The following is a 41,080-nucleotide window of genomic DNA, read 5'->3' as shown; positions in this document are numbered from 1 at the left end:
ACTGATCCCTCCTTTATAGGAATATAAATGCCATCTTTGAAGTGGTTAAACTGTCTACTAACTTCTTCTATGTTTCCCGTTAGGATCACAAAAAAACATAGGTTATACAAGCTGTACAACCTATAAATTTATAAATATACAAATCTGTTAATGTGGGTAAGTATATATATAAGAAGTAATGAGGAATTTCGACAATATCCACGACTTGTGGACAACGTTCTACATAGGGTCTGAATAACCTATCCACAAGATATCCACAATCTGTGGATAGTCTATTTATCCACATGAATTTATCCAGAGTGAAAACACAATAATAATATCAAATAAATTAAGTAGACGCAATGGTTTTTTAAGTTTATCCACAACAAGTACAAGCTGTGAGTATAAATTGTCCACAGCGAAAGAATCTGTGAAAAAGCTGTCAATAAGCGTTGTGGATAATGGAGAAACGTGTCGAAAGTTATTAACAGTTGCTGAAAAATATGTTTTTGAGGCAATTGGCCAAATTATTTTTAAATAGTGAAGATCGTTTCTGTTATTCTATCTGTCAAAAGGAGTCGAAGATAGGCTATTGACTTTTTTTATAGGTCGCCTCTATAATTAGAAGGACTGTCTTTAAAGTTATTCCTCAGGGAGGTGTCATATAATGAAAAGAACGTACCAACCAAATAAGCGTAAACACAGCAAAGTTCACGGTTTCCGTAGTCGTATGAGCTCTGCAAACGGACGTAAAGTATTAGCACGTCGTCGTCGTAAAGGAAGAAAAGTATTATCTGCTTAGGCCACTGAAACGTCAGTGGTCTTTTTTCTCATTCAGGTGAAAGAAGAGTTCGATTTATGTATAGATGTTCACACAGAAGAAAATAATGGGAAGGGCAGTGTGCGCCTCCAGAAGCTAGAGCACTTGCTTTAAACTTGATCGTAGGTGTATTGAATGAAAAAGGAATTTCGTATTAAAAAGAATAAAGAATTTCAAGAAGTATATAAAAAGGGGAATTCTGTAGCCAATCGTCAATTTGTTGTTTATTTACGAAGTGCTCCAGAACAAACCCATTTTCGTGTTGGTTTGTCTGTAAGCAAGAAGATTGGAAATGCTGTAACACGTAATCAAGTAAAAAGATATATTAGACAAGCCCTGCTAGAATTACAAGAACATATGAAAAATGACTATGATTTAATTATTATTGCGAGAAAACCAGCTTCTGATATGTCATTTCATGAAGTAAAAGGAAGTTTAACTCATGTTTTAAAACTTGCAAAGGTTTTAAATGCTAGAGTAGAAAGAAGGAAATAAAATCTAAGTGATTGCATTTTTTTAAAGCATTGTACTTATAAAAAATGATACAATACACTTGGATTATTAATAGACGAACAAGTAGTGTGTTTCTTTTTTCATCTAAAGATTGAAGTGTACATACTTGGAGGATATTAGATATTAAGGAGGAAAAAACGGTTGAAAAAGAAACTTCTTCTTTTAATCGGCCTCATATTTCTGATGGCACTACTTACGGGCTGTACAGAGTATAATAAGCCGATTACAGCAGAAAGCGAAGGTTTTTGGAACGAGTATATTGTATACCCATTATCGTTATTAATTGTCAAAACAGCGGAGTTTGCTGGTGGGAACTTTGGATTAGGTATTATTTTAGTAACACTTTTGATTCGTTTGGTGATTTTACCATTAATGATCAAGCAAACAAAGAGTTCTAAGGCCATGCAAGCTATTCAGCCAGAGATGCAAAAGTTAAGAGAAAAATATAGTTCAAAAGATCAAAAAACACAACAAAAGCTTCAACAGGAAACAATGGCGCTATTTCAGCAGCATGGAGTAAATCCACTTGCAGGTTGTTTTCCATTAATCATTCAAATGCCAATTTTAATTGGATTTTATCATGCGATATCTCGTACGAGAGAGATTGCAGAGCATAACTTCTTATGGTTTGACCTTGGGTCTCCGGATCCATTCTATATTTTACCGATTGTAGCCGGGATCACCACCTTCATCCAACAGAAAATTATGATGGCGGGTGTAGAGAATAATCCTCAAATGCAAATGATGCTTTACATTATGCCGGTTATGATTGTTGTGTTTGCATTTACCTTCCCAGCAGCTTTATCACTGTATTGGGTAGTAGGGAACATCTTTATGATTGTTCAAACATATTTTATTAAAGGTCCAGATTTAAAAAAGGTTGCTGAAACTGGTAAATCAGGAGGAGCGAAAAAGTGAGAGAGGTAACTGCTACGGGTAATTCCGTTGAAGAAGCAGTAGCGTCAGCTTTAGCTCAACTAGAAACAACAAGAGATCGTGCAGAGATAGCGATAGTTGACGAAGGGAAGAAGGGGCTATTTGGTATTTTTGGAACCCGTCCGGCTATTGTTAAAGTATCTAAAAAAATTGATGCGATTGAAGAAGCAAAGAGCTTTTTAACTGATGTAGCGAACAAAATGGGTTCACCAGTTGATATTGAAGTGATAAAAGAAGGTAAACAAGTTCAATTTATCCTTTCAGGAGAAAAGATTGCCCTCCTAATTGGAAAAAGAGGACAAACTTTAAATTCACTACAATATTTAACGCAGCTAGTTATTAATCGATATGCGGAACAATACGTAAATGTATTGCTTGATGCAGAAGATTATCGAAAAAGAAGAAATGATACACTCATGCAATTGGCTGATAGACTTGCCTTTAAAGCCGTTCGGACAGGCCAAAGAGTATCGCTCGAACCAATGCCATCGTATGAAAGAAAAGTCATTCATACAGCTTTAATGGGTAATAAGCGAGTGAAAACATACTCTGATGGAGTCGAGCCAAATCGTTACATCGTGATTACACCGAATAAATAAGAGTTAGATAAGCGATCCCGCTTTGGTGGGGTCGTTTTTTTTGTATAGTTTAATTCAATCTTATGCCTGTCGGAGCTAACCAGGCGCTTCCGCTTTTCTTGTTATTCACATGTGGATAAGTTATGATAAAGCATAATGCACTTTTTTGTTTGTGGATAATTCTTTTTTATTAGAAATGACTGTGCTATTCTAATAATTTGGGAAAAAATGCTTTTAATGAGTAAAGTTTCGTGACATAGATGAAGATAAGGAATATACATGTCCCTTAACGGGAAGAGGTGAAGGCAATGGAATTTGATACAATTGCGGCAATATCGACACCGCTTGGTGAAGGAGCGATTGCGATTGTTCGTCTGAGTGGAGATGAAGCAATCCAAATTGCTGATAAACTATTTAGAGGAAAAAGAAATAAACGTTTGATAGATGTGCAAACACATACCATTCATTACGGTCACTTACTGGATCCAAAAACAGGTGAGGTTGCTGAAGAGGTAATGGTGTCTGTGATGAAAGGACCACATACATTTACGAAAGAAGATGTAGTAGAAATCAATTGCCACGGTGGAATTGTGTCTGTTAATCGTGTCCTACAATTGGTATTACGAGCTGGAGCAAGGTTGGCAGAACCAGGTGAATTCACAAAACGTGCCTTTTTAAACGGTAGGATTGATTTATCACAAGCAGAAGCTGTGATGGATTTGATTCGTGCCAAAACCGATCGTGCCATGAATGTAGCACTAGGCCAAATGGAAGGACGATTATCAAAGCTTATTCAGAGGTTGAGACAGGAAATTCTTGAAACTTTAGCTCATGTGGAAGTGAATATCGACTATCCTGAGTATGATGATGTGGAAGAAATGACGCATAACATGCTGTTAGAAAAGGCCAATCTGGTTCGTGTAGAAATGAAAAAGTTACTCGAAACATCTCAACAAGGAAAAATTTTACGTGAAGGTTTATCAACGGTGATTGTCGGAAGACCTAATGTTGGAAAATCCTCTTTACTAAATAGTTTAGTTCAGGAAAATAAAGCAATTGTTACAGACATTCCTGGAACGACTCGTGACGTCATTGAAGAGTATGTCAATGTTCGAGGGGTACCGCTTCGTTTGCTAGATACAGCAGGTATTCGTGAGACAGAGGATATCGTAGAAAGAATTGGTGTAGAAAAATCAAGACAAGTGTTAAAAGAAGCCGATCTTATTTTATTAGTTCTGAACTATTCGGATGATTTAACAAAGGAAGATGAAAACCTATTTAAGGCTGTTGAAGGAATGGATGTTATCGTCATTATTAATAAAACAGATCTTCCCCAAAAGATTGATATGGAAAAGGTGAAAGAACTGACAGGGAAAAGTCCACTTGTCACGACCTCTTTGCTTGAAGACCAGGGCGTCGATGATTTAGAAGAGGCGATTGCTGCTCTTTTCTTCTCTGGATCGATTGAAACAGGTGATATCACATATGTATCCAATAGTCGACATATCGCCCTACTTCACCAGGCATTACACACTATAGAAGAAGCGATCGCAGGTGTGGAAAGTGGAGTTCCAATTGATATTGTACAGATTGATTTTACAAGAACTTGGGAGCTCTTAGGGGAGATTATTGGAGAGTCTATCCATGAAAGCTTAATTGATCAGTTATTCTCGCAGTTCTGTTTAGGTAAATAATTTTTTTATAGATACAAGGAGGCAGCATGATGCAATATAGTGCTGGAAATTATGACGTGATCGTCATTGGAGCGGGACATGCCGGCTGTGAAGCGGGTTTGGCTGCTGCGCGTCAAGGTGCAAAAACATTAATGATTACCATTAATTTAGATATGGTGGCTTTTATGCCATGTAATCCTTCTGTTGGTGGACCAGCAAAAGGAATTGTTGTGCGTGAAATAGATGCTCTCGGTGGAGAAATGGGGAAAAACATCGACAAAACGCACATCCAAATGAGAATGCTGAATACAGGTAAGGGCCCAGCCGTACGTGCATTACGTGCGCAAGCGGATAAATTTAGTTATCAGCATGAAATGAAGAAAACATTAGAAGATGAAAAAAATCTAACCTTAGTTCAAGGCATGGTAGAGCGTCTTATTGTTGAGGATGGAATATGTAAAGGAGTAATTACAAAGACCGGCGCAACTTATGAAGCAAAAACGGTTGTTATTACTACTGGTACCTTCCTTCGTGGTGAAATCATCCTTGGTGAACTAAAGTACTCAAGTGGACCTAATAATCAGCAGCCATCTATTAAGCTTTCCGAACACCTCGAAGAGCTAGGTTTTGATCTTGTTCGGTTTAAAACGGGAACTCCTCCACGTGTGAACAGTCATACCATTGATTACAGCAAAACGGAGATTCAACCTGGTGATGATGAGCCAAGAGCATTTTCGTATGAAACAACCAAATTTATTACGGACCAACTGCCGTGTTGGTTAACCTACACGAGCGAACAGACTCATCAATTAATTGATAATAATTTGCACCGTTCTCCTATGTATTCAGGCATGATTAAAGGAACTGGTCCAAGATATTGTCCTTCCATAGAGGATAAGGTTGTTCGTTTCAATGATAAGCCACGACACCAAATCTTCTTAGAGCCAGAGGGACGAAACACACAAGAGGTATACGTTCAAGGATTATCAACAAGCTTGCCAGAGGAAGTTCAACATCAAATTTTAAAGACCATTCCGGGTCTTGAAAATGTTCAAATGATGAGACCAGGATATGCCATCGAGTATGATGCTATCGTTCCGACACAGCTATGGCCAACGCTTGAAACGAAAGTCATTCAGAACCTTTACACAGCAGGCCAAATTAATGGGACTTCAGGTTATGAGGAAGCCGCAGGCCAAGGGTTAATGGCTGGTATGAACGCGGGTCGAAAAGCATTAGGTGAAGAAGAAGTCATTCTTAGCCGTTCGGAAGCTTATATAGGGGTATTGATTGATGACCTTGTGACTAAAGGAACGAATGAGCCTTACCGATTGCTTACCTCTCGGGCGGAATATCGATTGTTGTTACGTCACGATAATGCTGATTTACGTTTAACCGAAATTGGTCGTAAAGTGGGACTTATTTCTGAAAAGCGCTATGAACGTTTTTTAACAAAAAAAGCAGCGATTGAAGCGGAGAAGGAACGACTAGAAGGTATTATCATTAAACCTAAGCCAGAAGTTCAAGAACTCATTAAAGCTCAGGGTGGAAGTGAGTTAAAGGATGGTATCCGGGCTTCGGACCTACTAAAACGACCAGAGATGACGTATCGGCATATTGAAGCCATTGTCCCATCTGAGATTGACTTAGATTTTGATATTAAAGAACAAGTAGAAATCCAAGTGAAATACGAAGGGTATATTGAAAAATCTTTACAACAAGTGGATCGTCTGAAGAAAATGGAGAATAAAAAGATTCCTGATAATATCGACTATGATGCCATTTCTGGAATTGCGACAGAAGCAAAACAAAAAATGAAGCAGGTGCGCCCATTATCCATCGCTCAAGCATCAAGAATTTCAGGAGTAAACCCTGCAGATATCTCCATCTTACTTGTTTATTTGGAACAGGGAAAAATAGCACGTGTTTCAAATGATGTATAAAGTAAAATTTTTCCGCTGTGAGGAAGAAGGTACCGCATGAATACAGAGTTATTTATTAAAATGTTAGAGGAGAAGGGGATTGAACTTTCTCCTCAACAGATTAACCAATATGAACAATATTTCCACTTATTAGTGGAGTGGAATGAAAAGATGAATTTGACGGCTATTACAGAGAAAGAGGACGTCTATTTAAAACATTTTTATGATAGTGTATCTGCCGCGTTTTATTATGACTTTTCAAAACCGTTAAGTCTTTGTGATGTGGGAGCGGGAGCAGGATTCCCTAGCATCCCAATTAAAATTGCATTTCCTCATCTACAGGTAACCATTGTTGATTCTTTAAACAAACGAATTACCTTTTTGGAGAATCTTGCAAAGGAACTACAACTTGATGGAGTAACCTTTATTCATGACCGAGCAGAGACATTTGGTCAAAACAAGGAGTACAGAGAACAATACGATCTAGTTACAGCTCGAGCGGTAGCACGATTATCTGTATTAAGTGAGCTTTGCTTGCCGCTTGTCAGGGTAGGGGGAACCTTTGTAGCTATGAAGGCGGCTCATGCAAAAGATGAGTTGGAAGTTGGAAAAAAAGCAATTGCCACACTCGGAGGATCCTTGAAAGAAACATATTCATTCTTACTTCCTATCGAGGAAAGTGAAAGAAATATTATTATTGTAGAAAAGGTAAAGGCGACACCAAAAAAATATCCTAGAAAACCTGGGACCCCGAATAAAACACCAATTGAATAGAGTTACATTTTAGCTCATTTTATGGCATACTTTTAATAAGTATGTAGGATAAAATAATCAATCATTGCATGTTTGGGCAGGAACTTGATTTTTTTTATAGAATACATTATTAGGGAGTTTCGTAAAGGTGGTGCAGGGTGATGAAGCAGACTTTCACACGCTTTTTTGGCCTAGGCGAAAAAGAGGGACAAGCTGGGACGGAAGAACAGGTTGAAGTATTAACCGAAGCAGATCATGAAGAGATAAAAAAAATACCAATTGATTCAATTGTTCCAAATCGCTTCCAGCCAAGGACGGTATTTGATGAGGACAAAATTGAAGAACTCTCACGGACGATTCACATACATGGGATCATCCAGCCAATTGTTGTAAGAGAATTTGAAGAAGGTACGTTTGAAATCATTGCCGGTGAGCGAAGATGGAGAGCGATGAAAAAGCTTGGTTGGGATGAAGCCCCTGCCATTGTGAAAAATATGAATGATACAGAAACGGCTTCTGTCGCATTAATAGAAAACCTTCAAAGAGAAGAACTGTCACCAATTGAAGAGGCAATTGCCTATGGGAAGCTATTGGAATTACACAATTTAACTCAAGAAGCTCTTGCGCAAAGGCTAGGGAAGGGACAATCCACTGTAGCCAATAAGCTTCGCCTATTAAAGCTGCCGCAAGAGGTACAAGAAGCACTACTAAATAAATTAATTACCGAAAGACATGCGCGATCTCTCATTCCTTTGAAAGATGCAGAGAAGCAAATAAAATTACTAGAAGAAATTATTGAGAAAAACTTAAATGTAAAACAAACAGAAGATCGAGTGGCGAAACTTCTAGCTGAAACGTCAGAAAAGCCAAAACCGAAGCGAAAGGCTTTTAGCAAAGATGTTAGAATTGCCGTTAATACCATTCGTCAATCTCTGTCCATGGTTTCTGATAGTGGCATCAACTTAAACTCAGAAGAGGAAGAGTTTGATGATTTCTACCAAATAACAATCAAAATTCCTAAAAAGAAATAATAGATTAAGAGAAGCTTTGTTGAGCTTCTCTCAGATTGTCGACAAAAGGTAGCTTCTCGCTGCCTTTTGTCATTTTTTTGTTTGGATGGTAGAGAAAAGGCTGATCTCCGCTCCGGGTGCTTGCTTTCCGGGGGGCGGGCGGTGAGCCTCCTCATCGCTACCGCTCTTGCGGGGTCTCTCCTGTCCCGCTGATCCCCCAGGAGTCAAGCACCCTCCGCTCCACTCAGCAGATATCCTCTTATAACTTTGTTTTAAACCCCTTTTAGAGTTATCATCAAGCACCTAGCCAAGTCCAAGTTTCAATTTCTCTAAATTCATGGCAGCAAAAGTTCTGCTACTTTTATATAAGTTTCCCAAACTGTCGCTAGACTAACTGAATTGGTTTTTCTTCATCATAGTAGGTCACCACTAAATTTAATAAATGATAAGCAAATACTTTATTGGATTGGAGTGGAGGGTGGCGACTCCTGCGGGAAAAGCGGGATAGTCGAGACCCTGGACTGAGCGTAGCGAGGGAAGCGGCTCGGCCCCGCCCGCGGAAAGCGTCCACCCGGAACGGAAATCGAACTTTACTAAGTACCTCATTTTTGTTATTTTTTTCAATTAACGCCCTTGGGAAATAAAAAATATGATTCTCCTATCTTTTTCATGATAGAATAGAATACGTGATTGTCTTTTTAAAAGTTTTCAAATGTAAATGTTATTATTGAAGATAAAGGTAGGTGACACCATTGGGGAAAGTTATTGCCATTGCGAATCAAAAAGGAGGAGTTGGTAAAACAACAACTTCTGTAAACCTAGGTGCCTGCTTAGCATATATAGGGAAAAAAGTATTGCTAGTTGATGTTGATCCACAAGGAAATGCCACAAGTGGTGTTGGTATTGAAAAAGCTGACGTGGAGCAATGTATATATGATGTATTAGTGGATGACGTGGAGGCAAAGGAAGTTATCATGCCTACATCCGTTGAAAACCTATATGCTATCCCCGCTACGATTCAGTTAGCAGGTGCAGAAATTGAACTTGTTCCAACCATATCAAGAGAAGTGAGATTAAAAAGGGCACTTGAGGAAGTAAAAGGATCTTACGATTATGTTATTATCGACTGTCCACCATCATTAGGTTTATTGACCTTAAATGCGTTAACTGCCTCAGATGCTGTTATTATCCCTGTTCAATGTGAATTTTACGCACTTGAAGGGTTAAGTCAACTTCTAAATACCGTTCGACTCGTCCAGAAGCATTTAAACCAAGATTTAAAAATCGAAGGTGTCCTTCTTACGATGCTAGATGCCAGAACAAATCTTGGACTACAGGTAATTGAAGAAGTAAAGAAGTATTTTCAAGATAAAGTATACAAAACCATTATTCCCCGAAATATCCGCTTAAGTGAAGCACCGAGTCATGGGGAGCCGATTATCATTTACGATCCAAAATCTAGAGGTGCAGAAGTCTATTTAGATTTGGCAAAGGAAGTGGTTTCGCATGGCTAAAGGACTCGGAAAAGGGTTAAATGCGTTCTTTGCAAACATCGAGGAGCCAAACAAACAGGAATCGATTACGGATGTTAGTTTGAAAGAAATACGTCCTAATCCTTATCAGCCGAGAAAGATCTTTACCCAAGAGGCAATTGAAGAGCTAAAGCAGTCAATTATTGAGCATGGTATTTTACAGCCTATAATCGTTAGAAAAAGTATAAAGGGCTATGATATTGTTGTTGGTGAAAGACGCTTTCGAGCAGCAAGAGAAGCGGGGCTTGAAAAAGTTCCTGTTGTCATTCGAGAATTAACTGAACAACAAATGATGGAACTTGCTGTACTAGAGAACTTACAAAGAGAAGATTTGACCCCGATAGAAGAAGCGGCAGCCTATCAGTTACTAATGGAAAAGCTCTCTTTAACACAGGAGCAGTTGGCTAAAAGACTAGGGAAGAGTCGACCACATATTGCAAATTTCGTCCGTTTGTTAACACTGCCAACCAAAATCCAACAGCTGATTTCAGATGGAAAGATTTCAATGGGGCATGGTCGTGCCTTACTTGGCCTTAGAAAGAAGGAAAAGTTACCTCTAATTGCTGAGAAAGTAATGAAAGAAGGCTTAAATGTTCGCCAGTTAGAACAACTTATTCAACAGTTGAATGATAATGTTCCACGTGAAACAAAGAAGCCAAGGCCAGAGAAAAATGTTTTTATTAAAGAACGTGAAGGCTTTTTGCGTGAGAGATTTGGCACAACTGTCAATATTAAAGAGTCTAAAAATAAAGGGAAAATTGAAATAGAGTTTTTCTCAAAAGATGATTTAGAAAGAATTCTCGAATTATTAAATAATAATCAAGAATCCTAATTAAAATAGATATTTTAAAAACCATCAAATGGGATGGTTTTTTTTGTGAATTTCATGCTAAATTGTTAGCATGCTTTTTCGAGAAACGAAATAATTATAATAGGTGGATGGTATGTTTTTATTAGGTACTCTTGTAAATGGATTATTGATAGTGGTAGGGGCATTGTTGGGGAAGCTTCTTCATAGAATTCCAGAATCAATGAAAACAACAGTTATGTTTAGTATTGGTCTTGCAGTGGTTGTGCTAGGACTTCAAATGGGTTTCAAAAGTGAAAATTTTCTCATTGTCATCATTAGTCTTGTAATTGGCTCTGTGCTTGGCGAATGGCTAGATTTAGATGGGAAGTTGAATGCTCTAGGTACATGGTTGGAGAGGAAGGTAGGGAGCTCCCAGCAAGGAAGTATTGCAGAAGGGTTTGTAACGGCAACGCTTATCTTTGTAATAGGTGCGATGGCTATTATTGGTGCACTTGATAGCGGCATTAGGGGTGATCATGATGTGTTATATACAAAATCCATTATTGATGGATTTACTGCACTATTTTTAACAACCACTCTTGGAATCGGTGTTATTTTTTCTGCTATTCCGGTCATGCTCTATCAAGGAGCTATAGCCGCTTTTGCTACCCAGATTGATCGTTTGGTATCAGATGCACTTATGACTAGCTTTATCGCAGAAATGACTGCTACAGGCGGAATTATGATTCTTGCTATTGGATTAAATATTACAGGAATTACGAAAATACGAGTGGCCAATATGCTTCCAGGTATTTTAGTAGTTGCTTTAATTGTGACCATCATGTCACTTGTTGAAACTATACTAAGATAACAAAAAGAGGCCTTCTAATTAAAGGCCTCTTTTTGTTATTCTCTTCCACTAATTGCGTCTTTCGTTATGTGGTTTCCAATATTTATCCACCTATTAACAGGTGGATAAGTAACACTTGCTTGATAAATTCCATTCGCTATGACTTTAGCCATTTTTAAAACTAAGTTCAATCTAGTGTTTTGTAGGACGAAGTATTCCATAAATCCACTCACATTAACAATTCCAGTGATATGGTAATCACCTACAGATGGAAGTTCTTTATTTACACCAGCTCCTGGTTTAACAGGGCCATCTGCCAGTTGTATGAAACCAACACTTTTGAGACGACCTAAGCAAGCATCAATCGCAATGATAATAGGATTAAAATGTTTCGCTTTGATGTCCTCAAGCTTTTCAGCTAAGTTCACCGCATGAATAGGGTCCTCGAGGGTTCCATAAACGTAAAAGGAGTTCAGTCTTTTCTCTTCAAGAAGTGTGCCGACGAGTGGTCCCAATGAATCACCTGTTGAACGGTCAGTTCCTATACAAACAAATACAATCGGACGTTCAATGGTAGCAACTGGTAGAATAGAAACTAGTTCAATTGCTAGTTTGTGAGAAGCACGTTGATCGTCATAGGAAATCCTTGCACCATTGTCTTCTTTCTTATCAAAAAAGCTAGATTTCAAGTTCACTGGGTCCACTCCTTCGTAAATTGTAGTAACAGTATACGGAAGAAAAACGAATTGTATACGTACTGTTTATGTAATTTGGAAAAAGGGTAGTTGGAAGGAGGAATTCCATTTTACTAAGCAGGTCTTGGGAACTCTTTGGTAGAAGGGGTATAGGTAATTTGAAGGAGGAAACCCTTTATACTACAAAGGGAGTATGGAAATTGATAAAATAAGTAAAATCTCCAACAATATATGATGAGGTGGTTTAATGAAATACTGGGAGAAAATATTAAATGATATAAAAGAAAAAGCAATGAACGAAGATTTATGGCTTTCTTTAGGAGAAGGAGCACTGAAGATTATTGCGATTTTTATCCTTTCAGGCATTTTCATAAAAGTTGGAAAAGTGATGATTGAAAATGTCTTTAAAGTCAGAACTCGTTCTCCATTACGTGTATCGGAGCGAAGAGAGGCAACTCTTTTAAAGTTGCTACAAAATATCCTAACGTATGTAGTGTACTTTATTGCCTTTATGATGATATTATCAACATTAACCATAGATGTAAGTGCGATGCTTGCAGGGGCAGGGATCGTTGGACTTGCCGTTGGTTTTGGAGCACAAAACCTTGTTCGTGATATTATTACAGGATTCTTTATTATTTTCGAAGATCAATTTTCAGTTGGTGACTTTGTTCGAATTGGACAGTTTGAGGGAACAGTTGAAGAGATTGGATTACGAACAACAAAAATTAAGACATGGACAGGGGAACTTCATATTTTACCAAATGGTAATATTACGGAAGTAACAAACTTCTCTCTGTATAATAGTATGGCAGTTGTTGATTTAAGCATTTCGTATGAGAGTGATATTAAAAAGGCAGAAACCGTGATTTCTGAACTCTTACAAGAAATGCCTGCTAAATATGAGGATATCATTAAAACACCTGAGATTTTAGGAGTGCAAAATTTAGCTGCCTCCGATGTTGTCTTGCGTATAGCTGCAGAAACATTACCGATGAAACACTTTGTTGTAGCACGCTTGTTACGCAAAGAACTAAAAGAATGGTTGGATCAAAATGGAATAGAAATCCCTTATCCTCGTATGGTTATGTACTCACGTCAAGATGAGGTTACTTCTAAGAAGGCATGGGGAAATGAATTGGAGTGAGAGCATTGGAGCAAAAGGAATTTAACTTGAATGACGTGGTTGAAATGAAAAAGCCACACCCATGTGGAGCCAATCGTTGGAAAATCATTCGTTTAGGCATGGATATCCGTATCAAATGTATCGGCTGTGACCATAGTGTGTTAATTCCTCGAAAGGAATTTTCACGGAAGATGAAAAAAGTGTTAGAAAGAGCGGAGAGCTAGAGAAGTAGGGGGATGAGTATGGCGAACACGTATACTTCTGCATGCCCGTTAAATTGCTGGGACAGCTGTGGATTTAAAGTAACAGTCGAGGATGGAAGGGTAACTCGGGTGGAAGGCGATGAAACCCACCCGATTACAAAAGGGAAAATCTGTGGAAGGGGTCGAATGCTTGAAGCACGAACCAATTCTGCTGAACGAATTCTTTACCCTTTAAAAAAGATAAATGGTGAGTTTCATAGAATACCATGGGCCCAAGCACTAGATGAATTGGCTGAAAAGATGTCTTGGCTAAAGAAAAATAAGGGGACCACTTCTATTTTGCATAGCCATGATTATGCCAATGGAGGTTTGTTGAAAAATCTCGATCAACGGTTTTTTAATGGTTATGGTGGTGTAACAGAGTTAACGGGCTCACTATGCTGGGGGGCTGGAATTGAAGCACAAAACCGGGATTTTGGTGATGCATACAGTCATGCCCCAGGAGATGTACTGAATAGTAAAAATATCGTGATATGGGGTAGAAATGTAGCTAGAACGAATATGCATTTTTATTCTGCTCTACAAGAAGCAAAACGTAACGGAACCAAACTTTATGTAATTGACCCGTTATACAATGCAACTGCGAAACTAGCCCATAAACATATTACGGTTAAGCCAGGCACAGATGGAATTCTAGCAGTAGGTATCATGAAAGAGCTCCTACGTTTAGAACGGGCTGACATAGATTTTATTGAAAAATATACGGTTGGATTTACTCATGTGAAGGAATTAATTCAAACCGTTTCTCTTGAAGAGATTAGTAGAATAACGGAAGTATCGATAGATGTTATGACAGAGCTTGCTCATTTATACGGTGATAGACCCACATCCACTTATTTTGGCCTAGGAATGCAACGTTACGGGAATGGGGGAAATACCATTCGTCTCATTGATGCATTGGTTGCTATAAGTGGAAACATTGGGATTCGCGGTGGTGGAGCAAATTATGCGAATAAGCAGGTAGGACAGAGCTTTCAGTTTGGGGAATTAACATTACCGGAGCGACGGAAAGAAGCCCGCCACTTTACTATGATGAAGCAGGCAAAAGGGATTTTAGAAGCAGTGAACCCAACAATTGAAATGATTATTGTTACTTGCGGAAATCCGATTGCACAAGTTCCTAATACAAATGAGTTGATAAAGGCATTTTCCTCTGTTGATACGGTGGTTGTAATTGATTCGTTCATGACAGATACAGCAGAAATGGCTGATTATATTCTTCCGACGACAACGGCATTTGAAGAGGAAGACATCTATTATTCTTCCATGTATCATCATTATGCTAACTATGGTCCAAAGCTTGTGGAATCACCTGGGGAAGCAAAATCAGATTTGTGGATATGGACAGAATTAGCTAACCGACTTGGTTTTGGGGAGGATTTTAACTACTCTAGAGATGAATGGATGACAATGGCCATTCAACATTTAGAGGGTAAAGGAATTACGCTCCAAACATTTAAAGAAAATTATCATGTAGAACTTCCAGTAGATGAAGTTCCATGGAGTGATTTTCATTTTAAAACCCCAAGCGGCAAATATGAGTTTGTCTCTAATCGAGCGATCCAACAGGGGGAGGATGGACGTTTATCTTTGTCCCTACCTAATGAATCGATCATTACTAGCCCTGAGTTAGCTCAGAAATATCCTTATCAGCTCTTAACTATTCATCCCATGCGTTCAAACCATTCTCAACACTATCATTTATTTGCTCAACAACCAAAGCTTCGAGTTGAATTAGCAGCAAATATTGCAGAGGATCTTCATTTAGCAGAAAATGATTTTGTAGAAGTATGGAATGAGCGTGGAGCGGTAAAAGGCTATGTTCAAATCCTTACTAATGCACATCCAAATACCATTAACATAGATGAGGGCATTTGGAAGAAGTATGGAGGATCGGTCAACCTTCTTACCCCAAGTGAGGAATCGGATAACGGACTGGGAAGTACTTTGTATGATTGCTTAGTAAATATTAGAAAAGTAGAACAAGATGAAACTGCCGTTTAGGCGGATTCTTCTTGTTCTTGTTTTTTTGCTATCATATCTCTATAATTGTTTAAGGCTAAAGGCTTTTAAAAATAGAAAAAATGAAACAAATAGATATAGTTGTATCGACGAATTTTGGTGCGAATATATAAATGAGGAGTGACTTGGATGGCACTAACAGCAGGAATTGTAGGTTTGCCGAACGTAGGGAAATCTACATTATTTAATGCGATTACCCAAGCAGGAGCTGAATCAGCGAACTATCCTTTCTGTACAATCGATCCGAACGTAGGAATTGTAGAAGTTCCAGATGAAAGACTACAAAAATTAACAGAGCTTGTTCAACCGAAAAAAACGGTACCTACAACGTTTGAGTTTACTGATATTGCTGGGATTGTAAAGGGTGCGAGTAAAGGGGAAGGTTTAGGAAACAAGTTTCTTTCCCATATCCGTGAAGTGGACGCCATTTGTCAGGTTGTACGCTGCTTTGCTGATGATAATATTACTCACGTCTCTGGTAAGGTAGACCCAATTGACGATATTGAAACGATTAATCTTGAGTTAATTTTAGCTGATCTTGAATCAGTAGAAAAAAGACTTGCGCGTGTTGGGAAAATGGCGAAACAAAAAGATAAGGATGCTGTTTTTGAAGCAGAAATCCTTGAAAAGTTGAAGGAAGCGTTTGAAGCGGACAAGCCTGCTCGTACAGTCGAGTTTACTGAAGAACAAATGAAGGTAGTAAAACAACTTCATTTGTTAACGATTAAACCGGTTCTTTATGTGGCTAATGTAGGGGAAGAAGATGTTGCGGACCCGTCTTCAAATGAATACGTACAAAAAGTGAGAGAGTTTGCTGAAAAGGACAATGCACAAGTCATTGTCGTTTGTGCAAAGATTGAAGAAGAAATTGCTGAGCTTGAAGGGGAAGAAAAGGAAATGTTCCTTTCTGAGCTGGGTATCGAGGAATCGGGTCTTGATCAGCTAATTCGTGCGGCTTATCATTTACTAGGATTAGCAACGTACTTTACGGCTGGAGTACAGGAAGTTCGTGCATGGACATTCCGTAAAGGGATGAAGGCCCCTCAATGTGCAGGAGTTATCCACTCTGACTTTGAGCGTGGGTTCATTCGTGCAGAAACCGTTGCTTATGAAGATTTACTAGCTGGCGGTACCATGGCTGCTGCTAAAGAAGCTGGTAAAGTTCGATTAGAAGGAAAAGAATACGAAGTAAAAGACGGAGACATCATTCATTTCCGCTTTAATGTATAAGAAAAGCGCAAGCGCCCTGTTCAGCGCACGACAGGCCTGGAGCTGGATAAAATGAGAACCACCTTGAGAAATCAAGGTGGTTTTTTACGTTTTCTTAACAGTAAATCAATCTGGTTTCAATGTTTACCACTTAAACTGAAAGCGTTAGAAAGGAGGGTGTATAAGTGAAGCGAACAATGGATTGGATTGTAAAATCAGATGAAATCATATTCTACTTATTAAACAAGCAACCGTTATTCCTTATTCAAATCTTTAGATGGGTTACTCATTTAGGAGGGGCTCTTTGCTCTATTGGAATACCTTTATTCGTTTGGTTGTTTGGTCCGTTAGAGCTTAGAGAGGTAGTTCGCACCTGAACTCGAGGGAAGTAATCCTTATCCCTATGTTCACCAATTTATGAGCATTCCTTTTTTTATCTACCCAGAGTGTCGAACAGCATTGGCTCTGCCGAATACCATCCTTGAACGAGTACAAGCTTTTTCTCCAGATTTTATCCACGTGGCTACGCCATTAACGATGGGAGTACTAGGCTCCCATGCAGCTAAAAAGTTACATATTCCAATCATTTCTTCTTATCACACACACTTTGACCAGTACCTGGATTATTACAAGCTCAGTTGGATATCTCCGATTCTGTGGAGATATTTAAAATGGTTTTATTCTTCCTCAGAACGAATTTTTGTTCCCTCCCAGGAGACATTAGCGCATCTCCAAACAAAAGACTTCACGAACCTATCTATATGGACGAGAGGGGTAGACTGCTCTCTTTTTCAACCTTCTAACCAAACGGTCAACATTCGAGAGAAATATAATATAAAATCCCCCATAATTCTCCTTTACGTAGGGAGACTTGCACCAGAAAAAGACCTATTTACATTACAAAAAATGATTGAACATTTCTCGGAAAAGTGGAAAGAAAGCGTCCATTGGTTAATTGTAGGGGATGGTCCTAGTTTTGGGGAGATATCTAGTCTATCAAATGAGAACAAAAATATAACAATGACGGGATACTTAAGTGGAAATGAGCTAGCTTCTTGTTATGCAGCGAGTGATTTATTCGTTTTTCCATCACAAACAGAAACATTTGGGAACGTAGTATTAGAGGCGCTGGCAAGCGGAACTCCTGCCATTGTTTCTAATCGTGGAGGAGTAAGTGGAATTGTAGAGCATAACAAAACAGGAAAGATATGTGAGGCTGGAGTTTACCAGGATTTTATTAAGGAAACGGAACAATTAATCAATCATAAAGTAAGCAGGCTCATTATGGGGAAAAACGCAAGAGAATATGCACTAAAGCAAACATGGGAAGGCATCTTCAACGAATTAATCAGTGAGTGTAAACGAACGATTAAGCAGAAAATAGTCACTTTAAAAAAGAATGCTTAACTGTAAACCAAGAGTGCCTTTAATCAAACCTTGTGTTTCGTTTCTTGCTGTGGTATAATTTCTTCTTGTGAGTAATGAATATTGCTCCTTGCCCAATTGGGCCGTTTAGACCAAAAGGAGGTGAACGTGATGAGAGCGTACGAAATTATGTACATCATCCGCCCAAACATTGAAGATGAGGCTAAAAAAGCCTTAGTTGAGCGTTTTAACACAATCTTAACTGATAATGGTGCGGAACTTACTGAATCAAAAGAGTGGGGTAAGCGTCGTCTTGCATACGAAATCAATGATTTCCGTGATGGCTACTACCAAATTCTTAAAGTTAATTCTAATCCAGCTGCAGTGGAAGAATTCTCTCGCTTAGCAAAAATTAGCGAAGATATTATCCGCCACATGGTTACTAAAGACGAGAAATAAGAATAGATAATTACTTCTAAATGTGATGTTTCACATGAAACATTAGACGTGGAAGAAAGGGGGTTGATTCTGATGATGAATCGTGTTGTTCTAGTCGGTCGATTAACGAAAGATCCTGAATTACGCTATACACCAAATGGTGTTCCTGTCGCTACTTTTACGCTTGCTGTCAATCGTACGTTTACGAATCAGCAAGGAGAAAGAGAAGCGGATTTCATCAACTGTGTGATTTGGCGTAAACCTGCAGAAAACGTAGCAAACTTCTTGAAAAAGGGAAGTCTTGCTGGTGTAGACGGTCGTGTTCAAACACGCAGCTATGATGGACAAGATGGTAAGCGAGTATATGTCACTGAAGTATTAGCTGAAAGTGTTCAATTCTTGGAGCCAAGAGGTGCTTCTGGTGGTTCTGCTCCTGGCGGGAACGCAGGAGGCTTCGGCGGTCAAAGAGAAGCTTCACCATACGGGAATAACAATCAGAATCAACCATATAGAAACAACAACAATAATAACCAAGGTTATACTAGAATGGATGAAGACCCATTCGCAAATGACGGTGGTCAAATCGATATTTCCGATGATGATTTACCATTCTAAAAAATCCTTGAAAATACGATTTTTATTATAAAAAGGAGGGAAATACTCATGGCAATGGGCGGAGGACGTAGAGGTGGACGCGCTAAGCGTCGTAAAGTTTGCTTCTTCACAGCAAACGGAATCACTCATATCGATTACAAAGATGTAGATCTTCTTAAGAAATTCATCTCTGAGCGTGGTAAAATTTTACCTCGTCGTGTAACAGGTACAAACGCTAAATACCAACGTAAATTAACAGTTGCTATCAAGCGTTCACGTACTATGGCATTACTACCATACGTTACTGGTGAATAATGAGCGGAGAAAGACACCCATAGTGGTGTCTTTTTTTATATTTAGCTATAACGACGAATCTGTATGAGTTGAATCCATCTCCAGAACTAGATAAAATAGAAGTGATGCAATTAAATGAGGTGAGGGATTGAAGAATGTTCGACAGTTAACAACAGGAGCTTTATTACTAGCTATTTATGCAGCTCTTCTCTTGTTAACAACATATATGCCCATATTAGGGATGGTTACCAATTTGTTCTTGGTATTACCTTTTATTCTTTTTGCGTATAAAAATGACCGCAAAAGTATGCTAGTGTTTTTTGTAGCCTCTATTTTATTATCACTAATAGTGGGAACAATATTTGCCATCCCATTAGCCATTACCTTTGGTCTAACAGGCTTAGTGATGGGAGACTTTATTAGAGAGAAGAAAAGCAGGGAAGCGATTTATATTGGTGGTTCTATAGCGTTTCTATTCACCGTCGTGTTGACTTATGCTATTTCAGTCGCTTTTTTCCAAATCGACTTTATTGATGAAACGATAGCTGCAACCAAAGCTTCCATAGAATCTTCCTTATCAATCATGGAATCATTAGGACAAACTCCAAATGAGAAGGAGATGGAAGAATTACTTGCTGGAATAGAGGCGGGAAGGTATTTGAAGCCAACTTTGTTTGTGATGGCTGCCTTTCTTGCCGTATTCTTTATTCAACTAGTTAGTTTTCCTATAGCAAAACGTTTTCAAGTTGAAATTTCTAACTGGAAACCATTTCGCTATCTTCAGTTGCCAAAAAGTATTTTATGGATCTATTTATTTTCCATCATTGCTTCAATGATTTTTAACCCTGAAGAGGGAAGTTTTGCTTTTATGGCCATTGTAAATATCGCCTTTTTGCTTCAATGGTTAATGGTTTTACAAGGTTTGGCCTTTATTTATTACTTTAGTCATGCAAAGAAGTTTCCTAGGGCAGTACCGATAATGTTCACAATTGGAGTCTTGTTATTTCCACAATTACTTTATATTGTCCGGATATTAGGTATAATTGATTTAGGCTTTGATTTAAGAAAAAGGATCAAAAATCAATAAAATACACTACTGTGTGGGAGCTGAAATTATGCCTTCTTATCTAGAAAAGCGATCGATTCGCTACCCCATCTACGCATTAATTGCCATAACAGTGGTGCTTCTCGGATTAATTGCTATGTACAATTGGTTACTAGGCTTAATCGGATTAATAGTAGCATTCCTTCCCTTTTTCTATATCTTTCAGCTTGAAAGAAAACAAAGAAAAGAAATGGAAGAATACATAACTACATTGTCCTATCGAGTAAAAAAAGTGGGCGAGGAAGCGCTCATGGAAATGCCAATCGGTATTATGTTAATTAATGATGACTACTATATCGAGTGGACGAACCCGTTCTTAGCTTCATGCTTTGAAGAGGATACACTGGTTGGTAGGTCGCTCTATGATGTGGGTGAATCACTTATTCCTTTAATCAAGCAAGATGTTGAAACCGAAATCATCACGATTCATGAGCGTAAATTTAGAGTCATTCACCGTCCTGAGGAAAGACTGTTGTACTTCTTTGATGTAACGGAACAAACAGAAATTGAAAAGTTATATGAAGATGAACGAACCGTCATTGCAATTATTTTCTTAGATAATTATGATGAATTAACGCAAGGGATGGAAGATCAGACAAGAAGTAGTTTGAATAGCCTTGTTACATCTATTTTAAATAAGTGGGCACAGGAAAATGGAGTGTTCCTTAAAAGAATAACATCTGAACGCTTTATTGCTGTATTCAATGAAAATATCATGCAATTGCTCGAGAAAGGAAAGTTTTCTGTCCTTGATGATGTGAGAGAAACGACTTCAAAGCAAAATGTTCCATTAACCTTGAGTATAGGAGTAGGTTCTGGTGTCTCCTCCCTGCCAGAGTTAGGCTCGTTAGCACAATCAAGTCTTGATTTAGCGCTAGGTCGTGGTGGCGACCAGGTGGCGATTAAGTTAACCAATGGTAAGGTAAAGTTTTATGGTGGAAAAACGAATCCTGTTGAAAAACGGACAAGAGTACGTGCTAGGGTCATTTCGCATGCTCTTAAGGAGCTTGTTACAGAAAGCGACAAGGTCATCATTATGGGGCATAAAAGTCCGGATATGGACGCTATTGGAGCTTCAATAGGTATACAAAAGGTTGCCCAAATGAATGAGCGTGATGCTTATATCGTCTTAAATCCAAACGATATTGATACCGGTGTTCAAAGATTGTTAGAGGAAATCAAAAAGCATGAATCATTGTTTGAACGTTTTGTGACACCAGAACAGGCTCTAGAGCTTGCCACGGAGGATACGCTTTTAGTGGTCGTAGATACACATAAACCATCATTAGTTATTGAAGAGCGTTTATTATCAAAAATTGATCATGTTGTGGTAATTGATCATCATAGAAGAGGAGAAGATTTCATCCAAAGTCCGCTTCTTGTTTATATGGAGCCATATGCGTCCTCTACAGCAGAGCTCGTTACCGAGTTATTAGAATATCAGCCAAAACGGGGAAAGATTGATATGCTGGAAGCAACAGCTCTTTTAGCTGGTATTATCGTTGATACCAAAAGCTTTACTCTTCGAACGGGAGCTAGAACCTTTGATGCAGCGTCTTATTTAAGAGGACAAGGGGCCGATACGGTTCTTGTACAAAAGTTTTTAAAAGAAGATGTGGATTCTTATTTGAAACGTGCTAAATTGATTGAAACGGTATATTTTTATAAAAAAGGGATCGCCATTGCAAAGGGAAGTAACACGCAGATGATCGACCAAATATTAATTGCACAAACGGCAGATACCCTGCTGACAATGGACGGAATTCAAGCGTCATTTGTTATTTCGAAGCGATCAGATCAAACGGTTGGAATTAGTGCCAGGTCGTTAGGTGACGTAAACGTCCAAATTATTATGGAGAATCTAGGTGGTGGAGGCCATTTAACAAATGCAGCAACACAGCTGACTGATGTAACGATTGAGGAAGCAGAAGAAAGACTGCAAACGGCCATTCACGAGTATACGGAAGGGAGAAAGAAAGAATGAAAGTAATCTTTTTGAAGGACGTAAAAGGAAAAGGAAAAAAAGGTGAAGTGAAAAATGTTGCCGATGGGTATGCACAAAATTTCTTGATTAAACAGGGACTTGCAGTAGAAGCAAATTCAACAAATGTTAGCACCCTTGAGGGACAGAAAAAGAAGCAAGAAAAGGTAGCTGCTGAAGAGCTTGCTGAAGCAAAAAAACTAAAAGAAACGATTGAAAAAATCACAGTCGAATTAAGTGCAAAAGCGGGTGAAGGTGGACGACTTTTTGGTTCAATTACTAGTAAGCAAATCGCAGAAGAGTTGCAGAAAAAGCATAATATTAAAATTGACAAACGTAAAATTGAACTAGAAGATGCGATCCGTGCTTTAGGCTATACAAAGGTACCAGTAAAGCTTCATACCGAAGTTCAAGCTACTTTAAACGTACACGTAAAAGAAGTAAACTAAATTTGGAAGTTCCATTTCGGTATATTCATGATAAAATAGAGTAGCTAACAAAATGTGACCCGTTTTACTGGTCACATTTTTTCTAGTTTTCATCATTTCCTCTAAGAAGCAAAGGGAGGTTACTATAAATGAATGATTTATATGCTGACCGTCTCCCTCCTCAAAATATAGAGGCTGAGCAGGCGGTTTTAGGTGCGATATTTTTGGAACCATCTTCTCTTACAATGGCATCAGAAATATTAATACCTGATGATTTTTACCGAGCGGCACATCAGAAAATTTTTCAAATGATGTTACAGCTGAGCGACAAAGGAAAAGCCGTCGATCTAATAACTGTGACAGAAGAGCTTTCAGCTGCAAAGCTTCTTGAAGATACTGGTGGAGTTAGTTATTTAAGTGAATTAGCTGGTTCGGTCCCGACAGCTGCCAATATAGAGTACTATGCTAAGATCGTTGAAGAAAAATCTTTGCTTCGGCGATTGATCCGTACTGCAACAACGATTGCAACGGATGGATACACACGAGAAGACGAAGTTGAAGTGTTATTAGGGGAAGCAGAGAAAAGTATTTTAGAAGTATCCGGTCGAAAAAATGCTGGTGCTTTTCATAATATAAAGGACGTTCTTGTCCGAACATATGACAATATTGAAATCATGAATAACCGCGTGGGTGAAGTAACGGGTTTAGCAACAGGGTTCTCAGAGCTCGACCGTATGACAGCAGGGTTTCAACGGAATGATTTAATCATTGTAGGAGCACGTCCATCCGTTGGTAAAACAGCCTTTGCCTTAAATATTGCGCAAAACGTTGCATCGAAAACCGGTGAGAATATTGCTATTTTTAGTCTCGAGATGGGCGCTGAACAGCTTGTTATGCGTTTGCTTTGTGCAGAAGGAAATATTGATGCACAAAGGCTTAGAACGGGTTCATTAACAGATGAGGACTGGGGTAAGCTAACGATGGCTATGGGAAGCTTATCGAATGCTGGTATCTTTATTGATGACACCCCAGGGGTAAGAATTACAGATATTCGTTCGAAATGCCGCCGATTAAAGCAGGAACATGGTCTAGGTATGATTCTAATTGACTACTTGCAGCTAATTCTAGGAAGTGGTCGTTCTGGCGAGAACCGTCAGCAAGAAGTATCAGAAATCTCCCGTTCCTTAAAGGCTCTTGCTCGTGAGTTGAAAGTACCTGTGATTGCCTTATCACAGCTTTCCCGTGGGGTAGAGCAGCGTCAAGATAAGCGTCCAATGATGTCAGATATCCGTGAATCAGGAAGTATTGAGCAGGATGCTGATGTAATTGCCTTTTTATATCGTGATGATTATTATGATCGTGAATCGGAAAGTAAGAACATTATCGAAATCATTATTGCGAAGCAGCGTAATGGTCCGACTGGAACCGTATCATTAGCTTTTGTGAAAGAATATAATAAGTTTGTTAACTTGGAGCGGCGTTTTGATGATAATGGTGTTCCACCTGGAGCTTAATAGATTAGAATAATAAAAGACTAGCTACAAACCGGCTAGTCTTTTTTCTATGAAACAAGAAATAATTACGAACAAAAAATATTAATCTTACAAAAATCGTTCGGGTTTTGTTGACTTTTAGCTGTTCAAATTGGTAAACTAATCTTGTTTGAGTTGCACGAAAAAATGTTAGTTACCTTTGGAGGTGCTGTTATATGTCATCAGTAGTTGTAGTTGGAACACAGTGGGGAGACGAGGGAAAAGGTAAGATCACAGACTTTTTATCAGAAAATGCAGAAGTGATCGCTCGTTACCAAGGAGGAAATAATGCCGGTCATACGATTAAGTTCGGTGGAGAAACGTATAAGCTTCATTTAATTCCATCTGGAATCTTCTATAGCGATAAGGCTTGTGTGATTGGAAATGGGATGGTAGTAGATCCAAAGGCTTTAGTAAAAGAGCTTGCTTACTTACATGACAAGGGTGTTACAACAGATAATCTTCGCGTGAGCAACCGTGCACATGTTATTTTGCCTTACCATTTGCGCCTTGATGAAGTAGAGGAAGAAAGCAAGGGAGCAAATAAGATTGGTACGACGAAAAAGGGAATTGGCCCAGCTTATATGGACAAGGCAGCGCGTATCGGAATTCGTATTGCTGACCTTCTTGACCGTGAGGTGTTCGAGGAAAAGCTAGCCCGTAACCTAGAAGAGAAAAACCGTTTGCTTGAGCGTATATATGAGACTGAAGGCTTTAAGATTGAAGATATTCTTGATGAGTATTACGAGTATGGCCAACAAATTAAACAATATGTGTGTGACACTTCAGTTGTGTTAAACGACGCACTTGATGAAGGACGCCGTGTTCTTTTCGAAGGTGCTCAAGGAGTTATGCTGGATATTGACCAAGGTACATACCCATTTGTTACCTCTTCCAATCCTGTTGCAGGTGGAGTGACAATCGGTTCGGGTGTAGGGCCTACTAAAATTAAGCATGTAGTTGGGGTATCTAAGGCTTATACGACTCGTGTAGGGGACGGTCCTTTCCCAACGGAGTTAGATAACGAAATTGGTCACCAAATCCGTGAGGTTGGTCGTGAGTACGGTACAACAACAGGACGTCCGCGTCGTGTCGGTTGGTTTGACAGCGTAGTCGTTAGACATGCTAGAAGAGTCAGTGGAATTACAGATCTTTCTTTAAATTCTATCGACGTGTTAACAGGGATTGAAACGTTAAAGATCTGTGTGGCATATCGATACAAAGGGGAAGTAATTGAGGAATTCCCAGCAAGCTTAAAAACATTAGCTGACTGTGAGCCAGTCTTTGAAGAGCTGCCAGGTTGGACGGAAGACATCACAGGCTGCAAATCACTTGCTGAGCTACCAGCAAATGCTCGTCACTACCTAGAGAGAATTGCACAGTTAACAGGTATTCCATTGTCTATTTTCTCTGTAGGTCCAGATCGTACACAAACAAATGTTGTGTTAAATCCATGGAGACAAAGCTAATCCATTTCATTTCAATATTCGCCACTAAAAGTAGTGGCGAATATTTTATTTAGGAAAAAATAAATTTTTTATAAAATACATATTGCAATCTATAAAGCTATTATGCTAATATAAAAAACGTCGTCATAATATGTCGAATTAACACATGGCCCCTTGGTCAAGCGGTTAAGACACCGCCCTTTCACGGCGGTAACACGGGTTCGAATCCCGTAGGGGTCATCACACTATTCCAATCTCTTCAAAGGCAAGAGGTTGGAATTTTTATAAATACATAAATACGGCTCAGTAGCTCAGTCGGTAGAGCAAAGGACTGAAAATCCTTGTGTCGGCGGTTCGATTCCGTCCTGAGCCATCTATGAAAGAGGAGTTTGTCCTATGACAAATTCCTCTTTTTTGTTACAGAGATGTAATATTCAAGTAAAATTCTTCCAAGAAATTTGTCGAAATAAATTTCGGTGATCTATAGTAATATGAAAGCGTTTCTATTAATAAACGCTGTTATATCAATGTTTTGCTAGGAATTCTTCAGAAGTTACCAATCTATTCATTCGACGAGCCTTTGTAATATAATGTCATTAATTATACAATTATGTTACATATCAAGTGCTAGTAAACTCTTGATGGCTTATTTATGGTAAAGTAAAGAAGGCTTATTTTGCAACTAAGTAAAAATAAAAAGAGTTAAAAGCACTAAAAGTGTTTTGTTGCGCTAGTCTAGGAGGATTAGAGAATGGGTTTTTTCAATAAGAGACTTTCCGAACTAACGATCAATACATCTAATAGTCTAAAACCTACAATAAAAAAGGTAGCTATATCAGCAATGGCATTAGGAGCACTTACATTTGGTGTAGGTTCAGCATCTGCTAATGGCTCAAAATTAAGCACGGTATACTATGTATATATGAATAAAGAATACGTTGGTACTGTTTCTGACAAAGAAGTGGTTCAAGAGATTCTAGATGAAAAAGTAGAAGAGTTTAAGCAATCGTATACAAATTTAGATTTAGCCGTTGATTCACAACTTACATATGTTTCAGAGCAAGTGTTTGGTTCTACTGCTAAAACAAGTGACGAAGAAGTTGCAGAAATCATTCAAAGTAAACTGGCCGTTCAAGCTAATGCTTCAGCCTTAGTCATTGATGGAAAAGCAGTAGCTTACTTAAAAAGTGAAGCTGAGGCGGACCAGGTGTTAAATGCTTTAAAGCTAAAGTATGTTACACAGGAGCAACTAACAGAGTTGGAAACTCGTAAGGCAACTCCTGAAGAGGTATTACCTACGCTAAAGGAAAATGAAGTTCGTCTATTAGACGTTTCATTCACAAAAGAAGTTTCACAAAATGTAGAGAAAGTTACACCAGATAAAATATTAACTGTTGAGGAAGCAGTTACCTTTTTAACTAAGGGTACTTTAGAAGAAAAGAAATACTCTGTGAAAGAGGGAGATGTGTTAGGTGGAATTGCCTCAGCACATGGAATGGACATGGCACAGTTATTATCCATTAACCCGGGTATGACAGAAGATAGTGTAATAAAGATTGGGCAAGAATTAAATGTAACCTTCCTCCAACCCCTTCTACAAGTAGTAGTTGTAAAAGAAGAGGCAAAAAAGGAAACCATCGCATTTGCTAATGAAGTAATAGAAGATGGAGCTATGTATAAAGGCGATACAAAAGTAGAGCAAGAGGGGAAAGAAGGAGCTCGCGAGGTAACATATAAAGTCTCCGAGCAAAATGGTATCCGTGTAGCTCAAGAGGTTACGAGCGAAAAGATCCTTCAAGAACCTGTTAATTATATTGTTAGAAAAGGGACAAAAGTTGTTCCATCTCGTGGAGACGGATCCCTTGCGTGGCCGGCAAATGGCGGTTATGTTTCCAGCCAAATGGGCTTTAGATGGGGCAAACAACATAAAGGTATAGATATTGCACGTCCTAGTAGTGGAACTATTAAAGCTGCTGACAATGGAACAATCGTATCTGCTGGGTATGATGCCGGGTATGGAAATAAAATTGTCATTGATCATAATAACGGGATGCGTACCGTTTATGCACATTTAGCTTCTATAAGTGTAAGTGTTGGTCAAACGGTTGTTAAGGGCTCAGCTATTGGTGTTATGGGTTCAACTGGAGATTCAACAGGTGTTCATCTTCACTTTGAAGTTTATAAGAATGGTAGTTTAGTAAACCCACTAAATTATGTAAATAGATAATATATTAATACCTCTAGTGAAAACTAGAGGTTTTCTATTTCTTAATGAAGTGATTTGCCTTCTAAAAACGTGAATTCATAGGCATATCATGATAAAGTAAGGACTATGAACAGTAAAAATAGCGGAAGATAAAATAAATAGACAGCCCAAAAAAAGGAGCTATGAAATGGAAAAACGTATACTTGTTGTCGACGATGAAAAACCGATTGCTGATATCCTTCAATTTAATTTAAAAAAGGAAGGGTATGATGTATATTGTGCCTATGATGGTAACGAGGCATTAAAGATGGTAGAAGAAATTATGCCAGACTTAATCTTACTAGATATCATGCTTCCTCAACGAGATGGCATGGAAGTATGTCGTGAAGTACGTAAAAAATATGAAATGCCTATTATTATGCTAACAGCTAAGGATTCTGAAATTGATAAGGTACTTGGTCTTGAACTTGGAGCAGATGACTATGTAACAAAGCCATTTAGTACAAGAGAATTAATTGCTCGTGTGAAAGCAAATTTAAGAAGACATCAAACGAATATAAGTCAGCAGGAACAAGATGAGACAAATGAGATTGAACTAGGCTCATTGACGATTCATCCAGATGCTTATATTGTATCGAAGCGCGGGGAGATGATCGAGCTTACTCATAGAGAGTTTGAACTACTTCACTACTTAGCTCAGCATATCGGACAAGTGATGACGAGAGAACATTTACTGCAAACCGTTTGGGGCTATGATTACTTTGGCGATGTTCGTACAGTCGATGTAACAGTTAGAAGACTCCGTGAAAAAATTGAAGATAACCCAAGTCACCCTACATGGATTGTGACAAGAAGAGGGGTTGGATACTATTTGCGAAATCCTGAACAGGAGTAATCAGTAAATGAAAAAGGTTGGTTTCTTTCGATCTATTCATCTTAAGTTTGTAATGATTTATGTATTGTTAATTTTAATTGCAATGCAAATTATCGGTGTCTATTTTGTCAGGCAGCTTGAAAGTACCTTATTAAGAAATTTTGAAACCTCTATTGAAGAGAGAGTTAATCTTTTAGCCTATTACTTAGGGGAAGAATTGGGCAAGGAACGTAACACCGATGATGAGGGACCCACTCTGGAAGAGGCTGTAAAGAAGATACTGTCTGATTTGAAAACGACAGATATTTCAGAGGTTCGTTTAATTGAGGCAAGTACTCAAAGAATTATTGGCACATCAGATCCTTATAATCAAGGAATCGTAGGTCAAAGATCTACGGATACATTAATTAGACGAGTCATAGCTACTTCTGCCGATGAAGGGGAAGATGTTACTCAAATAGATCCACAGACTGGAAACCGGATTTGGATTTTAGTTACACCCGTTCGTTCTGATGATGATGTGACTGGTGCTATTTACTTGGTAGCGAAAAAAGAAAATGTGTATTCACAAATGAAGACCATTAATAATATTCTTGCCACAGGAACGGGTATTGCATTATTGATTACAGCAGTACTTGGAATTCTACTTGCACAAACAATTACAAGGCCTATTTCTGATATGCGAAAGCAAGCACAGGCAATGGCAAAAGGGAACTTTTCTCGAAAGGTGAAAGTTTTCGGATATGATGAGATTGGGCAATTGGCCATTACTTTCAATAATCTCACAAAAAAGTTGCAAGAGGCACAAGCAACCACTGAGGGAGAACGTCGAAAGTTAACATCTGTTCTTTCCTATATGACAGATGGTGTGGTAGCTACCGATCGAAAAGGACGTGTAATCCTCATTAATGAACCTGCAGCAAAGCTCTTGAGCGTTTCACGTGAAACAATACTGTCTAGCTCTATTGTGTCTTTACTAGGCTTAGAAGAAGACTATACGTTTGAAGATTTACTGGTAGAGAAAGAGTCACTTATTTTGGACTATAGCACGGCTACAAAGCCTCTGATTCTACGGGCGAATTTTTCGGTCATTCAAAAGGAAACTGGATTTGTGAACGGTCTAATAACGGTTCTTCATGATATTACGGAACAAGAGAAAATTGACTTAGAGAGACGAGAATTTGTTGCCAATGTGTCACATGAGTTACGGACACCTTTAACGACGATGAGAAGTTACTTAGAAGCATTATCAGATGGTGCCTGGAAGGACGAGGAAATCGCTCCAAACTTTTTAAGTGTTACGCAAACAGAAACAGAACGTATGATACGTTTAGTAAATGATTTGCTTCAACTTTCTAAGATGGATAGTAAGGATTATCGACTAAAGAAGGAATGGCTTAATTTTGTTGATTTCTTTAATCGAATTATTGATCGTTTTGAGATTATAAAGGACGAAAATACTGTTTTTGAACGAAAACTATTAGAGCAAGGTGCCTTTGTTGAGGGAGATCAGGATAAGCTTACACAAGTTCTTGATAATATTATTTCGAATGCCATGAAGTATTCCCCACAGGGTGGAAAAATCACCTTTAAAATGGAAGAAAGAGAAGATCATATTATAGTTAGTGTTAGTGATCAAGGAATGGGCATTCCAAGTGAAAATCTTCAGCAGATTTTTGAACGATTTTACCGAGTGGATAAAGCAAGAACTAGAAAGCTTGGTGGGACAGGTCTGGGACTAGCCATCGCAAAAGAAATGGTAGAAGCCCATGGAGGAGAGATTTGGGCCGAAAGTGTGGAAGGGAGAGGGACGACGGTCTCATTCACCCTCCCTTATGATCGAAATGAGGAGGATGACTGGACATGAAGTATGAAACGATAAAGTCTATCGTCCTATTAATTCTTGTCGTTTTTAGCATTCTTCTTACGTGGATGTTGTGGACATATCAGCCCAATTATGACACTTTGAAGGAAAGTGGAAACACCGTTGAAGAGGTATCGCTTGGTGAAACAAAGGAATTGAGCAAAATTGTCCGTCCTGAAAGACTGTTTTTCCATCAAGGGGAGAAACACTATGGTACATTTGATTCCTTTGAAATTGATCAAACAATGAAAGAATTAAGCTTATGGGGATTTAGTGAATTTGAAGATATTTCGGATTTAGTGAAAAATATCCCGTCGTTTATTTATGATAAAAATGCTTTAGAACTTATTTTTCCTGATATTGTTCCTTTAAAGGAGTATCGTAGCGCGTTACAATTACCTAGTAATGATATTCCTAAAAGTAACTTTGACCGAATTGTTATTGATTTAGAGCCGGAAACAAGAGAGGGAGGAGTCGTATATTTTATTTCCTCGAAAGAACAAGAAGTGCTTCGGGCCTATGTTTCAGCCTCTTATATTAACGACTTTAAAGAACGTTATTTAATGGACATAAGTGCGAATGAAAAGTTTGCTCTTTATGAACCAATTAACCGGGAAAGTTTTACGATGCTTAGAAAAGATCCAGTAAAAATTGCCTTATATAAATATCTATATTTGAAGATACAAACGGAAAAACTTCGGGATGCTCTGTTTAGTGACCCAAATTTAGTGTCCAAAAATTATAGTTCCTTCGGTGAAGAATATACCGATACTACTACATTGATGAGTGTCAATTATGAAACCAATACGGTTTCCTATCTAAAAACAGAAAATGTAGAGAGTGGAACAACCACGAAGTCGGAAAATCTCCTGGAAAAGAGCATTGATTTTATTAACAGCCATGGGGGTTGGACGGATAATTATCGATATGTAGAAATGGACCAGTCGGAACAGGTGATTTTATTCCGTTTATATGATTTAAGTGGTTACCCAATTTTTGGCGATAATGGAGTATCAGAAATTTTACAAATCTGGAATGCTAGTGAGATTAATAAGTATTATCGAAGTAACTTTATGTTAGGAAGTAGAGTGGAAGCCACTGAAATCACTCTGCCATCTGGTACAAACGTGCTAGAGCAACTGACAAATGTAGAGGGTTTTGACCTTGATTTTCTTCAGGATCTTACGATTGGCTATCACATGTCTAAGGATAGCCAGGATGTAATTTTTTTAGAACCTGCTTGGTATTATAAGTATAATGATGAGTGGAAAATGGTGCCCAGCAGTGAAGATGGAGGGATAAAGCATGGATTGGAGTAGAATAAAAACCATCTTTATCCTTTCCTTTTTCGTTTTAAATATCTATCTTATGAATGAATTCTTAAAGATACGTACCGCAACCAAGTATGAATATGCGACCAATCCTTCTTTAGAAAACCGATTAAAGGCGGATGAAATCTCATACAATGATCTTCCAAAAAACTTTGAAAAGGACAAGTACTTAAGTACGGTACCGAGGGTGTTTTCAGAGGAAGAGGTTGAAATGCTTATTGATACTACACTCAGCGGTCAAACCATTACGATAAGGAACAATCAAAACATTGAATCCAAATTAGATACACCCCTAAAAGTGAGTAGCAAAGGTCAACCACCTGAATTAGATGCGTTTTTAAAAGGCTCAGTCATTAATGGTGACCAGTATCGTTACTGGGGAAGAGATGAAAACGAAAAAAGCATTACTTACTATCAGCAGTACCAAGAAAAGCTACTATATAAAAATCCAAGCGGCCAAATCACGTTCTATTTAAATAGCGATAATGAAGTAGTTTCCTATAAACAAACACTCCTTGATAAAATCGAGGAGCTGTCGGAAGATGAAAGAATTATTCAGCCCATCAAAGCGATAGAAACACTTTATGAAAATGGCTATTTACCGTATGGAACAAAGATAGAAAGAGTCGAGTTTGGTTATTACACACTTGTTCGTTTAACTTCTTCACAGGTATTAACACCTGCGTGGCGCTTTGTGTTAAACGGAGGGGAGAATTTATTTGTGAATGCCTTTGAAGGACAAGTCATTCAACTAAAGGACGAAGAAAATAATTGGAGTGAATAGTATGTCATTGCATTTTAGTATCCTAGCGAGTGGGAGTACAGGGAATGCGATTTATGTAGAATCGGAAGGTCAATCCTTCCTAGTAGACGCAGGACTAAGTGGGAAGCAAATGGAAGCACTTTTTCAAAAAATTGATCGTGATATTAGTAAGTTGTCTGGACTTTTTGTTACCCATGAGCATAGTGATCATATTAAAGGGGTCGGAATATTAGCGAGAAAGTATAATCTTCCTGTTTATGCTAACGCTAAAACATGGGCGGCTATGAACCATTTAGTTGGGGAAATTCCTGTCGAGCAGAAATTTACTTTTGATATGGAAACGGTAAAAAGCTTCGGTGGAGTGGATATTGAATCATTTGGGGTGTCTCATGATGCGGCTGAACCCATGTTTTATGTATTTCATCAGGATGGAAAAAAGCTCGTCTTAATTACAGATACAGGTTATGTTAGCGATCGTATGAAGGGAATCATTCATAACGCAGATGTGTTTGTTTTTGAGAGCAACCATGACGTTCAAATGCTTCGCATGGGAAAGTATCCATGGAGTATTAAGCGCCGAATTTTAAGTGATGTTGGACATGTATCGAATGAGGATGCAGCTATTGCGATGAGTGAAGTAGCTGGTGATCAAACAAAGCGTATTTATCTAGCTCATTTAAGTCAGGATAACAATATGAAGGATCTAGCAAAGATGGCTGTTGAGCAAACACTTCAAAGTAAGGGCATCATCATTGGAGAGCAATTTGATTTATACGATACCGATCCGAAAGTTCCAACTGTGTTAACGGCGGTATAAAAGGTGATTCCGACTTTGTACTGCACCCCAAAAGTTAGAGTAGAAATTTAACTTTTGGGGGTCACTTCACTTTCGGGTCACCTTTTTGGTTTATTCTCAAGCAAGAAGGGATTATATTATATATATAGATACAAACTACATAGATCATGATTGTTTGAAAGGATTGGTGAATCGTGGGTTATTATGATCAAGACTACGAAACACGGTACAGAAAACAAAAAGGAAATCGAGGAGGATACTTTTTAGCAAGTCTAGTTGGAGCCATTTTAGGTGTTTTTCTTATTGTGGTTGCTTTGCCTCGAATTGGCTTTGGTGTTCTTCCATATTCAACAGACTCGGATGTAGAAGAAGGCACAACAAACAACGACGCGGTTAGGACAGAAAATGTTAGCCTAAACGTAGTGACAGATATAACAAAGGCAGTAGAAAAAGCTGGAGATGCGGTTGTTGGAATTACAAACCTTCAAACGACAAGTTTTTGGTCAGAATCGAGTAGACAGGAAGCAGGATCAGGATCAGGTGTTATTTATAAAAAATTGGATGGCAAAGCGTACGTTGTAACAAATCATCATGTAATAGAAGGGGCAAACTCGCTTGAGGTCACATTGTCTGATGGAACAAAGCTTGAAGCCAAGCTAAGAGGTAGTGATGTTTGGACCGATTTGGCTGTACTTGAAGTGGATGGAAGCAAAATTGAAACCATTGCTGAGTTTGGGGATTCTGATGCCTTAAAAATTGGTGAACCAGTGATCGCCATTGGAAATCCACTTGGAGCAACGTTTTCAGGCTCTGTTACACAAGGAATTGTATCAGGTTTAGAGCGTGCGATTCCTGTTGATATTAACCAAGACGGAGCGATTGATTGGCAGGCTGAAGTACTCCAAACCGATGCGGCGATTAACCCAGGTAATAGTGGGGGAGCACTAATTAATATTAGTGGGCAAGTGGTTGGTATTAACTCGATGAAGATTGCACAAAGTTCTGTTGAGGGAATTGGTCTCTCCATTCCAATAAAGTCTGCTGAGCCAATCATTAGTGACCTAGAGGAGTTTGGTGAAGTAAAGCGACCTTACATGGGAATTCAACTTCAATCAGTAAATGAAGTATCAGCGTATCATCAGAAAGAAACACTGAAACTTCCGGAAGATGTAACATCTGGAGTGGTAATAATGACAGTGGATCCAAATTCACCTGCAGAACAAGCAGGGTTAGAAGATTTGGATGTGATTGTTGAAATGGACGGTGATCCAATTAAGGATGTTATTGATTTAAGAAAGCATCTATATAATAAAAAGAAAGTCGGAGATCAGCTGAAAATTAAATTCTACCGTGCTGGAAAGCTTCAAGAAACAACGATAAAGCTGGGTGGAAATACGTTATAGTTGTGAGAGAAATGCAGGCTTACGGTCTGCATTTCTTTTTTGTGGATAGAAATTTCATGATAGTTTTGGTAGGATGGGAAAGGAATGTGGATAAGTTTTGGATAAACTATATATAAGATATCCACATAGGATTTTGTTGAAGTTGGAGAATCTTGAAGGAGGGAAATAACATGATTTATTGCTGTGAGGAACACGTAGATCTTGCCATAGATACGGTCGTAGATGAGTTTGAGACATTTCCAACCTTAATGAAAGTTGAGGGAAATGAGTTATCAACAACCTGTGAATATTGTCGAAATGATGCTATATATATGGTAGGGAACAAATGATCCTATACAAGATGTGGATGAAAATTGTGGACATGTGGATAACTTCTGTGGATATCTTGTTCGTAAAGTGAGGATGAAGTGTGAATATCTCATTATTAACAATTGGCAAACTTAAAGAGAAATACTTAAAGCAAGGTATCGATGAGTATTTGAAAAGACTAACGGCATATGCCAAAGTCGAAGTGATTGAGCTTCCAGATGAAAAAGCTCCAGAGCAATTAAGTGACATTGAAATGGAGCAGGTGAAGAATAAAGAGGGAGAACGGCTGTTAGCAAAAATTTCTCCAGACACATACGTCATTGCGCTGGCGATTGAAGGAAAGCAACGATCGTCAGAAGAGCTGGCGGATATGATTGATAAGTTAGCTACATATGGAAAAAGTAAAATTGCCTTTGTAATTGGAGGTTCACTGGGCTTAAGTAAGGATGTACTGAACCGTGCGGATGAAAAGTTATCATTTTCTAAAATGACATTCCCGCATCAATTAATGAGGTTGATTCTGCTTGAGCAGGTGTATCGGGCTTACCGGATTAATAGGAATGAACCTTATCATAAGTAAATGAGGTTTTTAACCAAATGCCTCTCCTAAGGATGGGGAGGCTACAGTAGCAGAAGTTCAGGTTAAATATCCAGTCTGATTAATAGACGGAAGAATTCCGCTTAATTTATAAATTGGCTGGAATATTGGTTAAATAGACGGAGAAATTCCGTCTATTGACTCAAAAAACGTGAAAATGAGGGATTTTGGTCAGCTTAATCGGAAAATCTCCGCTTATACACCCTAAAAATAGCTCCTTTCTGTATTTAACCGGAAAAACTCCGGTTATTTGGTTGTCGGAGGTTATGTGAGTAAGGACGAGACAACTTATTTAAGCAAAATGAAGTTTTTAAGTCAAATGCCTCTAAGGATGAGGAGGCTAAAACATACAATTTTCATCAGCAGAAATAGAAGTGATGCAAATTTTATTGAAATTTTTAGAGAAATTGGTTGAAAAATTTTAGAATACTTTTAAACTAAAAATAACTCTATCCCCAAATTCCTCTGCAACACGTTCTTCTCACCTTTCTTTTTTATTTTTTATGTCTTATTTTACCTTCACGAGTCAAAACGCATTTAACCTCTTTTTTACTTCACATTAATACCCGCTAATTCTAAAAATTTATTCGAAGTTAAAAAATTATATATAGGAGATGATTCATCGTGGCATCGAATATGTACGCTATTAAATGCCCATGTTGTGGACGTTCTGCATTTGAAGATTATTATTACAAAACTCATGAGCAGCACACCTTTTGTATGAGATGTGGTTATTATTACAACAAAGTAATTGAGAAATATACGAAAGAAAATATTGAATATAAGGAAGAGACGAGTGAAGGGCACGGTATGTGTATATTGGTAAATAAAGACGGAAGTAGAGAAAACGTGATTTTGAATTGTAGTCTAACAGACGCACAATTAGAAGAATTAAAATCAAAAATCATGGACAAGAATGTTAACCAAGATAAAAGCTACTTAGTTTCTCATGAAAACGGGGAATTTTCGATCCTATTTGGAAACCCGCCTGAAAATTTTTATTTGTCATTTGAAGAGTATCGAGAAAAGATGTTTGCGAAGTATGGAGTTCCAGATTATGATTTTATGGTTCCGATTGAGGAATAGTTATAATCTTCTTCTTTAGAGGATATTGAGGATAGAGGGGATCTCAAATTTAGCTAAATCATTTGTGGTTTGTCAGCGAATTTTGATTAATTGATAGATTATGAGGAGAAATGCTATGGGATTTGAGGAAGAATACCAAGCCTTTATAAAAGTCATTTGCAGGTAAGAACTGGTGAAAGGTTGCGACGCTTACAAGAAGGTCACACCCATGGTGAGAGGATGTTTTTAAAGCAAGTGTGGTAGCCGTTACTATTGAAGTCGAGCAGCATTTGAAGTTAAGTGACAAGACGGTTAAAAAATACTTTCCCAACTAGTCGATAAAAACATGCTGATTCCCGCATAAGGGACATGAGGATCCGTTCTTACCGCTTGGGAGAACAAGTTAAATAGCCAGTCTGATTAATAGACGGAAGAATTCCGCTTAATTTATAAATTGGCTGGAATATTGGTTAAATAGACGGAGAAATTCCGTCTATTGACTCAAAAAACGTGAAAATGAGGGATTTTGGTCAGCTTAATCGGAAAATCTCCGCTTATACACCCTAAAAATAGCTCCTTTCTGTATTTAACCGGAAAAACTCCGGTTATTTGTATTTCGCTTATACGCTATTTATTTAAGTGCATTGATATACAGAAAACCTCATCAGAAATAAAGAAAGTTTGATTTGTAAGAAAAGTATAAATTAGAAAATTTTTATGCTTGATGGCTAGTGAATAAATTGTTAGAATATAAGAAATAAAAAGACTATGTGTAACTGGCGAAACGCGGATAACCGCGAGGGAGCACATGGTGTCGTAGCCGTTCGCCTGGGCAGAGGTAAGGGTTATAACCCTTGCCTCTTTTTGTTCAAATTTATAATAAAAAAGGAGAAACAATATGAGCCCAATTACATTAAAAAAAGTGAACCAAATTAAAACATTAAATAATATTGCAGAAAGCGGGTTAAAAGTCTTCCGTAAGGATAACTTTGCAGTCGACAATGACTGTGAAAATCCGGATGCGATCATTGCTCGTAGCTTTAATATGCATTCAATGGATTTCGGTAGTAATTTAAAAGCAATTGCAAGAGCTGGAGCAGGTGTTAATAATATTCCTGTCGACAAATGCACAGAGCAAGGAATTGTTGTTTTTAATACACCTGGAGCAAATGCAAATGCCGTTAAAGAGATGGTTTTAACTACAATAATGGCTTCATCAAGAAATCTTTTTGCTGGTGTGTCATGGACAAAGACCTTAGAAGGTGAAGGGGACCAAGTTCCAAAGCTTGTGGAAGCTGGGAAAAAGCAATTTGTAGGTAAAGAGATTAAGGGTAAAACTTTAGGGGTTATTGGATTAGGTGCCATTGGAGCACTTGTAGCGAACGATGCCATTGCTTTAGACATGGATGTAATTGGATTCGACCCATTCATTTCTGTTGATACTGCTTGGAATTTATCACGTACAGTCCAACGTGCTTTAACCATTGAAGAATTATTTGCAAACGCTGATTATATTACCGTGCACACACCGTTAACGGATGATACAAAAGGAATGTTTAATCAAGCTACATTCAGTATTATGAAACCAGGTGTTCATATTCTAAACTTCTCACGTGGAGAACTAGTGAACGAAATAGATTTGGCAGTTGCACTTGAAGAAGGAATCGTGGGTCAATACATCACAGATTTCCCTAATGAAAATGTACTGAAAATGGAAAACACCATTTGTGTTCCACACCTTGGTGCATCAACAGCAGAATCTGAGGAAAATTGTGCGATTATGGCGGGGCGCCAAATAAAGGACTTTCTTGAGACTGGAAATATTAAAAACTCAGTGAATTTTCCAAACGCTACTCTTCCATATTCAGGTAAACAACGTGTAGCAGCTTTCCACAAAAATATTCCTGGAATGGTTGGAAAGATCACCTCAGCTCTATCAAGCTATGACTTAAACATTGCAGATATGGTGAACAGAAGTAGAGGGGAATATGCCTATACAATGATCGATATTGATAACAATGTAACGAGTGATATTATTCCTCAGTTAGAAGAAAAAATCGGCTTGATTGAAGGTATTGTTACGGTACGTTTTATTTAAATCCTGTTTACAAAAGATGATACAAATCTATGTATCATCTTTTTTTTTGAATAATATCCATTTAAGTTTCATTTAAGTTAGATGGTGTAAAGTGTAATAGATAGTAGTCAAAGGAGATTGCCAATTGAAAAAACTAGGAAGGGATAGTAAAAAAATATTCGATCAGTTAGAGGCACTAAATATACCAGTAAAACCGTCGTAACAGGATCCTTTAACTACACAAAAGACTCTGCAGAAGATAACCAGGAAGTCCTCTTAACCGTAAGTGATTCGGAATTAGCTTCATCAATGAGTGATACATTTAATGAAATGTGGGATAGTGGTGATTTGGAGGAGTGGTAGAAGTAAGGAAAATAAAGTAGTTAAACACCTCTATACCATTCGTATAGAGGTGTTTTTATATTATTGATACCTGTCCCTAAAAGAAGTATCTGCAATCGTTTCTACACTAAATTCACCGTTGCTATACTTTATTACAGAAACACTGCAATTATCATGGTGCGGATAATCACTCATTTTTGTTAATTGCATTAAATAGTTGCCGATTGTCACTCCATGTGAGAAAACGAGTATATTTCCGCCTTCATTTTTGTGCTTGTCGATGATTTCTTTAACGACTGAGGTTGTTCGTGTATAAAGCTGGGAGTAGCTTTCTCCTTCTGGTGCAGCCATATTTAGGTCGTTAAGGGTAAATAATTGTTGGAGTATATTTCCATACCGCTCGGTGATTTCTGATTCTAATAGTGATTCTAAAACACCAAAGTTCATTTCTTTCAGGCGTGGATCTGTCTTAGTTGGAAGCTTTCGGTGACCAACTGCATACTTGGCTGTATCAATGACCCGTTGGCTTTCACTAGTATACACCGCAGTAAATTCAATATCATCTAGTCCCATTCCTACAGACTTAGCTTGAGTGATTCCGCGTTCAGTAAGCGGGGAATCACAAAACCCTTGCATACGTTTTTCTATATTATATTGAGTCTCACCATGACGTACAAAATAAAGCTTTACTTCTTTTTCAGAGGACAATCTATAACACCTACTTTTTATTGTATTATTGCTTTGTTACCAAGAATTTTACCATACCTACTGAAGAATTGTTAATTTATATAAGGAGAAGGGAAATTTACACCTTTTGGGGTAATTTTTGTACAATAAACATATAATCGTCCTGTCCTAGTTTACTTTCAACTAATACTAAACTTAAAGTTCTTATGTGCTTATATTGACTTACAGTTAGGAGTGAAGAGCTATGTTAAAGTTAATAAAAAACGGAGAGGTATATGCACCGAATTATCTTGGAGTAAGGGATATCCTCATTGCTGACGATAAAATTGCTTTTATAGAGGAGCAAATAAACAATCCTACTTCCTTTGTCCCTATCGAAGTGATTGACGCATCTGGTCAACTTATCGTGCCTGGATTTATTGATTCTCATGTTCATATTATTGGTGGTGGTGGAGAAGGTGGATTCAAAACAAGAACCCCAGAAATTATGTTAACAGATATAACGATGTCTGGTGTAACTACCCTTGTTGGTGTACTCGGCACGGATGGTACAACCAGGAGAATGGAAAGCCTTCTAGCAAAGGCTCGAGCACTAGAAGAAGAAGGTGTTACCTGTTATATCCATACCGGCTCTTATCAAGTACCAGTCAAGACATTAACCTCAAGAATTGAAGATGATCTAATTTTAATTGACAAAATTATTGGTGTTGGAGAAATTGCCATTTCTGATCATCGTTCCTCTCAGCCTACGTTTGAAGAAATAGTGAAAATTGCCACAGCAGCTAGAAATGGTGGGATTTTATCAGGGAAGGCTGGACTTATAGAAATCCATGTAGGGGATGGAATTGAAAAACTATCATTGCTAGAAGAGATAATTGAGAAAACAGAAATTCCTGCGAGACATTTCCA

At 38.2% G+C, this 41,080-nt stretch carries 40 protein-coding genes, 2 tRNA genes and 1 riboswitch (1 of these 43 running past the window's edge); of the genes, 40 read left to right on the top strand and 2 right to left on the bottom strand.

The window, feature by feature from the left end; genetic code table 11:
* The first annotated feature begins 646 nt into the window (after positions 1–646).
* The 11 genes from rpmH to MKX65_RS24185 all read left to right on the top strand — a co-directional run bounded on the left by rpmH (position 647) and on the right by MKX65_RS24185 (position 11,377).
* Positions 647–781: a 50S ribosomal protein L34 gene (rpmH, locus tag MKX65_RS24235; protein ID WP_066059809.1), complete on the top strand. Its 135-nt coding sequence runs from the start codon at positions 647–649 to the stop codon at positions 779–781.
* A 153-nt stretch (positions 782–934) separates the two neighbouring features.
* Positions 935–1,294, top strand: coding sequence for a ribonuclease P protein component (gene rnpA, locus MKX65_RS24230; protein WP_160547695.1), 360 nt, complete (start codon positions 935–937; stop codon positions 1,292–1,294).
* A gap of 159 nt (positions 1,295–1,453) precedes the next feature.
* The gene (spoIIIJ, locus tag MKX65_RS24225) at positions 1,454–2,230 is read left to right on the top strand and encodes a YidC family membrane integrase SpoIIIJ (protein ID WP_160547696.1); all 777 of its coding nucleotides are present in this window, start codon (positions 1,454–1,456) and stop codon (positions 2,228–2,230) included.
* Positions 2,227–2,847, top strand: coding sequence for an RNA-binding cell elongation regulator Jag/EloR (gene jag / locus MKX65_RS24220; RefSeq protein ID WP_340906110.1), 621 nt, complete (start codon positions 2,227–2,229; stop codon positions 2,845–2,847). Before spoIIIJ ends, jag begins: the two co-directional genes overlap by 4 nt.
* Positions 2,848–3,134: 287 nt before the next feature.
* Positions 3,135–4,520 (top strand): tRNA uridine-5-carboxymethylaminomethyl(34) synthesis GTPase MnmE, encoded by a 1,386-nt coding sequence (mnmE, locus tag MKX65_RS24215; RefSeq protein ID WP_340906109.1) that lies wholly within the window; start codon positions 3,135–3,137, stop codon positions 4,518–4,520.
* A gap of 29 nt (positions 4,521–4,549) precedes the next feature.
* On the top strand, positions 4,550–6,442 hold the full coding sequence (mnmG, locus tag MKX65_RS24210; protein WP_340906108.1) for a tRNA uridine-5-carboxymethylaminomethyl(34) synthesis enzyme MnmG: 1,893 nt from the start codon (positions 4,550–4,552) through the stop codon (positions 6,440–6,442).
* A gap of 36 nt (positions 6,443–6,478) precedes the next feature.
* Positions 6,479–7,195 (top strand): 16S rRNA (guanine(527)-N(7))-methyltransferase RsmG, encoded by a 717-nt coding sequence (gene rsmG / locus MKX65_RS24205; protein WP_340906107.1) that lies wholly within the window; start codon positions 6,479–6,481, stop codon positions 7,193–7,195.
* A 140-nt stretch (positions 7,196–7,335) separates the two neighbouring features.
* Entirely contained in the window at positions 7,336–8,205 is an 870-nt protein-coding gene (noc, locus tag MKX65_RS24200; RefSeq protein WP_160547699.1) for a nucleoid occlusion protein, read from the top strand.
* Between the two features lie 731 nt (positions 8,206–8,936).
* A complete protein-coding gene (locus tag MKX65_RS24195; RefSeq protein ID WP_066059793.1) occupies positions 8,937–9,698 on the top strand; it encodes a ParA family protein in 762 nt (253 codons plus the stop codon).
* Positions 9,691–10,548, top strand: coding sequence for a ParB/RepB/Spo0J family partition protein (locus MKX65_RS24190; protein WP_160547700.1), 858 nt, complete (start codon positions 9,691–9,693; stop codon positions 10,546–10,548). Before MKX65_RS24195 ends, MKX65_RS24190 begins: the two co-directional genes overlap by 8 nt.
* Positions 10,549–10,660: 112 nt before the next feature.
* Positions 10,661–11,377: a DUF554 family protein gene (locus tag MKX65_RS24185; protein WP_160547701.1), complete on the top strand. Its 717-nt coding sequence runs from the start codon at positions 10,661–10,663 to the stop codon at positions 11,375–11,377.
* 35 nt (positions 11,378–11,412) lie between these two features.
* Here MKX65_RS24185 and yyaC read toward each other — a convergent pair whose 3' ends face one another.
* The gene (yyaC, locus tag MKX65_RS24180; RefSeq protein WP_340906106.1) at positions 11,413–12,051 is read right to left on the bottom strand and encodes a spore protease YyaC; all 639 of its coding nucleotides are present in this window, start codon (positions 12,049–12,051) and stop codon (positions 11,413–11,415) included.
* A gap of 247 nt (positions 12,052–12,298) precedes the next feature.
* Between yyaC and MKX65_RS24175 the strand changes: the two genes are divergently transcribed.
* From MKX65_RS24175 to MKX65_RS27180, 28 genes are all read left to right on the top strand, one after another.
* Positions 12,299–13,198 carry a mechanosensitive ion channel family protein gene (locus MKX65_RS24175; RefSeq protein ID WP_160547702.1) on the top strand — a complete coding sequence of 300 codons (900 nt, stop codon included), beginning with the start codon at positions 12,299–12,301 and terminating at the stop codon, positions 13,196–13,198.
* Between the two features lie 5 nt (positions 13,199–13,203).
* Positions 13,204–13,401: a DUF951 domain-containing protein gene (locus tag MKX65_RS24170; RefSeq protein ID WP_160547703.1), complete on the top strand. Its 198-nt coding sequence runs from the start codon at positions 13,204–13,206 to the stop codon at positions 13,399–13,401.
* A gap of 18 nt (positions 13,402–13,419) precedes the next feature.
* Positions 13,420–15,444, top strand: a complete 2,025-nt coding sequence (locus tag MKX65_RS24165) for a molybdopterin-dependent oxidoreductase (protein ID WP_340906105.1) — start codon at positions 13,420–13,422, stop codon at positions 15,442–15,444.
* Positions 15,445–15,591: 147 nt separating this feature from the next.
* Positions 15,592–16,692 carry a redox-regulated ATPase YchF gene (ychF, locus tag MKX65_RS24160; protein WP_160547705.1) on the top strand — a complete coding sequence of 367 codons (1,101 nt, stop codon included), beginning with the start codon at positions 15,592–15,594 and terminating at the stop codon, positions 16,690–16,692.
* Between the two features lie 164 nt (positions 16,693–16,856).
* Positions 16,857–17,048 carry a hypothetical protein gene (locus MKX65_RS24155; protein WP_340906104.1) on the top strand — a complete coding sequence of 64 codons (192 nt, stop codon included), beginning with the start codon at positions 16,857–16,859 and terminating at the stop codon, positions 17,046–17,048.
* Positions 17,049–17,088: 40 nt separating this feature from the next.
* Positions 17,089–18,078, top strand: a complete 990-nt coding sequence (locus MKX65_RS24150) for a glycosyltransferase family 4 protein (protein WP_340906102.1) — start codon at positions 17,089–17,091, stop codon at positions 18,076–18,078.
* Between the two features lie 129 nt (positions 18,079–18,207).
* Entirely contained in the window at positions 18,208–18,495 is a 288-nt protein-coding gene (rpsF, locus tag MKX65_RS24145; protein ID WP_160547746.1) for a 30S ribosomal protein S6, read from the top strand.
* Positions 18,496–18,567: 72 nt separating this feature from the next.
* Positions 18,568–19,089, top strand: coding sequence for a single-stranded DNA-binding protein (ssb, locus tag MKX65_RS24140; RefSeq protein ID WP_066059769.1), 522 nt, complete (start codon positions 18,568–18,570; stop codon positions 19,087–19,089).
* A 54-nt stretch (positions 19,090–19,143) separates the two neighbouring features.
* Entirely contained in the window at positions 19,144–19,383 is a 240-nt protein-coding gene (gene rpsR, locus MKX65_RS24135; protein ID WP_066059822.1) for a 30S ribosomal protein S18, read from the top strand.
* A 127-nt stretch (positions 19,384–19,510) separates the two neighbouring features.
* A complete protein-coding gene (locus MKX65_RS24130; protein ID WP_160547708.1) occupies positions 19,511–20,449 on the top strand; it encodes a DUF2232 domain-containing protein in 939 nt (312 codons plus the stop codon).
* A gap of 28 nt (positions 20,450–20,477) precedes the next feature.
* The gene (locus MKX65_RS24125; RefSeq protein WP_160547709.1) at positions 20,478–22,451 is read left to right on the top strand and encodes a DHH family phosphoesterase; all 1,974 of its coding nucleotides are present in this window, start codon (positions 20,478–20,480) and stop codon (positions 22,449–22,451) included.
* The gene (gene rplI / locus MKX65_RS24120) at positions 22,448–22,897 is read left to right on the top strand and encodes a 50S ribosomal protein L9 (protein WP_160547710.1); all 450 of its coding nucleotides are present in this window, start codon (positions 22,448–22,450) and stop codon (positions 22,895–22,897) included. Before MKX65_RS24125 ends, rplI begins: the two co-directional genes overlap by 4 nt.
* A gap of 128 nt (positions 22,898–23,025) precedes the next feature.
* Positions 23,026–24,390, top strand: coding sequence for a replicative DNA helicase (dnaB, locus tag MKX65_RS24115; protein ID WP_160547711.1), 1,365 nt, complete (start codon positions 23,026–23,028; stop codon positions 24,388–24,390).
* Positions 24,391–24,584: 194 nt separating this feature from the next.
* On the top strand, positions 24,585–25,877 hold the full coding sequence (locus MKX65_RS24110) for an adenylosuccinate synthase (RefSeq protein WP_340906100.1): 1,293 nt from the start codon (positions 24,585–24,587) through the stop codon (positions 25,875–25,877).
* A 147-nt stretch (positions 25,878–26,024) separates the two neighbouring features.
* Positions 26,025–26,096 (top strand) — tRNA-Glu (locus MKX65_RS24105).
* Between the two features lie 60 nt (positions 26,097–26,156).
* Positions 26,157–26,229: transfer RNA gene (locus tag MKX65_RS24100), tRNA-Phe, on the top strand.
* Between the two features lie 378 nt (positions 26,230–26,607).
* On the top strand, positions 26,608–28,083 hold the full coding sequence (locus tag MKX65_RS24095) for a M23 family metallopeptidase (RefSeq protein ID WP_340906099.1): 1,476 nt from the start codon (positions 26,608–26,610) through the stop codon (positions 28,081–28,083).
* Positions 28,084–28,249: 166 nt separating this feature from the next.
* The gene (yycF, locus tag MKX65_RS24090; RefSeq protein WP_160547714.1) at positions 28,250–28,957 is read left to right on the top strand and encodes a response regulator YycF; all 708 of its coding nucleotides are present in this window, start codon (positions 28,250–28,252) and stop codon (positions 28,955–28,957) included.
* Positions 28,958–28,964: 7 nt separating this feature from the next.
* Entirely contained in the window at positions 28,965–30,803 is a 1,839-nt protein-coding gene (walK, locus tag MKX65_RS24085) for a cell wall metabolism sensor histidine kinase WalK (protein WP_160547715.1), read from the top strand.
* Positions 30,800–32,119 (top strand): YycH family regulatory protein, encoded by a 1,320-nt coding sequence (locus tag MKX65_RS24080; RefSeq protein ID WP_340906097.1) that lies wholly within the window; start codon positions 30,800–30,802, stop codon positions 32,117–32,119. Before walK ends, MKX65_RS24080 begins: the two co-directional genes overlap by 4 nt.
* The gene (locus MKX65_RS24075; protein ID WP_340906095.1) at positions 32,106–32,915 is read left to right on the top strand and encodes a two-component system regulatory protein YycI; all 810 of its coding nucleotides are present in this window, start codon (positions 32,106–32,108) and stop codon (positions 32,913–32,915) included. The genes MKX65_RS24080 and MKX65_RS24075 overlap by 14 nt, the downstream gene beginning before the upstream one ends.
* A gap of 1 nt (position 32,916) precedes the next feature.
* The gene (locus MKX65_RS24070; RefSeq protein ID WP_340906093.1) at positions 32,917–33,711 is read left to right on the top strand and encodes an MBL fold metallo-hydrolase; all 795 of its coding nucleotides are present in this window, start codon (positions 32,917–32,919) and stop codon (positions 33,709–33,711) included.
* Between the two features lie 173 nt (positions 33,712–33,884).
* Positions 33,885–35,093 (top strand): S1C family serine protease, encoded by a 1,209-nt coding sequence (locus MKX65_RS24065; RefSeq protein WP_340906091.1) that lies wholly within the window; start codon positions 33,885–33,887, stop codon positions 35,091–35,093.
* A 170-nt stretch (positions 35,094–35,263) separates the two neighbouring features.
* Positions 35,264–35,422, top strand: a complete 159-nt coding sequence (locus tag MKX65_RS24060; protein WP_340906089.1) for a CxxH/CxxC protein — start codon at positions 35,264–35,266, stop codon at positions 35,420–35,422.
* Positions 35,423–35,502: 80 nt separating this feature from the next.
* The gene (rlmH, locus tag MKX65_RS24055) at positions 35,503–35,982 is read left to right on the top strand and encodes a 23S rRNA (pseudouridine(1915)-N(3))-methyltransferase RlmH (RefSeq protein ID WP_340906087.1); all 480 of its coding nucleotides are present in this window, start codon (positions 35,503–35,505) and stop codon (positions 35,980–35,982) included.
* A 642-nt stretch (positions 35,983–36,624) separates the two neighbouring features.
* Positions 36,625–37,086, top strand: a complete 462-nt coding sequence (locus MKX65_RS24050; RefSeq protein ID WP_160547720.1) for a hypothetical protein — start codon at positions 36,625–36,627, stop codon at positions 37,084–37,086.
* Between the two features lie 741 nt (positions 37,087–37,827).
* Positions 37,828–37,906, top strand: a riboswitch (ZMP/ZTP riboswitch).
* 57 nt (positions 37,907–37,963) lie between these two features.
* On the top strand, positions 37,964–39,163 hold the full coding sequence (locus tag MKX65_RS24045) for an NAD(P)-dependent oxidoreductase (protein ID WP_160547721.1): 1,200 nt from the start codon (positions 37,964–37,966) through the stop codon (positions 39,161–39,163).
* 156 nt (positions 39,164–39,319) lie between these two features.
* The gene (locus MKX65_RS27180) at positions 39,320–39,505 is read left to right on the top strand and encodes a phospholipase D-like domain-containing protein (RefSeq protein WP_445677960.1); all 186 of its coding nucleotides are present in this window, start codon (positions 39,320–39,322) and stop codon (positions 39,503–39,505) included.
* A gap of 60 nt (positions 39,506–39,565) precedes the next feature.
* Here the strand turns inward: MKX65_RS27180 and MKX65_RS24040 are convergent, their stop codons facing one another.
* The gene (locus MKX65_RS24040) at positions 39,566–40,192 is read right to left on the bottom strand and encodes a histidine phosphatase family protein (RefSeq protein WP_160547722.1); all 627 of its coding nucleotides are present in this window, start codon (positions 40,190–40,192) and stop codon (positions 39,566–39,568) included.
* A 223-nt stretch (positions 40,193–40,415) separates the two neighbouring features.
* Here MKX65_RS24040 and iadA point away from each other — a divergent pair, with 223 nt between their 5' ends.
* On the top strand, positions 40,416–41,080 hold the 5' portion of the coding sequence (gene iadA, locus MKX65_RS24035; RefSeq protein WP_340906084.1) for a beta-aspartyl-peptidase. It continues 508 nt past the right edge of the window; the window shows 665 of its 1,173 coding nt (coding positions 1–665); its start codon is at positions 40,416–40,418; its stop codon lies off the right edge, out of view.

The organism is Robertmurraya sp. FSL R5-0851, from assembly GCF_038002965.1.
Taxonomy (GTDB): domain Bacteria; phylum Bacillota; class Bacilli; order Bacillales; family Cytobacillaceae; genus Robertmurraya_A; species Robertmurraya_A beringensis.
Note: the sequence above shows the minus strand (reverse complement) of the source record. Positions and strands in the feature narration are given on the sequence as shown.

Bases quoted from the DNA above. Each gene is read 5' to 3' on its own strand.
- MKX65_RS24190 (WP_160547700.1), top strand. From the start codon at position 9,691: ATGGCTAAAGGACTCGGAAAAGGGTTAAATGCGTTCTTTGCAAACATC.
- MKX65_RS24060 (WP_340906089.1), top strand. From the start codon at position 35,264: ATGATTTATTGCTGTGAGGAACACGTAGATCTTGCCATAGATACGGTC.
- rplI (WP_160547710.1), top strand. From the start codon at position 22,448: ATGAAAGTAATCTTTTTGAAGGACGTAAAAGGAAAAGGAAAAAAAGGT.
- MKX65_RS24095 (WP_340906099.1), top strand. From the start codon at position 26,608: ATGGGTTTTTTCAATAAGAGACTTTCCGAACTAACGATCAATACATCT.
- mnmE (WP_340906109.1), top strand. From the start codon at position 3,135: ATGGAATTTGATACAATTGCGGCAATATCGACACCGCTTGGTGAAGGA.
- MKX65_RS24075 (WP_340906095.1), top strand. From the start codon at position 32,106: ATGGATTGGAGTAGAATAAAAACCATCTTTATCCTTTCCTTTTTCGTT.
- mnmG (WP_340906108.1), top strand. From the start codon at position 4,550: ATGCAATATAGTGCTGGAAATTATGACGTGATCGTCATTGGAGCGGGA.
- MKX65_RS24175 (WP_160547702.1), top strand. From the start codon at position 12,299: ATGAAATACTGGGAGAAAATATTAAATGATATAAAAGAAAAAGCAATG.
- MKX65_RS24070 (WP_340906093.1), top strand. From the start codon at position 32,917: ATGTCATTGCATTTTAGTATCCTAGCGAGTGGGAGTACAGGGAATGCG.
- MKX65_RS24185 (WP_160547701.1), top strand. From the start codon at position 10,661: ATGTTTTTATTAGGTACTCTTGTAAATGGATTATTGATAGTGGTAGGG.
- ychF (WP_160547705.1), top strand. From the start codon at position 15,592: ATGGCACTAACAGCAGGAATTGTAGGTTTGCCGAACGTAGGGAAATCT.
- rpsR (WP_066059822.1), top strand. From the start codon at position 19,144: ATGGGCGGAGGACGTAGAGGTGGACGCGCTAAGCGTCGTAAAGTTTGC.
- rnpA (WP_160547695.1), top strand. From the start codon at position 935: ATGAAAAAGGAATTTCGTATTAAAAAGAATAAAGAATTTCAAGAAGTA.
- noc (WP_160547699.1), top strand. From the start codon at position 7,336: ATGAAGCAGACTTTCACACGCTTTTTTGGCCTAGGCGAAAAAGAGGGA.
- MKX65_RS24080 (WP_340906097.1), top strand. From the start codon at position 30,800: ATGAAGTATGAAACGATAAAGTCTATCGTCCTATTAATTCTTGTCGTT.
- ssb (WP_066059769.1), top strand. From the start codon at position 18,568: ATGATGAATCGTGTTGTTCTAGTCGGTCGATTAACGAAAGATCCTGAA.
- MKX65_RS24150 (WP_340906102.1), top strand. From the start codon at position 17,089: ATGAGCATTCCTTTTTTTATCTACCCAGAGTGTCGAACAGCATTGGCT.
- dnaB (WP_160547711.1), top strand. From the start codon at position 23,026: ATGAATGATTTATATGCTGACCGTCTCCCTCCTCAAAATATAGAGGCT.
- MKX65_RS24045 (WP_160547721.1), top strand. From the start codon at position 37,964: ATGAGCCCAATTACATTAAAAAAAGTGAACCAAATTAAAACATTAAAT.
- rsmG (WP_340906107.1), top strand. From the start codon at position 6,479: ATGAATACAGAGTTATTTATTAAAATGTTAGAGGAGAAGGGGATTGAA.
- MKX65_RS24110 (WP_340906100.1), top strand. From the start codon at position 24,585: ATGTCATCAGTAGTTGTAGTTGGAACACAGTGGGGAGACGAGGGAAAA.
- MKX65_RS24125 (WP_160547709.1), top strand. From the start codon at position 20,478: ATGCCTTCTTATCTAGAAAAGCGATCGATTCGCTACCCCATCTACGCA.
- rpmH (WP_066059809.1), top strand. From the start codon at position 647: ATGAAAAGAACGTACCAACCAAATAAGCGTAAACACAGCAAAGTTCAC.
- walK (WP_160547715.1), top strand. From the start codon at position 28,965: ATGAAAAAGGTTGGTTTCTTTCGATCTATTCATCTTAAGTTTGTAATG.
- MKX65_RS24165 (WP_340906105.1), top strand. From the start codon at position 13,420: ATGGCGAACACGTATACTTCTGCATGCCCGTTAAATTGCTGGGACAGC.
- rpsF (WP_160547746.1), top strand. From the start codon at position 18,208: ATGAGAGCGTACGAAATTATGTACATCATCCGCCCAAACATTGAAGAT.
- yycF (WP_160547714.1), top strand. From the start codon at position 28,250: ATGGAAAAACGTATACTTGTTGTCGACGATGAAAAACCGATTGCTGAT.